The organism is Solwaraspora sp. WMMD792, assembly GCF_029626105.1.
In the GTDB taxonomy this organism is placed as follows: domain Bacteria; phylum Actinomycetota; class Actinomycetes; order Mycobacteriales; family Micromonosporaceae; genus Micromonospora_E.
Genome location: NZ_JARUBH010000009.1, coordinates 230,687 through 286,573 on the forward strand (window position 1 = coordinate 230,687; position 55,887 = coordinate 286,573).

General features: G+C 70.2%; 56 protein-coding genes and 1 pseudogene (1 of these 57 running past the window's edge). 30 read left to right on the plus strand and 27 right to left on the minus strand.

The features are described 5' to 3' along the window. Together O7629_RS02455 and O7629_RS02460 are read left to right on the plus strand one after the other, a co-directional pair. On the plus strand, window positions 1-530 hold the 3' portion of the coding sequence (locus tag O7629_RS02455; protein ID WP_278167216.1) for a DUF433 domain-containing protein. The gene continues 133 nt to the left of window position 1, outside the view; only the last 530 of its 663 coding nucleotides appear in the window; its start codon lies off the left edge, out of view; its stop codon occupies window positions 528-530. A gap of 19 nt (window positions 531-549) precedes the next feature. Beyond that, window positions 550-942 (plus strand): hypothetical protein, encoded by a 393-nt coding sequence (locus tag O7629_RS02460; RefSeq protein WP_278167217.1) that lies wholly within the window; start codon window positions 550-552, stop codon window positions 940-942. Between the two features lie 229 nt (window positions 943-1,171). Here the strand turns inward: O7629_RS02460 and O7629_RS02465 are convergent, their stop codons facing one another. Beyond that, a complete protein-coding gene (locus O7629_RS02465) occupies window positions 1,172-1,384 on the minus strand; it encodes a prevent-host-death protein (protein ID WP_278167218.1) in 213 nt (70 codons plus the stop codon). Between the two features lie 199 nt (window positions 1,385-1,583). Here O7629_RS02465 and O7629_RS02470 point away from each other — a divergent pair, with 199 nt between their 5' ends. Further along, window positions 1,584-2,126: a class IV adenylate cyclase gene (locus O7629_RS02470; RefSeq protein WP_278167219.1), complete on the plus strand. Its 543-nt coding sequence runs from the start codon at window positions 1,584-1,586 to the stop codon at window positions 2,124-2,126. Window positions 2,127-2,336: 210 nt separating this feature from the next. After that, window positions 2,337-5,804, plus strand: a complete 3,468-nt coding sequence (locus tag O7629_RS02475; RefSeq protein WP_278167220.1) for an AMP-binding protein — start codon at window positions 2,337-2,339, stop codon at window positions 5,802-5,804. On the opposite strand, the gene O7629_RS02480 is transcribed toward O7629_RS02475, so the two are convergent. Together O7629_RS02480 and O7629_RS02485 are read right to left on the minus strand one after the other, a co-directional pair. Next, complete coding sequence (locus tag O7629_RS02480) at window positions 5,792-6,064, minus strand: hypothetical protein (protein WP_278167221.1); 273 nt, start codon at window positions 6,062-6,064, stop codon at window positions 5,792-5,794. The two genes, O7629_RS02475 and O7629_RS02480, sit on opposite strands and share 13 nt — an antisense overlap. 73 nt (window positions 6,065-6,137) lie before the next feature. Next, window positions 6,138-7,319: a hypothetical protein gene (locus tag O7629_RS02485; protein WP_278167222.1), complete on the minus strand. Its 1,182-nt coding sequence runs from the start codon at window positions 7,317-7,319 to the stop codon at window positions 6,138-6,140. Window positions 7,320-7,746: 427 nt separating this feature from the next. On the opposite strand from O7629_RS02485, the gene O7629_RS02490 reads away from it, so the two are divergent. After that, window positions 7,747-9,381 carry an L-lactate permease gene (locus O7629_RS02490; protein ID WP_278167224.1) on the plus strand — a complete coding sequence of 545 codons (1,635 nt, stop codon included), beginning with the start codon at window positions 7,747-7,749 and terminating at the stop codon, window positions 9,379-9,381. A 34-nt stretch (window positions 9,382-9,415) separates the two neighbouring features. Here O7629_RS02490 and O7629_RS02495 read toward each other — a convergent pair whose 3' ends face one another. From O7629_RS02495 to O7629_RS02510, 4 genes are read right to left on the minus strand one after another with little or no spacing between them, the layout of a single operon-like run. Beyond that, the gene (locus O7629_RS02495) at window positions 9,416-10,681 is read right to left on the minus strand and encodes an MFS transporter (protein WP_278174370.1); all 1,266 of its coding nucleotides are present in this window, start codon (window positions 10,679-10,681) and stop codon (window positions 9,416-9,418) included. A gap of 5 nt (window positions 10,682-10,686) precedes the next feature. Next, window positions 10,687-11,874, minus strand: coding sequence for an aminotransferase class I/II-fold pyridoxal phosphate-dependent enzyme (locus O7629_RS02500; RefSeq protein ID WP_278167225.1), 1,188 nt, complete (start codon window positions 11,872-11,874; stop codon window positions 10,687-10,689). Between the two features lie 12 nt (window positions 11,875-11,886). Then, on the minus strand, window positions 11,887-12,315 hold the full coding sequence (locus O7629_RS02505) for a GFA family protein (protein ID WP_278167226.1): 429 nt from the start codon (window positions 12,313-12,315) through the stop codon (window positions 11,887-11,889). Between the two features lie 13 nt (window positions 12,316-12,328). Beyond that, window positions 12,329-13,150, minus strand: a complete 822-nt coding sequence (locus O7629_RS02510; RefSeq protein WP_278167227.1) for a 2OG-Fe dioxygenase family protein — start codon at window positions 13,148-13,150, stop codon at window positions 12,329-12,331. A gap of 376 nt (window positions 13,151-13,526) precedes the next feature. On the opposite strand from O7629_RS02510, the gene O7629_RS02515 reads away from it, so the two are divergent. Next, entirely contained in the window at window positions 13,527-14,867 is a 1,341-nt protein-coding gene (locus tag O7629_RS02515) for a peptide ligase PGM1-related protein (protein ID WP_278167228.1), read from the plus strand. Window positions 14,868-14,946: 79 nt separating this feature from the next. Here the strand turns inward: O7629_RS02515 and O7629_RS02520 are convergent, their stop codons facing one another. Then, window positions 14,947-15,561, minus strand: a complete 615-nt coding sequence (locus O7629_RS02520; RefSeq protein ID WP_278167229.1) for a TetR/AcrR family transcriptional regulator — start codon at window positions 15,559-15,561, stop codon at window positions 14,947-14,949. Window positions 15,562-15,641: 80 nt separating this feature from the next. Here O7629_RS02520 and O7629_RS02525 point away from each other — a divergent pair, with 80 nt between their 5' ends. After that, window positions 15,642-16,556, plus strand: coding sequence for an SDR family NAD(P)-dependent oxidoreductase (locus O7629_RS02525; protein WP_278167230.1), 915 nt, complete (start codon window positions 15,642-15,644; stop codon window positions 16,554-16,556). A gap of 10 nt (window positions 16,557-16,566) precedes the next feature. Here the strand turns inward: O7629_RS02525 and O7629_RS02530 are convergent, their stop codons facing one another. Then, window positions 16,567-18,021, minus strand: a complete 1,455-nt coding sequence (locus tag O7629_RS02530) for a LamG-like jellyroll fold domain-containing protein (RefSeq protein ID WP_278167231.1) — start codon at window positions 18,019-18,021, stop codon at window positions 16,567-16,569. 130 nt (window positions 18,022-18,151) lie between these two features. Then, on the minus strand, window positions 18,152-18,550 hold the full coding sequence (locus O7629_RS02535; RefSeq protein WP_278167232.1) for a MerR family transcriptional regulator: 399 nt from the start codon (window positions 18,548-18,550) through the stop codon (window positions 18,152-18,154). 60 nt (window positions 18,551-18,610) lie between these two features. Here O7629_RS02535 and O7629_RS02540 point away from each other — a divergent pair, with 60 nt between their 5' ends. Next, window positions 18,611-19,297 carry an SDR family oxidoreductase gene (locus O7629_RS02540; RefSeq protein WP_278167233.1) on the plus strand — a complete coding sequence of 229 codons (687 nt, stop codon included), beginning with the start codon at window positions 18,611-18,613 and terminating at the stop codon, window positions 19,295-19,297. On the opposite strand, the gene O7629_RS02545 is transcribed toward O7629_RS02540, so the two are convergent. The 3 genes from O7629_RS02545 to O7629_RS02555 form a co-directional block, all read right to left on the minus strand. Further along, window positions 19,285-20,154, minus strand: a complete 870-nt coding sequence (locus tag O7629_RS02545) for a hypothetical protein (protein ID WP_278167234.1) — start codon at window positions 20,152-20,154, stop codon at window positions 19,285-19,287. The genes O7629_RS02540 and O7629_RS02545 overlap by 13 nt on opposite strands. Before the next feature lie 55 nt (window positions 20,155-20,209). Beyond that, a complete protein-coding gene (locus O7629_RS02550) occupies window positions 20,210-20,767 on the minus strand; it encodes a hypothetical protein (RefSeq protein WP_278167235.1) in 558 nt (185 codons plus the stop codon). A gap of 257 nt (window positions 20,768-21,024) precedes the next feature. Beyond that, window positions 21,025-21,534, minus strand: coding sequence for a hypothetical protein (locus O7629_RS02555; RefSeq protein WP_278167236.1), 510 nt, complete (start codon window positions 21,532-21,534; stop codon window positions 21,025-21,027). Between the two features lie 244 nt (window positions 21,535-21,778). Here O7629_RS02555 and O7629_RS02560 point away from each other — a divergent pair, with 244 nt between their 5' ends. The 3 genes from O7629_RS02560 (at window position 21,779) to O7629_RS02570 (ending at window position 25,725) form a co-directional block, all read left to right on the plus strand. Next, window positions 21,779-23,143, plus strand: coding sequence for an Nramp family divalent metal transporter (locus O7629_RS02560; RefSeq protein WP_278167237.1), 1,365 nt, complete (start codon window positions 21,779-21,781; stop codon window positions 23,141-23,143). Window positions 23,144-23,278: 135 nt separating this feature from the next. After that, window positions 23,279-24,196 (plus strand): DUF6745 domain-containing protein, encoded by a 918-nt coding sequence (locus O7629_RS02565; protein WP_278167238.1) that lies wholly within the window; start codon window positions 23,279-23,281, stop codon window positions 24,194-24,196. Between the two features lie 200 nt (window positions 24,197-24,396). Next, the gene (locus O7629_RS02570) at window positions 24,397-25,725 is read left to right on the plus strand and encodes a DUF4157 domain-containing protein (protein ID WP_278167239.1); all 1,329 of its coding nucleotides are present in this window, start codon (window positions 24,397-24,399) and stop codon (window positions 25,723-25,725) included. Between the two features lie 66 nt (window positions 25,726-25,791). Here the strand turns inward: O7629_RS02570 and O7629_RS02575 are convergent, their stop codons facing one another. The 4 genes from O7629_RS02575 to O7629_RS02590 all read right to left on the minus strand — a co-directional run bounded on the left by O7629_RS02575 (window position 25,792) and on the right by O7629_RS02590 (window position 28,428). Beyond that, a complete protein-coding gene (locus O7629_RS02575; protein WP_278167240.1) occupies window positions 25,792-26,502 on the minus strand; it encodes a hypothetical protein in 711 nt (236 codons plus the stop codon). Beyond that, window positions 26,499-27,128, minus strand: a complete 630-nt coding sequence (locus tag O7629_RS02580; RefSeq protein WP_278167241.1) for a hypothetical protein — start codon at window positions 27,126-27,128, stop codon at window positions 26,499-26,501. The genes O7629_RS02575 and O7629_RS02580 overlap by 4 nt, the downstream gene beginning before the upstream one ends. A 175-nt stretch (window positions 27,129-27,303) precedes the next feature. Then, window positions 27,304-27,720, minus strand: coding sequence for a PRC-barrel domain-containing protein (locus O7629_RS02585; protein ID WP_278167242.1), 417 nt, complete (start codon window positions 27,718-27,720; stop codon window positions 27,304-27,306). Between the two features lie 87 nt (window positions 27,721-27,807). Continuing rightward, a complete protein-coding gene (locus O7629_RS02590) occupies window positions 27,808-28,428 on the minus strand; it encodes a hypothetical protein (protein WP_278167244.1) in 621 nt (206 codons plus the stop codon). A 422-nt stretch (window positions 28,429-28,850) separates the two neighbouring features. On the opposite strand from O7629_RS02590, the gene O7629_RS02595 reads away from it, so the two are divergent. The 7 genes from O7629_RS02595 (at window position 28,851) to O7629_RS02625 (ending at window position 34,596) form a co-directional block, all read left to right on the plus strand. Then, a complete protein-coding gene (locus tag O7629_RS02595) occupies window positions 28,851-29,231 on the plus strand; it encodes a hypothetical protein (RefSeq protein ID WP_278167245.1) in 381 nt (126 codons plus the stop codon). A 156-nt stretch (window positions 29,232-29,387) separates the two neighbouring features. Continuing rightward, on the plus strand, window positions 29,388-29,705 hold the full coding sequence (locus O7629_RS02600; RefSeq protein WP_278167246.1) for a hypothetical protein: 318 nt from the start codon (window positions 29,388-29,390) through the stop codon (window positions 29,703-29,705). Beyond that, window positions 29,686-30,315: a GPP34 family phosphoprotein gene (locus O7629_RS02605; protein WP_278167247.1), complete on the plus strand. Its 630-nt coding sequence runs from the start codon at window positions 29,686-29,688 to the stop codon at window positions 30,313-30,315. The genes O7629_RS02600 and O7629_RS02605 overlap by 20 nt, the downstream gene beginning before the upstream one ends. Window positions 30,316-30,425: 110 nt before the next feature. Beyond that, complete coding sequence (locus O7629_RS02610; RefSeq protein ID WP_278167248.1) at window positions 30,426-31,151, plus strand: GNAT family N-acetyltransferase; 726 nt, start codon at window positions 30,426-30,428, stop codon at window positions 31,149-31,151. Between the two features lie 137 nt (window positions 31,152-31,288). Further along, the gene (locus tag O7629_RS02615) at window positions 31,289-32,014 is read left to right on the plus strand and encodes a YcnI family protein (protein ID WP_278167249.1); all 726 of its coding nucleotides are present in this window, start codon (window positions 31,289-31,291) and stop codon (window positions 32,012-32,014) included. 2 nt (window positions 32,015-32,016) lie between these two features. Next, window positions 32,017-33,780 carry a copper resistance protein CopC gene (locus tag O7629_RS02620; protein ID WP_278167250.1) on the plus strand — a complete coding sequence of 588 codons (1,764 nt, stop codon included), beginning with the start codon at window positions 32,017-32,019 and terminating at the stop codon, window positions 33,778-33,780. Between the two features lie 156 nt (window positions 33,781-33,936). Next, window positions 33,937-34,596: a DUF1775 domain-containing protein gene (locus tag O7629_RS02625; protein ID WP_278167251.1), complete on the plus strand. Its 660-nt coding sequence runs from the start codon at window positions 33,937-33,939 to the stop codon at window positions 34,594-34,596. Window positions 34,597-34,954: 358 nt separating this feature from the next. On the opposite strand, the gene O7629_RS02630 is transcribed toward O7629_RS02625, so the two are convergent. Continuing rightward, window positions 34,955-36,151: a helix-turn-helix transcriptional regulator gene (locus tag O7629_RS02630; RefSeq protein WP_278167252.1), complete on the minus strand. Its 1,197-nt coding sequence runs from the start codon at window positions 36,149-36,151 to the stop codon at window positions 34,955-34,957. Window positions 36,152-36,255: 104 nt separating this feature from the next. Continuing rightward, the gene (locus tag O7629_RS02635) at window positions 36,256-37,566 is read right to left on the minus strand and encodes an ABC transporter substrate-binding protein (protein WP_278167253.1); all 1,311 of its coding nucleotides are present in this window, start codon (window positions 37,564-37,566) and stop codon (window positions 36,256-36,258) included. Window positions 37,567-37,718: 152 nt separating this feature from the next. Between O7629_RS02635 and O7629_RS02640 the strand changes: the two genes are divergently transcribed. Further along, the gene (locus O7629_RS02640; RefSeq protein ID WP_278167254.1) at window positions 37,719-38,549 is read left to right on the plus strand and encodes a phosphoribosylaminoimidazolesuccinocarboxamide synthase; all 831 of its coding nucleotides are present in this window, start codon (window positions 37,719-37,721) and stop codon (window positions 38,547-38,549) included. Window positions 38,550-38,579: 30 nt separating this feature from the next. On the opposite strand, the gene O7629_RS02645 is transcribed toward O7629_RS02640, so the two are convergent. Then, on the minus strand, window positions 38,580-40,184 hold the full coding sequence (locus O7629_RS02645; RefSeq protein WP_278167255.1) for an MFS transporter: 1,605 nt from the start codon (window positions 40,182-40,184) through the stop codon (window positions 38,580-38,582). Window positions 40,185-40,257: 73 nt separating this feature from the next. Next, the gene (locus O7629_RS02650) at window positions 40,258-40,857 is read right to left on the minus strand and encodes an XRE family transcriptional regulator (protein WP_278167256.1); all 600 of its coding nucleotides are present in this window, start codon (window positions 40,855-40,857) and stop codon (window positions 40,258-40,260) included. A 100-nt stretch (window positions 40,858-40,957) separates the two neighbouring features. On the opposite strand from O7629_RS02650, the gene O7629_RS02655 reads away from it, so the two are divergent. Then, complete coding sequence (locus O7629_RS02655; protein WP_278167257.1) at window positions 40,958-41,599, plus strand: class I SAM-dependent methyltransferase; 642 nt, start codon at window positions 40,958-40,960, stop codon at window positions 41,597-41,599. 88 nt (window positions 41,600-41,687) lie between these two features. Here the strand turns inward: O7629_RS02655 and O7629_RS02660 are convergent, their stop codons facing one another. Beyond that, the gene (locus O7629_RS02660; RefSeq protein WP_278167258.1) at window positions 41,688-42,053 is read right to left on the minus strand and encodes a hypothetical protein; all 366 of its coding nucleotides are present in this window, start codon (window positions 42,051-42,053) and stop codon (window positions 41,688-41,690) included. Window positions 42,054-42,159: 106 nt separating this feature from the next. Between O7629_RS02660 and O7629_RS02665 the strand changes: the two genes are divergently transcribed. From O7629_RS02665 to O7629_RS02675, 3 genes are all read left to right on the plus strand, one after another. Next, entirely contained in the window at window positions 42,160-43,005 is an 846-nt protein-coding gene (locus O7629_RS02665) for a helix-turn-helix transcriptional regulator (RefSeq protein WP_278167260.1), read from the plus strand. Between the two features lie 7 nt (window positions 43,006-43,012). Further along, complete coding sequence (locus O7629_RS02670; protein ID WP_278167261.1) at window positions 43,013-43,237, plus strand: DUF397 domain-containing protein; 225 nt, start codon at window positions 43,013-43,015, stop codon at window positions 43,235-43,237. A 210-nt stretch (window positions 43,238-43,447) separates the two neighbouring features. Continuing rightward, a complete protein-coding gene (locus tag O7629_RS02675) occupies window positions 43,448-43,690 on the plus strand; it encodes a DUF397 domain-containing protein (RefSeq protein ID WP_278174371.1) in 243 nt (80 codons plus the stop codon). A 63-nt stretch (window positions 43,691-43,753) separates the two neighbouring features. On the opposite strand, the gene O7629_RS02680 is transcribed toward O7629_RS02675, so the two are convergent. Further along, the gene (locus O7629_RS02680; RefSeq protein ID WP_278167262.1) at window positions 43,754-44,683 is read right to left on the minus strand and encodes a DUF559 domain-containing protein; all 930 of its coding nucleotides are present in this window, start codon (window positions 44,681-44,683) and stop codon (window positions 43,754-43,756) included. A gap of 143 nt (window positions 44,684-44,826) precedes the next feature. Beyond that, window positions 44,827-45,159, minus strand: a complete 333-nt coding sequence (locus O7629_RS02685) for a YnfA family protein (protein WP_278167263.1) — start codon at window positions 45,157-45,159, stop codon at window positions 44,827-44,829. Window positions 45,160-45,335: 176 nt separating this feature from the next. Between O7629_RS02685 and O7629_RS02690 the strand changes: the two genes are divergently transcribed. From O7629_RS02690 to thrS, 3 genes and pseudogenes are all read left to right on the plus strand, one after another. After that, window positions 45,336-46,148, plus strand: a complete 813-nt coding sequence (locus O7629_RS02690; RefSeq protein ID WP_278167265.1) for a class I SAM-dependent methyltransferase — start codon at window positions 45,336-45,338, stop codon at window positions 46,146-46,148. A gap of 268 nt (window positions 46,149-46,416) precedes the next feature. Further along, complete coding sequence (aspS, locus tag O7629_RS02695; protein WP_278167267.1) at window positions 46,417-47,721, plus strand: aspartate--tRNA(Asn) ligase; 1,305 nt, start codon at window positions 46,417-46,419, stop codon at window positions 47,719-47,721. A gap of 212 nt (window positions 47,722-47,933) precedes the next feature. After that, window positions 47,934-49,196 (plus strand): annotated as a pseudogene (gene thrS / locus O7629_RS02700) (threonine--tRNA ligase); the annotation flags it as partial. Between the two features lie 83 nt (window positions 49,197-49,279). On the opposite strand, the gene glpK reads toward thrS, so the two are convergent. Further along, the gene (glpK, locus tag O7629_RS02705) at window positions 49,280-50,806 is read right to left on the minus strand and encodes a glycerol kinase GlpK (RefSeq protein WP_278167269.1); all 1,527 of its coding nucleotides are present in this window, start codon (window positions 50,804-50,806) and stop codon (window positions 49,280-49,282) included. 84 nt (window positions 50,807-50,890) lie between these two features. Between glpK and O7629_RS02710 the strand changes: the two genes are divergently transcribed. Continuing rightward, on the plus strand, window positions 50,891-51,868 hold the full coding sequence (locus O7629_RS02710) for an alpha/beta fold hydrolase (RefSeq protein ID WP_278167270.1): 978 nt from the start codon (window positions 50,891-50,893) through the stop codon (window positions 51,866-51,868). A 27-nt stretch (window positions 51,869-51,895) separates the two neighbouring features. Here the strand turns inward: O7629_RS02710 and O7629_RS02715 are convergent, their stop codons facing one another. Beyond that, window positions 51,896-52,129 carry a DUF6289 family protein gene (locus O7629_RS02715; protein ID WP_278167272.1) on the minus strand — a complete coding sequence of 78 codons (234 nt, stop codon included), beginning with the start codon at window positions 52,127-52,129 and terminating at the stop codon, window positions 51,896-51,898. A 221-nt stretch (window positions 52,130-52,350) separates the two neighbouring features. On the opposite strand from O7629_RS02715, the gene O7629_RS02720 reads away from it, so the two are divergent. Continuing rightward, window positions 52,351-53,289: a ribose-phosphate pyrophosphokinase gene (locus O7629_RS02720; RefSeq protein ID WP_278167274.1), complete on the plus strand. Its 939-nt coding sequence runs from the start codon at window positions 52,351-52,353 to the stop codon at window positions 53,287-53,289. Here the strand turns inward: O7629_RS02720 and O7629_RS02725 are convergent. Then, window positions 53,270-53,758 (minus strand): ATP-binding protein, encoded by a 489-nt coding sequence (locus O7629_RS02725; protein WP_278167276.1) that lies wholly within the window; start codon window positions 53,756-53,758, stop codon window positions 53,270-53,272. The genes O7629_RS02720 and O7629_RS02725 overlap by 20 nt on opposite strands. Window positions 53,759-53,927: 169 nt before the next feature. Here O7629_RS02725 and O7629_RS02730 point away from each other — a divergent pair, with 169 nt between their 5' ends. After that, on the plus strand, window positions 53,928-55,199 hold the full coding sequence (locus O7629_RS02730; protein WP_278167277.1) for a DUF5931 domain-containing protein: 1,272 nt from the start codon (window positions 53,928-53,930) through the stop codon (window positions 55,197-55,199). Between the two features lie 41 nt (window positions 55,200-55,240). Continuing rightward, window positions 55,241-55,870, plus strand: a complete 630-nt coding sequence (locus O7629_RS02735; RefSeq protein WP_278174372.1) for a response regulator transcription factor — start codon at window positions 55,241-55,243, stop codon at window positions 55,868-55,870. The last annotated feature ends 17 nt before the right edge of the window (window positions 55,871-55,887 follow it).

The following is a 55,887-nucleotide window of genomic DNA, read 5'->3' on the forward strand; positions in this document are numbered from 1 at the left end:
ACCCTCAGTCGAGCCCGCTGCCGGTCACCTTCATCGCCCTGGCCGAGGCACACGTGCTGGAGGCGCTGCGCACAGCCGGCGTGCGCCCGCAACGGATCCGTCCCGCGCTCGAAGCCCTGCAGCAGGAGTTCGGCCGCGAGTACGTTCTCGTCGCCCCCGAGCTGGCCACCGACGGAGTCGACGTCCTGTGGGACTTCAACAAGAGCCTGGCCGATCAGGGGCTCATCGTCGGCGGCACCAACCAGCACGTGATCCGGGAAATCGTTGCCGATCACATGCAGTACATCGCCTTCGGTGGCGATGGCTTCCCGGAGCGGCTGCAACTGTCCGCCTGGCTCCCGTCAAAGGTCGAGGTCGACGTGCGCCGGTCCTTCGGCCAGCCCATCTTCGCCGGCACCGGAACGAGAGTGGCGGACGTCGCAGGCATGATCAAGGCAGGTGAGAGCGCTGAAACGGTCGCGGACGAGTTCGGCCTCTCCATCAGCGACGTCCGTACCTCCGCCCGCATCCTCCTGGGCGTCGCCGCCTGAGTTCTACATCGACGAGAACATGCACGGGCGCTCGTTGCGCCGGTTCATCGTCGGCTTGGGCTACGTCGTGCACAGCCCTGCGTCCGTGTTCGGCCGGGAGCGGCTCGAAGCAGGACTCCGCGACGAGGAGTGGTTGCCGGTGGTCGGGTCGAAGGGCTGGGTGGTGTTCGGGCGTGACCAGAACATCCTCAAGCGGGAGGTGGAGATCCGCGCACTCCTCGACGCGAAGGTCCACATGTTCCTCTTCCCCGGCGAGATCAGCCGCGCCGAAATTCTGGAGATCGTCGGAGCCAACCTCGCCGAGATCTGCACAGTGGCGTCGGCGCGGCGACCGAACGTGTACTGGCTCAGGAAAGACAGCGTCGTCAGCTACGAGCAACGCCTGAACGAGCGGCTCCGCCGTCGGAAGTGACCCGCCCCAGCTGCGCGGTAGCAGAAACATTCGTATGGCCAATGCCTGTCGGACCGGATCTCGCCGGCTACGTCTGTCGCGGGCCAGCAGGTCACGAGGTGACGCTGAGACACCTTACGTCTGCGTTTCAGGTGTCTCAGCGTCACCTCGATGTGGCGGATGATGAGCGGGGGTGTTGCGGGCACCGGCCTCGACGTACTCGGTGCTGCCGGGTTCGGAGTTGGCCCGGTCACAGTCCTAGCTCGGCGCGAAGCGCTGCCAACGAGACGGGCTCCTCGCCCGCCTCGATGCGGGCCAGCGCCTCGCGGGCTGCTGCTACATCGGCGGCGTCCTCGGCGCGCTCGGCTGCCTCGGCCAGGTCGGCAGGGAAGATGTCGGCGAGTTGGTCCCGGGCGGCCGAGATGCTCAGCTCCTGGCCGGGCCTGATCGGTCCTGCGGTCACCTGCGAACCGTACTTCTTGCCCGATCCGTACACCATTGCAAAGCGGAACCCCGCACGACTCCAGTGGGACATGAGCAGTTGGGCTCCTGGTGCGAGGGCTCTCTCGGCGGAGGATGTGACGCTGGCGTGCCGCGTTGTCGATCCGGTGACGCTTGTGCGACGCTGCGCAGTCAGTGTGGCGACGGCGACTGGAGGCGCGGTGCGTGAGGTCGAGGTCAAGTACCACGTCCAGGACCGGGAAGCGTTGCTCGCCGCGCTCACCGCACGCGGCATCGAGCCGGGTCCGCCGGTCGTGCAGGACGATCAGGCGTACGCCCCGCAAAGCTGGTCGTACGGCGACAGCAAGACCGGCGTCCCCTTCGTACGGTTGCGGACCGTCGACGGCCGGCACACCTTCACACTGAAACGCCCCGCCGACAACGCGCTCTCCTGCGACGAGTACGAGACGACGGTGGCCGACCGCGAGCAGATGCACGCCGCGATCCTGGCGATGGGTTTCCACGCCACCGTGCGAATCGCGAAAGTACGCCGTACCGCCGAATTGCCCGACGGCGTGCTGTGCGTCGACGACGTCGCCGGCCTCGGCACCTTCCTCGAACTGGAACGTATCGTCGGTGACGGCGTGCCGGGTGAGGCGGTGCAGGCCGAGTTGGCGGCGTTCGTTGCTTCGCTCGGGATCGCGGCGTCCCGTACCGACGAAACGTACGACTCTCTCGTCCGCGCCGCCCTCGCCTCAGCCTGATCGCTGTTCCCACCGTTGCAGCGCCCGGCCGAGCCCATGACTGTCATGGTTCCTCAGCTTCCCCTCAGCTCTTCCTCAAGTGTTGGTCGTTCGGGGCCCCCATGATCGGTCTAACCACCCACCCACCAGCCCTGACCGAGCGGCGTTGCGGCTAGACCCGGGGAGTCTCTTCCGTTGGTAGTCCATTCAGAACAAACGTACGCAGCCAGGTTGACCGCGAGCCTCCTCGACAGGATGGTCGAGCGCCTCGACGGCGCTCCCCGGGCTCCCCTGTACTCGTTTCTCGACCGGCACGGGGTGGAGGTGGACGCGGCCGATTGCGAGGAAATCGTGCGCCGTGCGGCCGGGGCTGCCGATCTCCTCCGGACTGCCGGGGTCGGGCCCGGCGATCCCGTTCTCCTGGTCTTTCCGCCGGACGGTCTCGAGTTCGTCGCGAGCTTCTTCGGCTGCATGTTGGCCGGCGCGGTCGCGGTCCCGGTCGCGAGCCCCGACCCACGGCATCTCGATCGGGAACTGCCGAAGCTCCGCCATATCGTCGAGGACAGCGGCGCACGCGTCGCGCTCACGCATGCGAAGTATCGCGCGCTCACGAGGCTCGCGTCGGTGCGCGACACCGTGACCAGCCGTCTGCGCGGCCGCGAGAGTTCGAGCTGGCCCGCACTCACCTGGCTGCTGTCGAATCGCATCCGGCGTGCCGAGCCGGGAGAGGCCGCGGCCGCTCTCGCCGGCGCGGCGAGCCGATTCGGGCCGGACGACATCGTGTATCTCCAGTACACCTCCGGCTCGACGTCGGCGCCCAAGGGCGTGGTCGTGCGTCACCGGAACCTCGTGCACAACCTCGAACTCATCGCGCGCAACACACACGTCGACAGCGACTCGGTGCTCGTCGGCTGGGTGCCCCTGTTCCACGACATGGGGCTCGCCGGCGGGATCCTCAATGCGATGTACACCGGAGCGCGCTGCGTCGCCTTCTCCCCGATGACCTTCCTCGCCTCGCCGCGCCTGTGGCTGGAGGCGATCGACCGCTATCGCGGCACGCACATCGCCGGGCCCAATTTCGGGTACGACTACGTGCTCCGCGGCCTGGGCGACGGCGGGACGCTCGACCTCTCGTCGCTGCGTGCCACCCTGCAGGGCGGTGAGCCGATGCTCCCGGCGACGATGGATCGCGTCGGAGCCGGGCTCGCGCCGATGGGCCTCGACCCGGCATCGCTCTGCAACGTCTACGGTATGGCGGAGTCCGTGCTGTTCATCTGTGGTCAGGCCGGCCGGACGCCGACGCTGCTTCGGGGGGACCGGACGGTGCTGGACCGGGACGGCGTGATCGTCCCGCCGTCACCACACGCACCCGTGGTGACGCTGGTGGGCAGCGGCGTCCCCGACGCGGAACTGGGCGTTTCGGTGATCGCCGTCGACCCCGTCACGCGGCTTCCGCGGCCACCCGGCGCCGTCGGCGAACTCTGGATCTCGAGCCCCAGCGTGTCGGAGGGCTACTGGGGACGGACCGACGAGGAGAACGCGGCCGTCTTCGCCGCGCGCCTGGCAGCCGACGACGACGGGCGGCGGTTCCTGCGTACCGGTGACCTCGGGGTTGTCGGCGACGACGGTGAGGTGTTCGTCTGCGGCCGGCTCAAGGACCTCATCATCGTCGGCGGTCGCAACATCCATCCGCAGGATCTCGAGGCGGCGGTGGTGGCGGCCGACCCGATCCTGCGGCCGGGTAACGCGGTCGCCTTCGGCGCGCAGGTGGACGGCGTCGAACGGGTCGTGGTGGCCGCTGAGGTGCGCAGGGAGTTCCTCGGCGGCGGAGAGTCCGTCCCGCTCGACCGCGCGGTGGCCGCGATTCGCGCCGCGGTGGCCGCGCACTGCGGCGTGCAGTGTCACGAGGTCCTGCTGATGAGTCCGGACAGTCTGCCGAAGACGACCAGTGGAAAGCTCCGGCGCGGCGAATGCAGGCAGCGCTGGACGAGCGGCTCGCTGCGCTCGTCGGCCCTCTCCGGACAGCACCGGGCGGCGTCGGAGGTCCCCGCCGAGGTCGAGGGCACGGAGTACGTGCTCCGGCTGCTGCAGACCGAGGTCGCCGCCCTGTTGCAGTCGCCCGGTCCAGACGACGTGCCGGTGGATCAGCCGCTGCGTGATCTCGGCCTCGACTCGCTCGGGTTGATGGACCTGGCCAAGCGCATCGAGGACCGGACCGGAGCGCGCGTACCGCCGACGAGCGTCGACGACGGCGCGACCCTGCGGGCGATGGCGACCTCGGTCGTACGGTGGTTCGCGCTGGCGCCCTCCGAGCCCGGCGAAGCGGCGGGCCGGAGCACGGGCGACGTCCCGTTCAGCGCCGGGCAGACGGCCGCCCTACAGCGGGGACAGTGGAACTGGTGGAGCCGCGCGGTCATGCTGGACGTGCACCGGCGGATCACACCGGAACAGCTTCGCCGTGCCACGGCCGCGCTGGTCGCCCGGCACGAGGCGCTGCGCCTCCGGTTCCGCCGGGTCGACGGCGGCTTCGCCCAGCGGTACGGCGACATCGAGGGCAGCTTCGCCGTCGAGTCGGTCACGGTGCACGAGCCCGACGATCTCCTGCCTCTGCTCAACGAGCAGCATCGCCGCCTCAGCCTGGAGAGCGGCCCGGTGATGCGTCTCCTGCTGGTGGAGACCGGCTCGGAGCAACGCCTGTTCATCACCGTCAACCACCTCGTCATGGACGGTGTCACGCTGGGCATCCTGGTCGACGAACTGGACCGCCTCTGCCTGCTGGAGGAACGCGGCGAGCCCCTCGGCCTGCCGCAGACGTCGGCGAGCTTCGAGGCGTTCACCCGCCGGATGGGCGACTTCGCGCGTGGGGAAGCGACGACCGACCTGGATTTCTGGCGCGAGCAGCTCGCCGTGCCGCCACCGGCCGCCTACGACTCGCGGGTGCAACCGGGCATCCTGCTGAAGGACCTGGCGTTCGCCGACCAGTACCTCCGACCCGATGAGACGCGCGCGCTTCGCAACGTACGGATAGGCGGCCCGGACGGACCTCGGGCGCCGATCGCGACAACGCTGCTCGCCGCGCTGCTGCGGACCGCTCAACGCCAGTGGAAGTGCGGTCGTCTCGTCATCGAGCTGGCCAGCTCGGGGCGACAGACGGCGGTGCACGGCCTCGACCTCTCGCGGACGGCCGGCAACGTGCAGTGCGCTTTCCCGCTCGCCTTCGAGGACAGCATCGCCCAGAGCCCGGCAGAGACGGTGACCGCGGTGGCCGAGCGGCTCACCCGTGTCCCTTCCGCGGGCATGTCGTTCGACGCGCTCAAGTATCTGAACGACGATCCGGCCGTGCAGGACCACATCCGGAGTTCACCTGCCCCGACGCTGTGGTTCAACTTCCAGGGAGAGGCACCGACGCGCAGCGGCAGCGGCCTGTTCTCGCTGCGCGAGTCCCCGCTCGGCGACACGGGGGATCCCGAGGCCGGCGTACGACAATCGCCGCTCTACCTCGAATGCAACATCGTCGGGGGGACGACGCGCATCCGCTGGAAGTATTCGCCACGGCATCTGAACTGGTCGGGAGCGGAGATCGAGGAGTGGACCACCACGTTCCGGGACGAACTCACCGGCATGACGTCCCGCCCGCCGAGTACGGTAACTGATCAGGTTGATGGTTCGGGGTCTGTTCCGGGCGGTCAGCTCAGGTAGCGGTCGAACCAGCCGAGGATGCGTTGCGGGTTCTGGGCGAAGTAGCGGTAGCCGTCCCAGCGGCGGGTGCTGCCCTCGATCCAGAACAGGTCCTTGTCCACCGGGATGTTGTCGTAGACCGCCTGGACATCGTCCGGCCGGGTGAGTACGTCGTCGCGTACCTGGTAGAGCAGCGTCGGGACGGTGACGCTACGAGCGGCCTGGACTGGTGACATCTCGTCGAGCCGGAACCCGGTGTGGACCCGGACCCGCTGTTCCAACTCGTCGATGTACCGAGCCGGCCGGCCACGTCGAGAATCGACGACGTGGCCGCCTGGTCCTGACCGGTGCCCGCTACAGTTTGCCGCCGGTGCCGGTCTGCCAGAAGACCTGCCGGGTGGACCCGGACCGCAGCACCAGGTTCCCGTCGTCGCGCAGCACCAACTCCGGGCTGGGGCCAGCCCCGACGGAATTCGACGCCCACACCGCCGCCGCGTCAGCGGCTGAGCTGTCGTAGACGACGAGGTTGCCGTCGGGCTGCATCCTGGTCTCCCACACGCTCATGCCGCCGATCACGATCTGGTGTGTGCCGGACGACCAGAGCACGCTGTTGCCGGGCCCGTACAGGACCAGGTTGCCGTCCTGCTGCTGCATCAGGTGGTAGACCTCGTTCGGCGAGGACAGGTACCGCAGGGCGGTGAGCCGGTAGCCGGCCGGCATGGTGCCGGCGTACGACAGGGTGCTGTTCTGTTCGGACAGGCCCGCCAGCATCATCACCGTCGAGCCGTCCCCGCGGGTCAGATGGAAGTGGCCCTGGTTGGTGACCATCACCCTGGTCGCGTCGGAATCCTTGGTGTTCGATGCCCAGGCGACGCTGCCGTCGGGGCGGTAGATGACGAGGTTGCCGTCGCCCTGCATGACGACCCGGCTGCCGGGCTGGCCATCGGTGTTGCTGGCCCACCAGTCGTACGGGCCTTGGCAGATGTCGGGTCGGGGCGCCCCGCAGGGCGACGGACCGTAGGCGACGAGGTTGCCGTCGGTCTGCATCAGCAGGCCGAACCGGCCGTCGGGGGAGAGGATGTACTCGCCTGCGTACATGGTCGTGTTCGCGTTGAGCTGGCTGCCGATCCTGGTCGCGCCGACGAACGCGCCGGTCCGGATCGCGCCGGTGGCGGGTTGCGCCGAGGCGGCGGGCGACGCCGTCGCAGCCTCAGCGGACGACTCCGCCGCCGGCTCGCCGGTCAGCGCCACCGCCCCCGGCGTCTCGATCTCCTCGGACCGGTTCGCGAAGGCCACGGCCGTAGCGATCGTCAGCACCACGGCGACCGTGCCGAGCGCGCCGAGCAGCAGCGCCGGCCGCCGAGGTCGGGTCGGCGGCGTGTTGTCGCCCGGGCCGGGATGCGACACCCCGCCGGCGCCCGTGGTCGCGGCACTGTCGATGCCGACATCACCGCTGCGCTCACCCGTCGGGGTGCCGGTGACGACGACTGCCGGATCGACATCCGCCCACGGGTCGACCGGATTACCCTGCGACATTGACATCTCCTGACGGACCAGCGACAAGGTACGGGTCGTCCGGAATCCGGACGCGGCGCACCGGGGCCAGGGCACGGTGCCCGGCGCAAACACGGCACCAGCGGGAAATCTTGCCAATCCGTGCAGGCCGTTGACCAGTCGCGACCGGCGAATCTAGGCAGTCGCCACGTCTGGCTCACCGCCGCCGAACCGTCCGGGGACGGCGGCGAGCCGCACCTCCCGGTGCGTCGAGGGTGTCGAGGGCACAACGCGCTCCTTCGCAAGGATGCTGAGGGCAGCAGGGATGCTGACGGCAGACCGTAGACCTTGACCCGCGCGTCAGGGTCAAGCGAAGGCACCCGGGGCAACTACGCAATTTTCTCGAAGACTCGACATGATCGACTGGGGAAGATGAGCGAACTTCGCGTACGGCACAGAGCCGGGCGACGTGTTGCTTCCCGGAGGTACGCGTGTACCAGCCGATCCTGGACCCCTCGCCGACTCGCTGGCGCTGAGCGCCCTCGTCGCCGCACTGCCGATCGTCACCCTGTTCCTGCTGCTCGGCGTGTTCCGGGTACCGGCCTGGGTGGCCGCGCTCGGTGCGCTCGCCGTCGCCCTGCTGGTGTCGATCGTGGCGTACTCGATGCCGACCGGGCAGGCGCTGCTGACCGCGAGCCAGGGAGCGACGTTCGCGCTGTTCCCGCTCGTGTGGACGTTCGGCACCGCGATCTGGATCTACCGGATGACCGTGACGAGTGGGCACTTCGACGTGCTCCGGCGCTCGTTCGCCCGGGTCAGCGACGACCAGCGGGTGCAGGCGATGGTGATCGCGTTCTGCTTCGGATCTGTGCTGGAAGGTCTGGCCGGACAGGGCACCCCGGTCGCGATCACCACGGTGATGCTGCTGGCGCTGGGCTTCGGCCCGATGAAGGCGGCCACCGTGGCGTTGGTGGCCAACACCGTGCCGGCCGCGTTCGGGCCGCTCGGCCTGCCGATCACCACGCTGGCCGGGGTCACCGACCTGCCAGCGGACGAACTCGGGGCGATGGCCGGGCGTCAGGTCCCGGTGATCGCGCTGCTCATACCGCTGCTGCTCGTCGGAATGGTCGGCGGTCGCCGAGCGCTGCGCAGAACCTGGTACGTGGCGCTCGCCTGCGGAATGTCGTTCGCGCTGGCTCAGTTCCTCACCTCGAACTTCTTCTCGGTGGCTTTGGCCGACATCGTCGCCGGGCTGGTCAGCGCCGTGGTCGTGGCCGTGGTCGCGAGGGTGTGGCCGCCGCGGCGTGACGACGACCAGGCGGCCGACCCCGGGTCCGCAAAGGACGTCGCGGAGCGGCCGGATGCGCCGGTCGAGGTCTGGCGGGCGTACGCCCCGTACCTGGTGATTGTGGCGATCTTCGGTTTGTCGCAGGTGCCGGCGGTCGCGGGCGCGCTCAACTCGGTCACCGTGCTGTTCGACTGGCCCGGTCTGCACCTGCTGAACGTGTCCGGCGAGCCGTCGTCGTTGCCGGTCTTCAAGTTCAACTGGCTCTCCTCGACCGGCACCCTGCTGGTGCTGGCCGGTCTGATCACGATGGCGATCCTGCGGGTCACCCCGCGCGCCGCGCTCGTCGCGTACGGGCAGACGTTGGCGTCGCTGCGCTGGGCGATCCTCACCGTCTGCGGGCTGCTGGCACTGGCGTTCGTGATGAACGGCAGCGGGCAGACCGCGACGCTCGGCACCTGGATGGCCGGCGCCGGCGGCCTGTTCGCGCTGCTCTCGCCGGTCCTCGGCTGGCTGGGCGTGGCGCTCACCGGCTCGGACACGTCGTCCAACTCGCTGTTCGGCGCGCTCCAGGTCACCGCCGCGCAGCGCGCCGGCCTGGACCCGGTGCTGCTGGCCGCCGCCAACGCGTCCGGCGGCGTGATCGGCAAGATGATCTCGTTGCAGAACCTGACGATCGCGGCGAGCGCGGTCGGGCTCAGCGGCCGGGAGGGTGATCTGTTCCGCCGCATGTTCGGCTGGAGTGTGGTGTTGATCTGCGCGATGGCGTTGCTGGTCGGCTTGCAGACGACCCCGGTGCTCAGCTGGATGGTGCCGTAGCGGCGCGGTCCCGGACGCCGGGCCCGCTGCGCGATCATTGCTGACCGATGCCGGCGTCGCGGGGCAGCCGGAGCACCGGCCGGCCGAGCATCGGCAGTAGGCTGGCCAGCATCCCGACGGCGCACGCCCACAGCGCGGTCCGTTCCCCGACCACCTGCACCAGGAAGCCACCGAACAGCCCGCCGACCGGCATCATGCCCCACATCAGGAACCGCATCGCCGAGTTCATCCGCCCGTGCAGTTCCGGCGGGCAGATGGCCTGACGGTAGGTGATCTGGGCGACGTTCTGGATGGCGCTGCCGCCGATGTAGGCGGCGTAGCCGATCGGGTAGAGCACTACCAGCCAGCCCTGACCCACCAGCGGCATGAGCAGCAGCAGCGGGAACGTCACGGCGAACGGCAGCCACAGCGTACGGGCGATGCCGAACGTCGCGACGAAGCGGTTGGCGAACACGCTGCCGACCACCCCGCCGACCGCGACGGCCCCGGTCACCAGGCCGTACGCCGCCGGCGACAGGCCGAGGGTGTTCACCAGCAGCAACGGCTGGACGGTGAGCAGCGCGTACTCGAACAACAGGGCGATCATGCCGTGCAGCACGACCAGCCGGAGAATCGGTTGGCCGGCGACGTAGCGCACCCCGATGGTGAGCTCCCGGCCCAGCCGTGGCCGCCCACCGGGCCGGTGGACCTGCGGTTCCGGTGGCCGGATCCGGCCGAGCAGCCAGGCGGAGGCCAGGTGGGCGACCGCGTTGAACGCCAGCGCGCCCGAGGCGGTGATGATCTGGACCAGCGCCCCGCCCAGGGGCGGCCCGGCCAGCTGACTGCCGTTGCCGGCCACCTCCAGTTTGCTGAAGCCGGCCAGCAGGCGGTCCTTGCCCACCAGGTACGTGACGTAGCCCTGCTGCGCCACGTCGAAGAAGACGTTGCCGACCCCGATGACCAGGGCGACCGCGTACAGCTGCCCCAGGCTCAGCGCCCCGAACGCCGCTGTCACCGGCACCGACAGCAGCACCAGCGCGCGGACCAGGTCGGCGGCCACCAGCACCGACCGCTGCCGTAGCCGGTCCACCCAGACCCCGGCCGGCAGCGCGACGACGAGGAAGGCGAGTGTGCTCGCCGCCACCAGGAGCCCCACCTGCTGGGCGGAGGCGTCCAGCACGAGTACCGCGAGCAGCGGCAGGGCGACGAGTGCGACGTGGCCGCCGGTTCGGCTGACCACATCGGAGGCGAGCAGCAGACGGAAACCGCGATGGGAGCGCAGCGGGTCGTCGGCTGGCCGTACCCGCTCGGGCACGTCCACTGTCGTCAAGGAACCAACCTCCGAGATGTCGTCGAACGGATGCAGCCCGCTGCGGCGGCGTCGGCCAGCCGCCGCACGATCTCGGCGAGGATAGCGGGGGTGGTGGCGAAGTTGAGTCTGAGGAAACCCGTGCCCGGCGGGCCGAACTCGGCACCGTCCATCACGCTCACCCGCGCGCGTTCGGCGAGTTCTGCGGCCGGCGGGTAGTCGCGCAGGTCGAGCCAGCCCAGGTAGGTGCCTTCGGGCGGGGTGTAACGGGCCATCGGCAGGTGTACGCCGAGCAGTTCGGCCAGCAGATGCCGGTTGCGGTCGAGTCGGCCGAGCACCGTGTCGAGCCACGGCCCACCGGCCCGGTACGCGGCGGTGGCGGCCAGCACGCCCAGGGTAGCGGTGCCGTCGGTGTGCAGCCGCCCGAGCTCACCCCACCGCTTGCGGTCGGCATCGTTGCTAGTCAGCAGCTGGGCGCACTTCAGACCCGCCACGTTCCACGCCTTCGACGTCGACGTGGCTGTCACCGTGTGTCCGGCCGCCGCGTCACAGCTGGTCGCGTACGGGACGTGCCGGTGCCCGGCGTACACGAGCGGTGCGTGGACCTCGTCGCTGAACACCCGGCCACCGTGCCGTTCGACGACCTCCGCGACGGCCAGCAGTTCGCCGGGCGCCAGGACCGCACCGAGGGGATTGTTGGGGTTGCAGAGGACGAGGAGATTTCCGCCCGCCGCGAAGGCACGATCGAGAGCGTCCAGGTCGTAGCCGTAGCGGCCGCCGGATTCCACCATCTCGACCTGGATGACGCGTCGACCGAGCAGCCGGGGTACGGCCAGGAACGGCGGGTACGCGGGCACCGGCACGATGACGGCCGAGCCGGGCCGGGAGAAGCAGTCGATGGCGACGTGCAGGGCACGGATGACGTCCGGCAACGGCCGTACGTCCGCCGGCGACAGATCCCATCCGTACCTGTCGTGTTGCCAGGCGGCGCATGCCTCGGCCAGCTGTGCCGTCAGCTGCGGCGTGAGGTAACCGACCTGACCGCGGTCCACCGCGTCGTGCAACGCGGCCGCGATCTCGGGTGCCGTACCGAAGTCCATCTCGGCTACACACGCCGCCAGTCTTCCTGGGCCGGCGGTGGCCCACTTGAGCCCACCACGCTCGCGCAACGAGTCGACGGTGACGCCGTCGGAACCTGTCCACACCTGCGTTGTCACCTACTCCGTCAAAACGTGTTTGCCGGCGGCGATGCTCGCCTCCCAGTTTTGCCCGTCGAATTCCACGAACTCGATGTTCTCGGCGGGGGAGAGGTCGAGGCACCGCGCGTTGACGCTGAAATAGCCGGTGGGGTGCGATCGGGGGCGGTAGAACGGCAGCACGCCGCAGACCGCGCAGAAGGTGTGGTCCGCGATGCGGTTGCCGAACCGGTACGGCTTGAGGAACTCCTGTCCCTGGTGCAGCTTGAACCGCGCCTCCGGGGTCATCAGTTCCTGGTGGCCGTGCCGGTGGCAGATTCCGCAGTTGCACAGGGTGATGGTCAGGTTTCGACTGGCCGCTGCGGAAAATACCACCCCGCCGCAGTGGCAGCTGCCGTCGTACCAAACGCGTTCGATGGTCTCGGTCGTTTCCGTCACTTCTTCGGTCAAGGCGTCACTCCGATCAGTTGGCGGTTGCGAGCGCGGGGAGGTCGGCGGGCAGGCCGAACGACATGGGCAGCGTGCGGTGCGGGGCGACCGAGTCGTACCGGAACGAGACGTGCCCCTGCTCGGTGGGTTTCCTGGTGAAGAAGATGAGCATGTCCCGGATGGCCGGCTCGGTGTCGTCGATCGGGTAGACCGGCGAGACGCTGTGCTTGTACTCGTGATCGACGACCATCAACGTGTCCAGGAAGTCGCCGTGCCGCGCCCTGCCCTTGATCAACGCGGGGTCCGTCTCGTGCCAGCGGCGGCCGTTGACCTCCCGCATGTCGTGCAGGAAGGTCTCCGCGCTGTCGGTGGTCATGTTCCGTGCGGAGAGGAACGTGGTCATGGTGTGGTCCACCCCGTCGGAGTGCACGCCCTCCAGCGCGGGCTCGCCCAGCAGCCCGGTGGTCGTGACGGTCCGCAGGTTGAACAGGGTGCAGATCCACTCGGCGCGGTCGTAGTCCAGCCGGGGCCGCCGTGCCACGTCGACCCCGTGGACGACCAGGAACTTGAAGACCAGCATCGCCTGCAACGCGGTGTTCAGCTGCAGGTCGTCCTGCACCTCGTCGAACGTTCGCAGCGTCTCCGAGTCGTGCCGGACGAAGTCCTCCTCGCGGGAGAGAACGAAGGGCTGCGCCTCCAGTCGGTAACCGCGCCGGGTCTGTGGGTTCAGGCAGATGCGCCCGTTCCTGCTCTTACGGAAAGGCAGGGTCGGGTCCGACTCCAACTGCTCGCTGACCAGCTTCAGCTGCTCGAAATCCTCGTCCGTCGCGCCGAGAGATTGCAGCAGAGAGGCCATTCTCGCCCCGTCGACGAATGCCCATCGGGCACGGATGTATTCGGATCTCACATCCATGACGTCGGACATGGCGGAATCGTATTTCACAGCCTTCTCCACTCCCGGTAAATGACCTTGACGGCAAGCTCTCTGAGATCCACATCATGGTGCGGGCGGTAGGTCCCCGCTTCTTCTGAATTGCCCTCACAGAGGGTGATGGGTTACCGGCGGTAGTCGAGGTATGAGAGCAACATGGGAGAAGACAAATGCCGTAGGGCGCGGAACCGTGTACACGGCCGAGCGTGCTCGTCAGCCGTACCTCTTACCGTTTCGAGATTCGACACCAACGTGGTAGGTGCCCTGCTCGGGACACCACGTCAAGCCGAGAGGACGACCGTTGCCAAAGTTGATGTTCGCCAATTCGACCAGCCGCTCGATGGCGGCTCGGCCGGATGACGTCCCGGACGACGCGAAGGACTCCTACCGCTTTCTCGCCAACCGGATGCTGTGGTCGATGGACGAGGGTGACGTAGCGGTTCTTCCGGGCAAGGTCAGTGACGCGTGGCTGGCGTACGTCGCCGATCTGCTCGGCCTCGCGTCGCCCCCCACCGTGCTCTCCCTCGGTGACTACCCCGGCGGCGGTTGGTACCCCGGCGAACGACCCCAGCTTGCCGAGGCCCTGCGTGGGTTCATGGCCGCACGCGGCGGCGGCGCGAACCCATGGCGTCTGGAGTGCTACATCCACGACCGGGACATCGCCTCCTGGGAGCGGCTGCTCGGCATCGGCGCGGAAGAGTCCGTGCGCTTCGCGCAAGGGACCGCTGAGCTGGTCAACTCCAAGTCGGTCTTCCGGTCGATGGCGACGGCCTGCGGGATCCCGGTCGCGGAGGGGCGGGTGGTGGACCGTGGACCGGAGCTGGTCGACGGCGTCTCCGAACTGCTCACCCGGACCGGGGCCGTCATCGTCAAGCAGGACGTGAACGCCGGCGGAGACGGCAACATCCTGCTGACCACGGTCGAGGGAGGCAAGGAGGCCGGTGCCCACTACGTGGTCCACCTGGCCGCGACCGACCCCGCGACGGTCGCGTCGGCGCTCGAACCGTTCGGCCTGACGGCCCTGCCCGACCTGCCAGCCGGGGCCAGCCCGGCGCACAACATCATCGAGGTCTACCACGAGTCGGTCCGCGAACTGTCCGCTGACATGACCGTGCCACGTGTCGGCGCGCCGACACTGATGAGCTACAGCGACCTACGCATGGCCGAGACCTGGAAGGGCAGCATCTACCCGCCGCAGAACCTCACCCCCAGACTGCACGCGCACCTCGGCGCGTACATGCAGCAGGTCGCGATCGTCGCCCAGCAGCTCGGCTACTACGGGCCGATGAACATCGACGCGATCGTCACCAGATCGGGTGATCTGCTGTTCAACGAGTTCAACGGGCGGGTCGGCGGCACCACCGGCATCGACATGATCGGACGACGGCTGCTCGGTCAGGACTACCTCGACCATCACGTCTTCGCCTCGCGGATCGACGTGCCCGCGCCCGGCTGTGACATCCTGGTGAAGGCCCTGGACGAGCAGGGACTGCTGTTCACCCGGGGATCGGACCACGGCGTGGTCATCTACAACGACACCACCGAGGAGACGGGCACGATCGAGTACGTGGTGGTCGGCCGTAGCTGGGCGGAGACGTCCCGCACCGAGGAGCAGCTGACCGGCATGCTGAGCAAGCTCTGAGCGACCCTGAGCAGGTCCGAGCAGGTCCGGCAGGGTGGTCCGGCTGTAGTTCGTCCAGCGCTGCGGTGATTCGCCGACACTATGTGGACGACGCTGGGCGCGGCCGGGGCGTGAGTCCGTCGTGCAGGACGGCGAGGATCCGTTGCTGGCCTTGCTGGTCGGGGCCGACCTGCTCCAACGCCCGCGAGGTGCCGATCATCAGCCCGACCAACTCGGCTGTGGTGATGTCCGGGCGTACGGCTCCGGACTGCTGCGCCCTGGTCAGCAGGTCCCCCATCGCGTCGCGCAGATCCGCTCCGGCTGAGGCGATCGCCGCCCGTACCGCGGCCATCGCTTCGTCGTCGGAGTCGACGGCGTCGGTGAAGGCGTGCTTGACCGTCGACTGTTTGACGGCCTCGGTGAAGAACGCGAAGAAGCCGGCGTCGACGTCGCCGGCGGCGGCCATCTCCCGCGCGTACGCGGTGATCTCCCGTAGCCGGGACATGAACACCGCCTCGATGAGGGCGGCCTTCGTGGGGAAGTGACGGAAGACGGTGCCGATCGCCACGCCGGCGAGCTCGGCGAGCTCCTCGGTCGAGGCGGACGGACCGGCCGCTGCGAAGACCTGTTCGGCGGCGGCGAGGATCCGGGCCCGGTTGCGCTGGGCGTCGGCCCGCATCCGTCTGGGCTGCGGCGAAGACGAGGAGGAGGTCACGGAGGCATTATCCAGCGGGAAGAAGGTGAGTCACAGACTCCGGTTGACAACATGAGTCGCTCACTCATATTGTCCTGGCTGTGAAGACGATCGTGATGACCGGCGGCACCTCGGGATTCGGCGCGGACACCCGGAGGCGCCTGGCCGCCCAGCCCGGCACCCGGGTCCTGTCCGGCACCCGCCGCACCGCGTCGGGCGACCCCGACACCGTGTCGGGCGACGCCGACGCCCTGCCGCTGGACCTTGCGCGGCTGGACAGCGTCCGTGCCTTCGCCCAGGCCGTCACCGACCGGCTCGACGGCACCCCGATCGACGCGCTCGTGCTCAACGCCGGTCTCAGCTTCCGCACCGGCGACCGGCGCACTGTCGACGGCTTCGAAACCACCTTCGCGGTCAACCACCTCGCGCACTACCTGCTGATCCGGCTGCTGATGCCCAACCTCGCGCCGAAGGCGACCGTCATCGTCACCACCAGCGGCACCCACGACCCCGACCACGACACGCTGCTGCCGACGCCGCCCCGACACGCCGACGCGCGCCTGCTCGCCCGTCCCGACACCGACCCTGAGCGCGACACCGACCCACGATCGGCCGGCGGTCGCGCGTACACATCGTCGAAGCTGTGCAACGTGCTGACCGTACGGGCCCTGGCCACCCGGCCCGAGGCCCGCAGCGGGCACTGGCGGGTCCTGGCGTTCGACCCCGGACCGACGCCCGGAACCGGCCTGCTGCGCGACGCCTCGCCCACGATGCGGCTGGCCTGGCGGATACTCAGCCGGGTGACCCGCCTGATGCCCCGGTTCAACCGCCGGGAGGTGGTGGCAGCGGCCCTGACCGACCTCACCCTCGGTGCCGTCACCATCCCACCCGGGCACTACCACGCCCGCGTCGTACGCAACCAGCTCACCTGGACCGCCCCGTCCCGCCTGGCGCGCAGTGACGACGCCCGGGACGCCCTGTGGGCCGACAGCGCCGACCTGCTGTCCCTGCCCTGACCCGCCGTCACTAGCCAGGGTGTGTGGGCAGCCCGAGCAGCGCGGTGGCCCGCCACAGCTCCTTGAGCTCCGGGTTCTTCAGCGCACGGCCCACCACCATGGCGTACGCCATCGCGCCGATCAGCGGATTGTTGCTGCCGGCATCGGCCGCGCCGAGGAAGCTGCCCGGCCGGGAATCGTGCGGCGGTACGTTCTCGTTCTTCGACTCCACGTTGCCGTTGAGGCCGAGCTTCATGATCCGCGACGATGCGTCATAGCTGAGGGTCAGCAGGAAAAAGCTGGTCGTGTCAATGAGGGAGGCGGGGAAGGTGACCGAGTCGGCGGTGCCGCCATGGCCGGCCCGGATGTCCTTGTTCGCCTTGCTGTACTGCAGGCGGTGCTGCTGTGCCACCGGGCCGTCCGCCTGCTGCAGAAAGGCCATCGGCTCGTCCAACGTGTCCAGTTTGACGTACGCCGCGATGGTGTAGCTGGCCGGCAGGCGCATCGGCACCTGGTGGACCCGCGTCTGCGACTGTGCCGGACGCACCCAGGCCAGCGCGTCGAGCTGGGCATCGAGGCGATACAGGGGCGGCTGGTCGCCGAAGCGGGTCAGGTGGTTGTCGTTGCCGCTGAAGTCCAGCGGCGTGCCGGACCGGAAGTCCCAGAACGCGGTGAGATCCGCGGTGAAGGACAGCTCGCCGAACGGCGACCGGGGGTCGGCGTTGACCGCCGCGCGCGCGAGCGCGAAGTAGCGCAGCAACCCGATCGTCTGGTCGCCGAGCCTGGACGCGTGGATCGGGTCGCACTGCGGCACCGGAAGCCCTTTGGCGAAACCGTGCCGGGGGTTGATCGTGTCGAAGCTGCCGACGTACGGGTGTCGCTTGTCGGCACCGTTCAGGTTCGCCTGGAAGAGCGCGAAGTTGGCGGACGGCAGCGTCGTGAACTCCTCGGCGTTCATGCCGCCGCCGATGACGATCGGGGTGGTCGGGGTGTAACCCGTCAGGTTTTCCCGTAAATGGTGGATGAGGTTGCCGATGTCTTCCCGGTGCGTGTCCGGGTCCGACTGGTCGTAGTCGGGGTTGGCGTTGTGGAACAGCGCGCCGGCCGACACGACCGAGGTCCCCTCGGCGACCAGCGCCGCGTGCGCCGCGTTGTACCGGTCGACCGCACCGGTCAGCAGGCGTCCACCGAGGGACCAGTTGTCTCTGCGGTCCTTGAAGCCGGTGCCGCCCTCCGCGTGTGGCACGAACACCAGCATGTCGATCGACGGGTTCGCGGCGAGGTAGGCGTCGGCGAAGGTGAGATCGGGGGAGAACTCGTCGGCTTCCCCGTCAACGTGATCGAGCATCGCCCGGGACGGCTGGTCCAGGGCACCCGCCTTCGTCCACTGGTACACCTTCGGGTGGAACCGGTCCCGGTCGACGGACTTGTCCCGGCCGATCGTGTGACTGTTGCCGATACTCAGAATCAGATGTGCGGTCTTCATTTGACGTGAGCCTCCCGGCCGATCCTCCCCGGACCGTCTACAGGTGGCAAATCGTCGACTACCGGCGGTCCTCACCGACCGTTCCGAGATGGTGCGCCGCCCGGCTGGCTACCACCTTAATCCGGCCGGCTCAATCCGCCCCGGCCGGCGCGGGCTGGTCGGGCCCGAGCTCATAGGTGCAGCCGCTGGCCGGGTGCGCGGCCAGCGCGATCACCTCGTCCAGGCGGGAGCGGGCCGCCGTCAACTCGGCGATCCGCGCGTCGATCCGGTCGCGCTCGGCGGCCAGCCGGGCGCGTGACTCGGGCGTGTTGACCTTGGCGTCCACACAGGGCATCAGGTCGGCGATGGTCCGGCTGGACAGGTCCGCCGCGTACAGCCGCTGGATCAGCCGGACCCGCTCGACGGCCGACTCCGGGTAGCGACGCTGACCGGCCGGGCTGCGCTGCGCGACCAGCAGACCCTGCTCCTCGTAGTAGCGCAGCGCCCGGGTGCTCACCCCGGCGCGGCCGGCCAGCTCACCGATCCGCACAGTGACCCCTATCACAAGCATTTGCCTTTGACGTCAACGTCAAGTTCTAGCGTAGCCAGCATGCAGATTTCCGGAGCAACCGCCCTGGTCACCGGGGCCAATCGTGGTATCGGCCGGCACTTCGCCGCCCAGCTGCTTGAGCGCGGTGCCGCCACGGTGTACGCCACCGCCCGCCGCCCCGAGTCCGTCGACCTGCCCGGCGTACGGGTCCTGCCGCTGGACGTCACCGACCCGGACTCGGTCGCCGCCGCCGCGCGGGCCACCGGTGACGTCACCCTGCTGATCAACAACGCCGGGGTCGCCACCGGCGCCGACCTGGTCGGCGGTGACCTCGATTTGATCCGCCGGGAGATGGACACCCACTTCTGGGGAACGTTGCACATGATCCGGGCCTTCGCGCCACAGCTGGCCGGCGGCGCGATCCTCAACGTTCTGTCGGCGCTGTCCTGGAGCGCCTACCCGGGTGCCGGCGGGTACGCGGCGGCGAAGGCCGCCGAGTGGAACCTCACCAACGCCGTGCGGCTGGAACTGGCCGCCCAGCAAACCCAGGTCACCGGCCTGCTGATGGGGGCCGTCGACACCGACATGATGGCCTCCTACGGCGTACCGAAGAACGAGCCCGCGGTAATCGTCAAGGCCGCCCTGGACGGTCTTGAAGCGGGTGAGTGGGAGGTGCTCGCCGACGAGACGGCCCGTGCGGTCAAGGCATCCCTCGCCGGAGACCCCCGGGGCGGTCAGAAAGCCTGACCGGAGCGTACGGCGGTGAACAGCAGCGGCGTGCCGACGCCGAGCCGGGCTACGGCGTCAGCGACAGTCTCGGCCAGCCACCCGATCGCGTCGCAGGACCACTCGACCAGCTCACCGCGAAGCGCCACTCCGTGCAGTGGCGGGCCGTTCCAGAAGCTGTCGTCGAACAGCGGAGCCGGGGTGGCGTCGGCGGCCGCGAGGTCGTGTGACCGGTACCCGAACACATCCGGACCCAGGTCGGCGAGCAGCTCGGTGAGCTGGACCGCCACGTCGGGCAGCGACGGCTCCCGGCCGCTGTTGACGGTGACCTCGACCGGCGTCCGGTCCGTCGGACCGTGCCCGGTGAACCACGGGCTCGTCCGGGTTGCCGGCACCGGCGCGTACGGCGGGCGGGACGCCGGGTCGAGCCCGTGCACCGGTAGCAGCAGTTGTACCGCGGACAGGTCGAGCGGACCCCGCCGGGCCGTCACCTCTTCGGCGCAGTGCAGGAATGGCTGCACCGGCAGTGGCCGGTCGCCCGCCACCGCGCTGGCGTCGACCTGGAACCAGGACAACAGGTCGGCGTCGGGTGCGGCGGCGGGATGCTCCCATCCGGCGTCGTTCGTCGCCCACAGGCCACCGGACCGGAGCATGCCGTTGTCGCGATCACCGCCAGCCGAGGAATCGTCGAGCCAGCCCATGGCGAGTGACCGGTGGTAGAAGAGCGAATAGGCGTCCAGCTCCCCGCCGGCCCGGTGTGGAAAATCGTCTGCTGGTCCGGTGGGGACGCTGCCGTAGAGAGCGGCGAACATGGTGCCGGCGACCCGACGGGTCGCCGGCACCAGGCCCGGCCGTGCATTGATGCCGCGTTCCGGCATGCTGTTTCCTTTCCAGCTGCCGGGCAGCTGCGAGGGTACTGCTTTTCGGAAAGGGTCAGTATACCCGGCAGGCAACGTCGTTTTGGCGATACGGCCACTCGCCGGTGTCGATTTCACCGATCACGTCGACGTCGACATGATTGCGCCACGACGTCATCTGGGTGTCGTCACAGTCGTGGCGCGCCACGGTGCGGTCACCACTTCCGGTGTAGGGCCGTAGTTCCCTGGTCGACGAGCAGGCCTTCTGTCGCCAGCTGTTGTCCGTGTACCACTCGTACAGGCAATTGAACACGTTCGCCCGGTCGTTGCTGCAGTTTCCTTGCCGCCACCAGCCGTGACCCGACACCGCCACCCCGGTGCCGGATCGGTGGGGGTTGTCCCTGCCGCTCTCTGGTGTGCAGCCGATCAGCGCCGTGTCTGCGGTCGTGCCGGCGGCCGTCGTCATCGGGATCACCCGGCCGGCGCTGTCCAGATAGATTGCGGTGCCTGCCGAGCCCGGTGGTGCGATTCCCGGCACCGCGACCGCGGCTTCCGCTGGTCCGGCCACGGCCTGTGCCGGCGCGGCAACAACGCCTCCGAGGGCGAGGGCGGATGCGGCCAGGGCGCTGAGCATCCGTGTTGCTCGTTTCATCGATCCTCCCCGTGCTGGAACAATTGAGGACGTGCGTGACTGGGATAGTGCTGGCTGCAGCCACGCAATAATTGTCGGCCGGCGAGTGGGGGTTGATCAATTCGCCCCGTACGACGACCAACAGCCACGACGCTAATCGATTGATTTGCAAGGTGCAACCCGGCGCCGACGTGAATTGAACTGATCATGAAACAGGGTGCGAGGATCGGCGCCGGGCTGCGGAGTTACCTGGCTCGGTGTCAGAGGGGCGCGGTCGGGGTGACGGTCGACGGGGTGAAGGTGTGCGGGCGGCCGCAGTAGTCCGGGATCGGAGTGATGTCGAGCAGTGACACCCGGCAGACCTGGATGACGACGCGGTCGATTCCTCGGACGGCGGCGTTCGCGCCGAGGATGAACTCGATCTCGACGACGCCGTTGTTCACCCGGCGGGCGGTCTCGTCGATGACCCGCTCGCCGGCGTACGCGGTGTAGCTGGCGATGGTGTAGCGGCTGTCGTCGCGGCAGACGGCTCCCGGGTCGTTCGGGAACGGTCGGTCGGCGAGCACCCCGGTCACCCGTACCGCGCTGGTCGGCGGGGCGGAGCGCCACTCCAGGTGACCCTGGGTGTAGCCGTACGTGCAGTTGTCCCCGGACGGGACGGAGAACCGCTGCAGGATCGACGGGCTGGCGGTGGCGCCGCTGGCCGCGAGGGCAGCGGCGGCGATCGCGGCGGCGAGGACGGTCGCCACACGCAGGACTGCGCGCTTCATCTGCTTCCTTTCTGCTGTCTCGGGTCGCTCTGCTGTCTCGGATGCTTCGTGGACGGTCGTCGGCACCTGGTGCGGGTGCGGCGAGCAATACATCTAAGATTACCGATGTAACGCTGTGAAGTCATCTCTTGACTGATGGGCGATGTGCGTGAGGAAGTCGCCGGCTGGGTACCGGCTCGTGCAGTGGCCTCGACCCGACGAGTCCACCTCACCCGACGAGTCCACCCCTCGAAGGAGACACGGCATGAGCCAGGTCACCGAGGCCGCACCGCAGCGGTCGACCGGCGTACCCGAACCACCGGCCGGCTGGCGCCGTTTCCGTTACATCGGTCCCGGCGTGCTGTGGGCGCTCGCCGCCCTCGCCACCGGAGAGCTGCTGTTCACCCCCCGGGTCGGTGCCCAGTACGGCTACAGTCTGATGTGGGCGCTCGTCGCCGTACTCGTCCTCAAGCTCTTCGTCACCCGGGAGATCGGCCGCTACAGCGTCGTCACCGGCCGCCGGCTGCTCACCGGCCTGGCCGGCCTGCCCGGCCCGGCCGGCTGGGCGATCTGGGTGATCCTGGTGCCGCAGCTGGTCGTCGGGATCGCCGCGATCGCCGGTATCGCCAGCGCCGCCGGCAGCGCACTCGCGCTCGCCGTACCCGGTGCGATCCAGCTGTGGACCGGCGTGGTCATCGCCGCCGCCGCGGGGCTGGTGCTGGTCGGGCACTACACCGGCGTCGAATGGGTGTCCCGGGTCCTCGGCGTTGCGCTCGCCCTCGGTGCGGTCGTCGCCGCGATCCAGGTCGGGCCCGACCTGACCGAGGCCGCCGCCGGCTTCGTCCCGGTGCCACCGGACGATCTGCGGGTCGCCGAGATCCTGCCCTGGCTCGGCTTCCTGTCCAACGGCGCGGCCGGACTGATGTGGTACTCGTACTGGATCACCGCCAAGGGCATCGGCCACGCCGGAGTGCCGGCGGCGGACCGCCGCGACCCGCGGGACCTCGACAGCGATCAGATCGACCGGGTACGCGGCTGGCTGCGGACGATGAGCCTGGACTCGACGTTCGCGGTGGTCGGCGTCGCGCTGATCACCGTCGCGTTCCTGGTCCTCGGCGCCGAGCTGCTGCGGCCGGAAGGCATCGTGCCCGCCGAGGCCGACGTCGCCCGCGACCTGACCCGCCTGTTCAGCGAGGTGTTCGGCAGCGTCGGATTCTGGCTGATGGTCGTCGGCCTAGTCTCGGCGTTCTGGACCGCTACGCTCACCAACATCGACGGGTGGCAGCGGCTGTACACCGACGGCGTACGGCGCCTGCTCCCGGCGCGGCTCGCCGAGCGCACTCTCACCCGCCCGGTGGTGATCAGCCGGACCGCCATCGTGCTGTGGCTGGCGACCCTGCCGTACGCCGTGTTCCTGATTTTCGGCGATCCGGTCGCCCTGCTGACCCTCGCCGGGTCGATCGAGGCCGTGCACATCCCGCTGGTCGCCGGACTCGTGCTGTGGCTCAACCGGCGGACCATGCCGCGCGCCCTGCGCGCCGGGCGGGCCGCGACCGCGTTGGTGGTCGCCGCCGTGGTCTTCTTCACCTGGTTCGCGCTCTACTACCTGTGGCAGCAGTTCGCCGGCTGACTGGCGGCGGCTGAACGGCGGCTGACTGGCGGCGGCCCGGGCCGCAGGCGGCAGCCGGTTGCGGTCGGCGGCGCGATCCGCCACCATGGTGGACGTGATCACTTCCTACCGGAAGGGCGGATCCGCCCTCGCGCGGTGACCGCGCCCGCGCGGCGTGACGCCGCCCGCTCCACCTCCCCAGCACCATCTTCCGATCGGGCCGTCGCCTATTGGCGGCTGGCCGAACCTGTCCGGCGCGAGTGGCTCGACCACGGGCTCGACACCGCGCCCGCCGACCGGGCCGCCACAGAGGACATCCTGGTCCGGATTTATGCCCGGCACTGCCGTAGTCGACCCCGGTTCCGTTGGGTCGACTCACCCCGTCAGGCGCTGCCGCTGCTGACCGGCCTGCCCACCCACGACTTGCTTCAACAGTGGATCAGAGGCCGACAGCCGGCCGGGAAACCCCCGCTGGCCAGCGACATCGCCGCCGGACTGTCCCGGCTGCGCAGCGCCCTCGACGCGAGCGCCGACCATCCCGACCTGATCCCACCACCGGCCGGCCGGAAGAAGGACGCCGGGAAAAAGGACGCCGGCCAGAAACAGGACGGTGCCGGACCGAAATGGCCGGTGCTGCCGCCGATCGAGGCGCTCGCGGCCGGCGTACCGTTGCGGGTCGTCCTGCAGCAAGGGGTCCGCGACGCGCTGCGGACCAGCCTGGTCGACGGCTTCTCCCTACCGGTCCGCGCGGCACTCGCGGCCGTCGGGCGACAGCCGGTGCCGACCGCCTGGTACGGCCAGCAGGACGCGCACTGGGTGGCGTACTACGACGTGCTGCGCCGGCTCGGGCTGGCCCGGTACCGGCGGGCCGACGAGACACAGCTCGACGAGTGGGCGACGTTGGCCCGGTCCACCGGCTGGTGGTGGCCGGGGGAGCGGACCTGCGTCCTGGTCGAGCGCCCGGCGGTGATCCGGACCGGGCTGGTGCCGGGCGGTTGCCACGGGGAGCGGCGACCCGCGCGGGACGGCGACGGCCCGATCGGGTACCGGGACGGCTGGCGACCACTCGGGTAGCCGCCCGACGGCTGAGTCGGCCGGGCAGATGGTGGAAAGACGCCTACTCGCTAATGTGGTGCGGACGTAGGCGACCATGATCTGCCCGGCGGCTCCCGGCCGCCGAGGCTCGGAGGGCGGTGGCTGTCCCGATGCATGCACACCAGCATGAACCCGTTGGCCGTACGCCGGGTGCTTCCCGCGTCAGCGGTGCACCCGGCGTGCGCGCGTCATCGAACCCGGCACACCGCCTGCAGCGCCGGTACGGCAACCGGCAGACCAGGGCGATCATCCAGGCGAAGCTTGCGGTGGGCTCCACCACCGACCCGCTCGAGCAGGAAGCGGACCGGATCTCGCGGCTGGCGACCGGCGGGTCGGTGCAGCGGGCACCCGAGGCGGTCGGGCAGGTGCCCGCGACGGCGGTGGGTGAGTCGGCGGGCGCGGCGGTGGAACAGGGCGTGGCCCGGGCCCGGGGCGGCGGACGACCGGTCCCCACCGGGGTACGCCAGCGGATGGAGCAGGTGTCCGGCGCGGACCTGCGAGGGGTACGGGTCCACGTGGGCACCGAGTCCGACCGGATGAACCACGCCCTGGGCGCCCGGGCGTTCACCGTCGGAGCCGACGTGTTCGTCCGGCGCAACGACTACCGACCGGGCACCACCGGCGGCGACGCACTGCTCGGGCACGAGTTGACCCACACCATCCAGCAAGGTGCCGTCGGCGACCATGCCCATGCCGGTGACCACGCACACGCCCACGCACACCGTGCCGTGCAACGGAAGGACACCGACGACGAGGCCAAGCCCGACGCCCCGCCGGAGGCGCAACGGATCCTCGACGCCGCAGCCGGGTCGGGTGTCCTCGTGCGGACCGTGGACTTCCGCAATCTGGACGCGGTGTTCGGGGTGCTGGACCACAGCGCCGACCCCCGGGGTGCCCCGCCGGCGCAGGGGTTGTCGAAGCTGGAGCAGCTGAAGGCGAAGTTCAACAAGAAGCCGGACACGACGAAACCGCCGCCCGACCCGCGTATCCCGGCGCAGAGCTGGTCGCTGATCCAGAACGACTTCAAGTCGACCCTGTTCAACGGTCGGGTGATGGCGCTGCTCGCCATCCCCGACGCGTTCAAGTTGGACGCCCGGCCCGGCGGGGAGGACATGAGCCGGATGTTCCACTTCAGCCCGAAGGACGATTCGACGAACTACCAGTACGACCCGGCGAACATCCCTACCCACGAGCGCGCCCTAGACCGGCTGGGCAAGCTGCACGACACCGTGGTGGACGCCCAGAACGACGCGCTCGAGACACAGGACCTGGACGCCTACACCCCGGACAACAACGAGGTAAAGGCGTTCGGCGTGGCACCGGACGGCATCGCCGGATTCCTGTTCAACCCGGGGCCCGAGATCCACAGACAGTGGTTCACGGTCGGTTTCCAGCAAAACTTCACCGACGCGGCCGACGAACTCCGCCGACGGACGGGGTTCACCGGCAAGTATCCGGTCTTCATCCGCGACGCCGAATACAAGCTGGAGTACTTCACGATGGTCTGAACCCTGGTCTGGAACCGCTGAGCGGCGCCACCCGGTCCCCGCTCAGCGGCCGACCGGGCCGGTGGGTCAGCAGTGGAACTCGCCGGCGTCGTAGACGGCCCGCAGCACCTCCGTCGGCGCCACCAGGATCTTGCCCACCGTGTCCTGAGACACGGTGAAGCCGATCGCCAGCGTGCCGCTGCTGACCAGGTAGTTCTCGGAGTACGGGTTGTTCTCGGCGGTGTGCCTGGTCAGCTGCTCGCCGTACGCCTCACGCAGTTCGGCGCTGGTGCTACCCACCGTCACACCCTCGGCCGTCGACAGCGACGACTCCTCGACGAGAATCATCGCGGCGATGTCGTCCTCGGCGGTGTAGACGACCACCCCGGCGAGTTCGTCGCTGCCGACCAGCCGGTCCGGGCAGAAGTCGCCCGGCTCGGTGCCGAGGGCGCCGGTGGCGGTCAACTCGGCGACGCTGCCGCTGACCCGCAACGGGCCGATCCCGCGCGTCGTGATCAGCAGCTCGTCGTCGCCGTCGGACCCGGCCGGATCAGCCGACGGGTTCGCCGACGCAGCCGGCGACGCGGTCGGCCCGGCTGGCGTCGGCTCTGACGGTGAGCGGCCCACCGCCCACATCGTTGCGGCGACCGTGACCAGCACCACGATCAGCAGGACGACCAGCGCCAGTACGGCGACCCGCAGGCGGCTGCCGCCGGTACGCGCCGGCTGCTCGCGCGAGTCGCCGAGCGGCTCGGGTACGGGTCCGGGTCCGGCTCCGGCAGGTGACGGGCTGCTCATTGGGCCGCGTACCTCCCGTCGCGCCACACCAGCGACCGCTCCTGCGATCCGGTGACGACGACGAGTCGGTCACCGTCCTGCGTCACCTGCCCGGCAGCCAGGCCGGTCTCCGAGTGCAGCACCTCGATGCCGCCCGGACCGGTGACACCGAGCACGTCGAAGTCCAGGAACCCGCCGCTGCCGCACCGCCGGCCGAAGATCAGATCCTGCTCGTCGGGCCCCCGCACCGAGACCGGGGTCAGCACGATCTCGCACGCCGTCGTGTCCAGCGACGTCGCGAAGACCTGCGCCCAGTCGCCCGCCGCGCAGCCGTACACGCGTAGCTCGGTTTGCCGGATCTGCCCCGGAGCGACGTCGGCGGGCGACACCGCCGCCGCGACGTGCGTACCGCCGGCGGGCAGTGGGTCGAACGTCACCGACGGGTCGGCCACGGTGCCGGCGTCGACCGGAACTGCCTGGTCCGTCGGCGGGCACTCCACCGACGGCGGTACGCTCGCCGGCTGCCCGTCCGCCGGCGGTGCCTCGGCACTGCCCTGACTCGTACACGCCGCGCCGCCGGCCAGCAACGCGGCGACGACCGCGCCGGTCAGCAGCCAGCGACGGGCCGATCCGGGACCTTGTGCCATGACTCCTGTTGTCCAACCGCCGCGACGCCAATGCCCGGCCACGCTACCCGGCCGCCAGGCCGGCCGGGATCGGCTGGTCAGCGGTTCGCGACCGACCATGTCGGGGCTTGCGGTACCGGGCGGTGGCTACCGGGCGCCGAAGCGCCTACGTTGCCCCGACCCGATTCGGTGCCGACTAACGGTAGAACGGGTAGCCCGGGTACACGTACCCGACGCCCCAGAACGGGGGGTAACCGTAGTAGCCGTACAGCTCCTCGTAGTACTTGTCCTGTGACACGAGCTCCGGATCGTAGGGCGGGGCACCGGCCACCCGCTCACTCGACTCGTTGATGTGCACGACGTCGTCGGTGATCCGGACGATCGCGTCGACCGGGACGAACGACGGAGTGGCCCCGAAACCGAGGATGCCGCCGTGCTCGACCCGCAGCAGCCGGACCTTGTGTTCTGCCTCGTCGATCAGCAGGTCGTCGACCTTGCCGATGTCGTTGCCGTCCGCGTCGCACACCTTCCGGCCGCGAATGTCCTCGGCCGGATCGGCCACCATCTCGTGGGCGTCGCTCATCCTGACCAGCTTCGCCATACCCTCGGCCATGATGCCTCCCAATCTGGTTTCGCCGGCTGCCTCACCCTTTCCGGGTTACCACTTCGACCGGCCGGCAAACCCGCTGGACGGCGGTGGTCACAGCAGCAGGGCGCTCGGATCGGCGTCCATGGTGTGCAGGAGATGGGCGGCTTCGTGTGCGCCGGGGCAGGAAGCGGCGGAGAACGCCCGGGCCAGCGCGATCATCTCGGCGGCGGGTAGCAGGGTGCCCTCCCGGTTGCGCAGCGGCAGCCGGACGGTGCCGTCCGGGCCGCTGACGGTGAGCACCGGGGTGCCGGGGGCACCGCCGCTGTTCGGTTTCCTGCCGCTGTTCGGGTCCGTCCCGCTGTTCGGGTCCGCATCAGTGGTCGCGGGGGAGCCGGGCGAGATCGTCACGGTCTCAGCCGTGCGCAGGTCGACGGTGCGGGTGGCGAGTCCGCGTACGGTGAGCTGGGTGCCGGACAGCCACGCTCCGGTCCGGGCGACCCGGGCGATCGGCAGGCCGATACCGGCCGACGCAGCGAGGGCGAGCCCGGTGCCGAGCAGCATCGGCAGGGTCGGCTCGTCTCCGCCGCCCGAGACCACCAGCCCGAGCAGGCTGCCGAGGCAGCACCCGGCGGTGACTAGCCCGACGCCCAGTACCGACAGCACCGCGAGCCGGGTCGGCCGGCTGGTTGGGTATCCGATGGACAGTTCGAGTCTGCCGTGCCCGTGATCCATGGCGGAGATCGTGCCATTGTCGATCAAGGTCGGCGACGGCGGTGCTGACGACCGCTCGCGGCGGCGGTGGCGGTGGCCGACGGGACGGTGATGGGGAGGGATCCCGCCGGCCACCGGGATCACCCGCGCGAGGCGTGGGCGTACCAGCGTATCCGACGTCCGCCAGTGTCGGGATCGGCCGGTGCGTGCACCGTCCTCGTTGGCCGGCGGGGTGGAGGTGGCCGATCGGGGCGCCGTCACCGGAATCCGGACGACTTCCGGAGCGTCGACGAAGGCGAACCCGCAGCTATTTCGGGTTTTCAAACTTTCGGTGCGGTTTCACCGGCGCGTTGAGCATTGCACCACTGTGGGTGCCCTGGCAGACTCGATCTGCGTCCGCCGATGGCGGTCAATCGATGGTGTCCCAGGGTGAGGAGTCCGCGATGGCGAGAAGCCGTGGCACGCGCTGGGAGATCACCGACGGCGTCGAGCTGAATGATGCTCGGGTCGCCGCTCCCAATACGTCGCCGGGTGGCTATCCGTCACCCCTGGCCGGCCTGCTCTTCTGTGCAACTTGCGAACGGCAAATGATTCCGATGGCCAGGCTCAACGGCTGGGTGTACGGCGCCCCGTGCGGCTGCCGGCTGAGCCCAGTGGACGCGCTCACCGTCGAACGTCTCGTGTTCAACGCCGTGGCGGCTCATCATCCGGACCTGTTGGCCGGCACCGCCGTCGGGGACCTTTCCTCGGCGTTCCGGGAGGTGCTGTCCGAGGTCCGGATCGGTGGTGCCGCCGACGAGTTGGAATTTATCTGGTCCACGTGACCAATGTCCGCCAAGTGCTCTCCCCGACCTGGATCTTCACGTTAGGAAAAACGGCGTCCGGATCGCCTGCGGTGCTCCGGATGGCGACGCATGCCCCCAGTGGCGCGTCCGATGATTCCGGCTGGATTGATATATATGACCTACAATGCTGAGAACGTGGAAGTTCCGGATTTGCCGCCGGGTACGGTGCTCCGCTTCGCCGTCTCCGAATGGCGGTACGGGCGAGGTCCCGTGCCGGGCGAGCCTTTCGATCTGCTGATCACCTACGTTCGGATCAGCTCTGCCCGCAGCTACGGCGGGCAGTGGGTGTGGGCCGACGGCCACCACGTCGACTGTCGACCCGACCATCCACCTTGCCAACAGGCGCTGGTCAGCGTCGCCGCGGTGCGGCGGGCCGCCGCTGGCGGACGCGCCAGCGTCCAGCCGCCGCCCGCCGAGCAGGTGGTGGTCGACGGTGCCGCAGCTCGCCGATGAGTTTTTTCTGCTAGCCCATCACGACGTCACCGGTCGCGCCCGGCTGCACCCCCGGGCGGTCGGGCTCGGTCTGGCGAGCGCGGTCCTGGCCGAGTTGGTCACCGCGCAGGCCGTCGTCGTCGATGCCGGTCACGTCTGGGTGGTCGATCCGGCGGCGCCGGCCGACGCGCTCGGTCGTTCCGCGCTGCGGCTGCTGCTCGACGAGCCGGAGCACACCAGCGTACGGGTCTGGCTGACCGTACTGTCGGAGCGTGCCCCGGACCACGTCGCCCAGCGGCTGACCGCCGCCGGTGTCGTCCGACCCGAGCAGGTCCGCCGGCTGATGCGCACCCGGACGATCTACGTACCGGTCGACATCAACCTCGCGGCCTGGCCGTGGGCGCGGTTGTCGCTGCGGCTGCGCCGGATGGAACCGCTCGACGAGCCCGACCTGTTCCTTGCCGGGCTGGCCGTGGCGACCGGGCTGGACACCTACCTGCTCGACGGAGCCGAACCCGAGGTGGCCCGTCACCTCGACGTCCTGCTGCGGGCGCTGCGGCCGGCGCTGCGCGACCTGTTGGGCCAGACCGGCGCGGCGGTCGGCAACGCGGTGCTGAGCGGTCGTACCTGAGCCGGCCGCCCAGCCAGGGCCGGCTCGACCTGTCACCGGACGATCCCCTACCGGGCAAATCACAGCTGTCTCATTCCACCCACCACTTCTCACCCTCTTGGAGCGTGCCGATGAACGCGACCACACCCGCTATGACCGTCCGGGCCGCCACCCACGATGACATCCCTCAGGCGGCGACGCTGCTCACCGAGGCGTTTCTGATCGCACCGGTCTCCCAGTGGCTGGTGGGGGACATCGATGCCCGGGTCACCACCTTCCGGTCGCTGTTCACCATCGAACTCGAGCATGCCATCGACACCGGTGCCGACGTGTACGTGGCGGGACCGTTCACCGGGGTGGCGATCTGGTACCAGCGCGAGCAGCCGGAGTCGGCCAACCACATCACCGTCCACCAGCGTCGCCTGATGCTCGCCGCCGGTATCTGGCAGCACCGCGTCGCTGCTCTGCACGGCGTCCTAAGCGGACACCGTCCGGATCGGCCGCACCGGTATCTCGCGTACCTCGGCGTCACACCCTGGCTGCAGGGCCGGGGCGTGGGCACCGCCCTGCTGACCCACCAGCACCGGCTGCTCGACGCGTCGGCCACCCCGGCGTACCTGGAGGCCACCACGCCGCGCAACCGCGGCCTCTACCTTCGGCACGGGTACGTCGCCGACGAACCGGTCCAGCTGCCGGACGGCCCGCCGATCTGGCCGATGTGGCGCGCGCCGGCTCAGGGCGACCAGCTGTCCGGCCGCGACGGCGACCAGCCATCCGGCCGCGACGGCGACCAGCCATCCGGCCGCGACGGCGACCAGCCATCCGGCCGCGACGGTGACCAGAGTCAGGACCGTTGACCCGGGCCTACGTGACCATCGACTCTCACGAAATCATCGGATCCGCCGGGAACCAACGGGCGTCGGCAGCCGACCAACGCGTCAGAACCCGTCGAGCGGCACCCTCGGCGGCCCGATGATCGAGAGGTAACCCGTCAATGCACTCCACCCTTCGTCGCGTCGCCCGAGCCGGTGCCGTCGCCGCTATCGCCGGCGGCGCCGTGCTGCTCGCCAGCTCCCCGGCGGCGGCGCATGTCACCGTCACCCCCACCGTCACCACCGCCGATTCCTACACCGTGCTGACGGTGTCGGTGCCGCACGGCTGCGACGGCTCGGCCACCACCAAGGTGGCCATTCAGATCCCCGACCTGATCAACTCGGTGACCCCCACCATCAACCAGGGCTGGACGGTCGAGAAGGTGATGGCCACCCTCGACCCGCCGGTCACCGACAGCCACGGCAACGAGCTCACCGAGCGGGTCGCGGAGATCGTCTACACCGCCAAGACCCCACTGCCCGAAGGCCACCGCGACGTGTTCGAGCTGTCCCTGCGACTGCCCGACGCGGCCGGTGAGACCCTGATCTTCCCCGCCATTCAGACCTGCGAGCAGGGCGAGACCGCCTGGGCTCAGGTGCCGGCGGACGGCCAGGACAGCCACGAGTTGGACTACCCGGCACCGTCGTTCGTCATCACCGCCGCCGACGCCGACGGCACTGCCGCCGGTGACGAGCCCGCCGACGACGCCGAGCCGACCGAACTCACCACCGCCGGTTCCACCACCAGCGACGGCGGCTCCGTCGTCGGCTGGATCGGCCTGATCCTCGGCCTGCTCGGCTTCACCGCCGGCGGCCTGGCGCTGCAGCGCACCCGGAAGACCACATAGGCGTGTGGTCGCCGCACCGGGTACGGCGGGCCGCGCTGCTCGCCGTACCCGGACTGTTGTTCGGAAGCCTGCTCGGTCTGCTGCTCGCGCTCGCCGACGCCGGTCCGGCCGCTGCGCACGCCACGCTGCTGGCCAACGATCCGGCGGACGGCGCGCTGCTCGCTGAGGCGCCGCCGTCGGTCACCCTGACCTTCGACGAGCCGGTCCAGGTCCGCACCGAGGGCGTGCAGGTCCTCGACGCCGCCGGGTCCACCGTCGACGTCACCGCCAGGTCGGTGGACAGCACCGTGGTCGTCGACCTGCCGACTGGCCTGGCCGACGGCACGTACGTGGTCAGCTGGCGGGTGATCTCCGCGGACAGCCACCCGGTGGCCGGCGGGTTCAGCTTCGCGATCGGCGCGCCCACCGCCGGCAGCGTCGCGATCCCGGTCACCGAGCCGGACCTCGCCCTGCGGGTGCTCCGCCCGGTCACCGAGGCTCTGCTGTACGCCGGCGTGCTCGGGGGCAGCGGGCTCGCCGTGTTCGGCCTGTCGTTTTTGCCGATCCCGGCGCGTCGACGACAGCTGCCCACGGTGGTCCGGCTCGGGGTCGTCGCCCTCGTCGCGGTGGCGGTGATGCCACCGGTCACCACCGCCTGGCAGGACGCGGCCGACATCGGCGCGTTGGCCGACCCGGCGACCTGGCGGACCGGCTACCTGTCCGACCTCGGCCTGGCCGCCGCGCTCACCGCCGCTGGCGTACTCGCGGTCCTGGTCGGAGCCCGGCTGGACAGCGGCGGCGCCGGGACAGCCCGCCGCCCGGCCGGTGTCGCGGTGTTCGCCGGGGCCGGGTTGGCGCTCGGCGCGTTGGCGCTGATCGGACACACCCGCAGCTTCGGCCCGGTCTGGCTGACCCTGGGCAGCGACCTGCTGCACCTGGTCACCGCCGCGGTGTGGCTCGGCGGCATCCTCGGTCTGGTGCACCTGCTGTCCCGCCGCGCCGCCGCGCCGGTTGGCGACAGCGTCGACACCCCTGCCACCGACAGCGGCGGTGCGCCGTCGGCCGTGCAGCGGGCCGGCGTCGTGGCCGCGTTCTCCCAGACCGCCGCGTTCCTGGTCGCCCTGCTGGCGGTGGCCGGAGTCCTGCTCGGCTGGCGGATCGTCGGCTCCTGGTCGGCGTTGTTCGGCACCACGTACGGGCTGGTGCTGCTCGGCAAGGTCGCGGCGGTGGGGGCGCTCGTCGGCATCGCCGGCTGGAACCGGTACCGGTTGGTGCCGCGTACCCGCCGACCTGACGCCGAGGCCGCCGCCCTGCGTTCGCTGCGCCGCACTGTCCGGGCGGAGGCGGTGCTGCTGGTCGGGGTGCTCGCCGTCACCGGTGTGCTGGTCACCCGGGACCCCACGGACCGGGCCTCCGAGACCGCCACCACCGGCTCGGCCGACGGCCGTACCAGCGCCGTCGAGCAGGCCGTCGTCACGGACGCCGCGCTCGGCGATGGCCGGGTGCAGATCCGGATCACCCCCGGATCCACCGGGATCAACGCGCTGGAGTTGGCGCTGTTCGACGCCGCCGGGCAGCCGTTGGAGCCGGTCGCGCCGCCGACGGTGACCGTGACGTTGCCCGAGGTCGGGGTCGGGCCGCTGGACCGCCGGCTCGCCCAGACTGGCCCCGGACGCTACGAGGCGGTCGCCGACTTCCCGTTGCCCGGCAGCTGGGAGGTCACCGTCAACGCGCGTACCTCCCGGTTCGACAGCCCGATCGCGACCATCCCGGTGGAGATCCGATGAGCCTGGTGGAGATCCGATGAGCCTGGTGGAGATCCGATGAGCCTGGTGGAGATCCGATGAGCCTGGTGGAGATCCGATGAGCCTGGTGGAGATCCGATGAGCCTGGTGGAGATCCGATGAGCCTGGTGGAGATCCGATGAGCCTGGTGGAGATCCGATGAACAGGTTCCGACGAGGTGCCGCAGCACTACTCGGTGCGGCACTGCTGGGGCTGCTCGGCGCGGTGCTGCCAGGGCTGGCGCCGGCGGCGCTGGTGACGCTCTGGTCGGCGGCGCCGGCGGCGGCCCACACCCAGCTGGCCGGCGCGGCCCCGAACGGTGCCGGTGCCACCACGTTGACCTTCACCTTCGACCACGGCTGCGACAACGCGGACACCAACGAGCTGGTGGTCGAAATGCCGGCCGGGGCGATCGCCGGTTCGACGACCGGACAGCCGCCCGGGTGGGCTGCCGAGGTCACCCCCAGCAGGGTCAGCTGGACCGGGCCGGCGATCAGCGCCGAGCAGATCGCCGCCGGGGTCGCCGAGTTCTCGGTGCTGGTCCGGTTGACCGGGACGGTCGGGCAGACCTTCTGGTTCCCGGCGGCGCAGCGGTGCGTCGACGGCGACAGCTACGAGTGGTCGGACACCGGGCCGGGTGCCGAGCGGCCCGCCCCGTCGCTGATCGCGACCAACGCGGTGCTCGCGCCGGCACCACCGGCCGCTCCGGCCGATCGGCCGGCCGGCGGTGGCGGTGCCAGTGTCGCGCAGGCGTTGACCGCCGTAGGGCTGCTGGTGGTCGGTGCCGGTCTGGTCGGCTACCGACTGAGCGGACGGTGACGATCGGAGCCTCATCGTGGCCAGTGACCGCGGTTGATCGGCACCCGGTGCAGGGTGCGGCAGGGAAGCTCGGCACCACACCGGCAGGTCCGCCGCCACCGGCGCCACGACCACTGTGGCCGGTGTCGGCGGGCCAGTGTCGCCGCGACGGCAAAGAGGTACTCGTCGTACGAGACCATGTCTCTCCCTTCACGACAGTCATCCACGACAGTGCGAGCGCAACGAGGACCGGCGAGCGGAGCCACGGGTGCGACCCGAAAGCCGGGGTGCGACACCGGGGGCTCTCCACTGACACCCGGCACCGCACCCCGTACTCATGACGGTACGAGACCGTACGTGGATTCTGCGTAACGAGCGGTTACGTCGGGTGATCCTCCGGCGAGAGTGGATCGATTCCCATCCGTACCGCGAGTTGCCGCAGCTCGTCGGAGCCGCCACGGGGCGACGAGTCCCGCACGATGTGCGCGATGATCTCCCGTACGGTGGCCCGGCTGCGGGTCTCGTGCGGGGCGATCGCCTCGGCCCGCAGGAACGCCCGTACCGCCTCTTCGTTGCGCTTGGCGGCGTGGAACCCGCGCCCGGCGTCCATGTGCAACCTGGCCCGGCGCTGCGGGGTCCGCAGCGCGCTCTGGTCCACTTTGCGGGCCAGTTCCGGGGCGCGGCCCGGCTCGCCGTTCTCCAGCACCACCCCGACCCGCCACACCGCGACGTTCGCCGAGGTGAACTCCATCCGCCACGGATCACCTGCGGTACGCCGGGCGACGTCCTCGGCCTCGGCGACGTGGGTTTCGGCGACGTCGTGCTGACTGAGGCTGGCGGCCGACAGCGCGGCGTGCAGGTGCAGCATGCCGTACCAGGCGCGGCCTTCGTCCGTACCCGTGTGAAGTTGCATCCGTTCGGCGGCGTCGCAGGCCAACGTCCAGGACCGTTTCCGCAGCCCGGTGGCCAGGACCGCCTGGGCCAGCGCGTAGTCGGCGGCGGCGACGCAGGCCGGGTCGTCGGCGAGCTGCGCCGCCCGGACGGCGCGCTCGGCGAGCCGCATCGCCAGGTCGACGTGGCCCTGTGGTTTGAGCGCCAGCGACCCGGTGACCAGGGCCTGCACCGCGATCCGCAGTGCGACCGGGTCCTCGTCGGCGTTGGCGGTGGTGCGGATCTCGGCGATCAACCGGGGCAGCAGGATGCCGAGGGTCGGGTTGTCGCAGGCCATCCGGGCCCGCATCGCCCGGTCGGCTTCGGCGGCGAGCAGCGCCGCCGGGCGGGCGGCGGCCGGCTCGTCGTCGTCCATCGCCTTGCGGATCGCCGGTACGGCGGCGTAGAGCGCCAGGTCGTTGCGGGACCGGGGCAGGTAAGGCTGCGCGGTGAGGTCCATCGTAGAGACCCCGAGCGCGGTGGCGAGCGCGATGAGCATGGACCTCTTGGTCACCGCGCGCTTGCCGTTCTCGATCATGGAAACGTACTCGCGGCTTACCCCGATCTCGGCGGCGAGCTGTTGCTGCGTCATGCCGGCGATGTCACGCCACCGCGCGACCCGCAGGCCGATGTAATCCTCCGGCATGGGGGACCTCCCATGCTGACGGTACGGTCGAAACGGCGTGACGTCGACCAATGTAACTGCTTGTTACGCCTGTCCCGCCTTTTGGCGAACCCGGGGGTGGCATGTCATCCGTTCGCCAACACCGCGTTGGCCTGTGCGACGAACTCCTCGGCCGCCTGCCGGGGTGTCGCCGCGCCGCCCTGTACGCTCTCCGCCGCCGTGACCAACAGCGTCCGGACCGTGGTGTGGCCGGGCGGCGGGGGTACCGGCGCCGGACCGAACAGATCGGACATCTGCTGCTCGAACGCGACCGACGCCTGCATTTTCTTGTCGGCGAGCGTCGCCTGCACCGTCTCGCGGACCTCCAGGTTGGAGCTGAGGCCGCGCTCGGTGCCAAGGATCCGGCCAGCCTGCGGGTCGTTGACCAGGAAGTCGATCAGGTCCACCACCTCCTGCTGGTGCCGGGTGCCCCGGAATCCCGCCCAGTACATCGACGCCCGCGCCCACTGGCCCTGCGGGTCGCCGGGATAGGAGACCACACCGAGGTCGGCGGTGGTGTGCTTCTGCAGCTCAGCCAGCTGATTGGACCACATGAACGACGTCGCCGCGTCGCCGGTGGCGACCAGTTGCTGGGTGACGTCGCCGCTGTTCGCCGCCTTGATCAGCTCGACGCTCGGGGTGGCGTTCGCGTCGCGGGCCTGTTGCCACAGCTCGAACCAGGCTTCGAGGTCGTCGACGCCGAAGCCCAGCTGCCGGCCCTGGTACAGCTCCAGGTCGCTGGTGCGCAGCCACAGCCAGAGCGCCTTGTAATCGGCCGACGGATCCATCGTGCCGGCCACCTCGCCGTCGGTGAGCGCGGTGATCTGACTGGCCCAGTCGATCAGCTCCGGGTAGGTCATCCCGATCGTCGGCTCGGCGACACCGAGCTCGGCCAGCAGGGTCTTGTCGTACACCATCGCCGGGGTGTTCGCGGCGGCGGCGACCGCCAAGGTCCGCCCGCCGACCTGTCCGTACTGGACCAGGCTGTTGGGGAAGCCGGAAAGGTCGAGCTCGCCGCTGTCGACGTAGGGGGTGAGATCGAGCACGACGTCACGTTCGGCGTACTCGGTCAGGTAGTTGTCGTCGATCTGGAACAGGTCCGGCGTGTTGCCGGCGGCGGCCTGGGTGGCCAGCTTGTCGTAGTAGCCGCTGTAGCCCTGCCAGGTGACCCTGAAGGTGATCCCCGGATTGCGGGCGGCGTAGACGTCGAGCGCCTGCTGGGTCAGCTCGGCCCGGCGCTCCGCGCCCCACCAGAAGACGGAGAGTTCGACCGGCCCGTCCTCGGTCGGCTCGCCGGTGTCGTCGGTGGCGCAGGCGCCGAGTCCGATGGTGACCGCCAGTAGGACAGTGAGTGTTCGGGCAACAGCTCCGCGTGTCGAGATGGCGGATGGTGACACGGGTTTCTCCTGATCAGGGCTGGGCTGGCCGGTCTGCGGCCCGATCATTTACACAAGCGACCCGGTCGGGTGTCAACGGGCCGTCCGGCTGGAGGACGTTTTCTGGGCTGGTCGGTCCGGCCGGCGTCCGACGTCGTGATGTACTTGCCGGCGTGGAGCTGCTGCACTCGGGCAAGGTCAGGGACGTGTACGCCGACGGCGACGACCTGATCCTGGTCGCCTCCGACCGGATCAGCGTCTACGACGTGGTGCTGCCCACGCCGATCCCGGACAAGGGCAAACTGCTCACCGCGCTGTCGCTGTGGTGGTTCGAGCAGCTCGCCGACCTGGTGCCGCACCACGTCGTCTCCGCCACCGACGTACCGGCCGAGTTCGCCGGCCGGGCCATCCGCTGCCGCCGCCTGGACATGGTGCCCGTCGAGTGCATCGCCCGCGGCTACCTCACCGGCCTCGGCCTGAAGGAGTACGAGAAGTCGGGGTCGGTCTCCGGCGTCGCGCTGCCCGCCGGCCTGGTCGAGGCCTCGAAGCTGCCCGAGCCGATCTTCACCCCGACCACCAAGGCGCCCGTCGGCGAGCACGACGAGTTCATCACGTACGCCGACGTGGTCACCCAGGTCGGCGCGGAGACCGCCGAGCGGCTGCGGCAGATCACCCTGGACGTCTACCGGCGCGGCGCGGCGCTCGCCGAGGAGCGTGGCCTGATCGTCGCCGACACCAAGATCGAGCTCGGTTGGGCACCGGACGGCACCCTGGTCCTCGCCGACGAGGTGCTGACCAGCGACTCGTCCCGGTTCTGGCCGGCCGACGCGTACCAGCCGGGCCGCCCCCAGTTCTCCTTCGACAAGCAGTACGTGCGGGACTGGGCCGCCGGCACCGGCTGGGACAAGCGCCCGCCGGCCCCCGAGGTGCCGGCCGAGATCGTCGAGGTGACCCGGGGCCGCTACGTCGAGGTGTACGAACGGATCACCGGCCGCACCTGGTGAGCCCGCTCACCAGGTGCGGCCGTACATCGATCACGTGACCTGTTCCGGCCGCGATGTCGGCTGCTCGGCTCGTGGCCGACGCTGCGGACCCCGGGCGAGGACGTAGCCGAACAGGATCACCATCACCGCTACGCCCACCCACATGGCCTGCTGCCAGCCGTCGACGAACGACTGCTGAGCGGCTCTGACCAGCTCGTCGGCGTACGGGCCGGCGTCGTCGGCGGCGGCCAGGGCGGTGGCGATGCCCTCCCGGGCCGCGTCCGGCGCGTCGACGGCCAGCTCGTCGAGCCGGGGGTCGACGGCGTTGCGGTAGCCGGCGGACACGATCGCCCCGAGCAGCGCGACGCCGAGCGCGGCACCGAACTCTCTCGTGACGTCGTTGAGCGCTGACGCGGTGCCCTGGCGGGCGCGGGGCAGTGCGCTGGTGATCGCCTCCGTGGAGGGGGTCATCGACAGGCCCATGCCGAGCCCCATGGCGAGCATGCCGGGCAGCACCGACAGGTAGCCGCCCTCGACGGAGACGAAGCTGGCCATCAGGGCCAGTCCCGCGCCGCCGAGGAAGATCCCGGCCGCCATGGTCGCGCGGGCACCGACCAGCGCGGCCACCCGTGGGGCGAGGCCCGAGGCGACCATCATCAGCAGGGCGATCGGCATCATCGCCAGCGTGGAACGCAGCCCGGACCAGCCGAGGACCGCCTGGAAGTACGGGAAGAGCACGACGAAGATGCCGGCCTGTACGCCGAACACCGCGAGCAGCGACACCGAGCCGCTGGACAGCCCCCGGTCGCGGAACAGCCGGACGTCGAGCAGCGGCGCGCGCCGACGCAGCTCCCAGGCGACGAAGACGACGGCTCCGACGACGCCGACGAGCAGACCCACCAGCGTGGCGGGCGCGGTCCAGCCGCGTTCCGGCCCCTCATGCAGGACGAAGATCAGCCCGACTGCGGCCAGCACCGACGACAGCGAACCGACGGTGTCGAACGGATGGTCCGACTCCTCGCGGGAGTTCGGGACGTACCGGATGGTCAGGCCGGCGGCCACGGCGACCAGCGCGACCGGGAGGGCGAACAGCCAGCGCCAGTTCGCCACGTCGACGAGGAATGCCGACAGGTACATGCCGAGCAGGCCGCCGCCGCCGGCGACGGCGGTCCAGGCGCCGATCGCCCGGGACCGTTCCTGAGCCGGGAAGGTCGAGGTGATCACGGCCAGGGTGATCGGCATGATCATCGCCGCGCCGACGCCGCTGAGCAGCCGCGCGGTGATCATGATTTCGGTCGTGGTGGCGAGGCCGGCGGCGGCGCTGGCGGCGCCGAAGACGACCAGGCCGGCAAGCAGTACGGGTTTGCGGCCCCATCGGTCGCCGACCGCGCCGAGCGGCAGCAGCAGCGCGGCCAGGGTGATCGTGTAGATGTTGATGATCCACAGGACGGTGCTCTGCGAGGCGCCGAACGCGACGGCGAACTCCTGCTGGGCGACGTTCAGCCCGGAGACGGAGGCGATCACCGCCATCAGCGCGATGCAGACCGCGACGAGGACGGCGCGTCGTCGGCGGGGATCGTGGATCGTCGGGTCGGAATCCGCCGCAGCGGCTTGCGCCCCGGCTGGCACCTGCGGAGACGGGCTTGGAGAGGTCATGCGGGAAAGCTAGCCCGGCCTTGCGTCTTCAGCATTAGACCTTGCGGTAATGGCAAGACTGGGTGGACGTGGCTCAACTGGATGGCGCGTCGCCCGACGACTGCGCGTGTGCCCGCTCGCCGTCCTGGTCGAAGATGGTGAGGATCTCGACCGGCCCGTTCACCGCGCCGATCGAGTGCGGGATCATCGTGGAGAACTCCGCCGCGTTCCCTTGGCCGACCGGGATCTGCCGCTCACCCAGGTGCAGCAACGCGGTGCCGCTGAGCACGAAGAACCACTCCCGCCCGGGGTGCACGCTCAGATGCCCCGGGCCGGTCCGGCGCTCCGGCGTGATCCGCATCTTCGCCACCATGCTGCCGCCGGGCTGGCTCGAGCCGCGCGACAACACCCAGGTGGCCAGACCCGGCTCCTGATGTTGCATCGGCCGGATGATCACGTCGGCGTCGTCGACCGGCTCGACCAACTGGTCGATCGTGGTGTCCAGCGCCCTGGCCAAGGCAACGAGCTGGTCCAGGTCGATCCGCCGGTGGCCGGTCTCGATGCGGCTCACCGTTGACGGGCTGAGGTGACACCGGGCGGCGAGCGAGTCGAGACTCCAGCCACGTGCCTGCCGCAGGCCACGGATGCGCTGCCGGACCACGTCGGAAAGATCGACCTCTGACACGCCCACCATGCTAGGTCCGTCTGGCGTCGGACCCCGCTGTTGTACGGCACCTTCTTGCGGAAACCGCATGAACTCTTCCAGTTCTCGAAAGGCTCGTTACCGTCGAAGCATGACCAACGAGACCCATGCCGATCATCCCGCGTTCAGCGCCGACTGGTGGGAGCAGCACTATCAGGCGCACCCGACGGGACACGTCTCGCCAGGACCACAGCTGGTCGCCGAGGTCGCGGACCTGTCCCCGGGTACGGTGCTCGACGCGGGCTGCGGCACCGGCGCCGACGCGATCTGGCTGGCAAGCCGGGACTGGCAGGTGACCGCCGTCGACGCCTCGGCAACTGCGGTCGGCCGCGCCAAGGAGCTCGCCGCGCAGCAGGACCCGGACGTCGCGCAGCGGATCACCTGGCTCACCGCCGACCTGACCAACTGGGAGCCGGCGCAGCGCTACGACCTGGTGACCAGCCAGTACGTCCACCCCGACCTGCCGTTCGACCAGTTCGTGGCACGGCTGGCCGCCGCCGTCGCCCCCGGCGGGACACTGCTCGTCGTCGGCCACGACCACGCCGACACCCACTCGGCGGCCCACGCCCCGCAGGCCGCCTCGATCGGCCTCGACACCGTCGTCAGCTCCCTCCCCGAAGCGCAGTGGAAGCTGGCCGTCGCGGAGTCCCGGACCCGCGAGGTGCACCACGACTCGAAGCAGTTGACCATCCACGACTTCGTCGTCCGGGCTCACCGCACGTCGCCAGCCTGAGAAACCGGGCTGTACGTTGCCGGGCTGGTCGATCACGGCCAGCCCGGCAGTCGTTCGTCAGTACGCAGTTCGCCTGCCGACCGGCGCGTCAGCTCCCGCCGTCGGCGTAGGGCAGCTCCACGTACGCCGTCCAGTAGCAGAGGTCGGCCCGGTGCTCGACCAGCGTGACCCGCTTGCCGCAGTGCTCGGAGATCAACGTCGCCGCCTCGTCGAGATCGGATACGTCCGCCTCCCAATGGTGGTCCAGGTAGAGCTTGAGTCCTGGGTTCTCCCGGCCGAGGTCGAGGATCTCTGCCTCCTCCGGCGGCACCAAGATGACGGTGTAACGGGCTGCCGTGTGCTCCGCCTCGCTGAGCTGTTCGGGCAGGTCCGGGCCGGGCCGGAAGTGGTCGATCACCGACGGGATCGGCCCCGGGCTGTCCGCCGGGTCGTACGCCCGCACCTTCACCAACATCACTGGCTCACCTCACTCAGGCTGTATCTCTCGGAGAAGCAACGTTGCATTCAAGATGGCTACGGCGGTAGCCTCGTGTCAAGAGGTTGGGGACAGGAGGATTTCGATGACCAAGCCGACGCCGCCCACCATCGCCATTCGTGGACTCGCCGGCGAACTACGCGCGCTGCGGCGGAGTCAGAAGCTGAGTGTCCGTGGGGTGGCGGCGAGACTCGGCTGGCCGGCGTCGAAGTTGTCCAGGATGGAGACCGGTCGGCAGGGCAGCAAGCTGGAGGACGTCGCATCCCTGCTGGTCATCTACAGTGTCACCGGTGAGGAACGGCAGCGGCTGCTCGCCATGTCGGAGCGCTCCGAGCCCGGCTGGTGGGAGGTGCTGGGCGGCCTTCCGGTCGAGTCCCGGACGTTGATCCAGCTGGAGGCCGAGGCGTCAGCGATCTTCGACTTCGAACCGCTGCTCGTGCCAGGGCTGCTGCAGACCCCCGACTACACCAGGGCGGTATTGCGAGGCTGTGGCGTTCCGGAGGCCGACGCCCAAACCAGAGTCACCGCTCGGCTCGGACGCCAGGCCATCCTTGCGAGGTCTGAACCACCGGCCCTGCACGCGATCCTGGACGAGTCGGCACTGCGTCGGCCGCTCGGCGGCGCGTGGGTGATGGGTCGGCAACTGCGACATCTCATGGATGCCGCCGACCGCCCGAACGTGAATCTCCAGGTCGTGCCGTCGTCGGTCGGCGGCTACACGGGACTGGACGGCGCGTTCGCCATCCTTGACTTCCCACGCAGCCAGACGGTCGTGCACCTTGAGCACAAGATCTCCGGGTCGTTCCTGGAGGAGCCCGAGCAGGTGAGCTTCTTTCGCGATGAAGTGGATAGGCTGCTGGAGGTGGCGCTGAGCCCTGCCGAGTCGATCGACCTGGTGGCCCGGCTCGCGGCAGAACACGAGCGTGAGTGAGGCGAGGATGAACGCAGCCGACCTGTCTGGCCGGGCGTGGCGCACGTCGAGCCGCAGCGGTTCCAACTCCAACTGTGTCGAGGTGGCTGGCGTGGCTGACCATGGTGTCTCTGGTGCACTCGGCGTCGCGGTGCGGGACTCGAAGGATCCGTACGGCCCGGTGTTGTCCTTCACCGGTGCCTCCTGGTCTGGCTTCGTGACCGCACTCCGGGGCGGCTCCGTGTCGAGGTGAGGCTGACGCACCTCATTTCGCCTTTTGAGGTGCGTCAGCCTCACCTCGACGGGCGCGATGTGGTCAGGTGGCGCGTTCGGCGATCGCGTTTAGTAATTTTTATGCGACTTGTTCCTTTTGCCGGAGTGCGTGGTTGAATCGATAGTCCGGCCGCTTTGGCGCAGTTCATCGGTGAGATCGCGGCGGAGCACGAGCGTGAGTGAGGCGAGGATGGACGTAGCAGGCCTGTCGGGCCGGACGTGGCGTAAGTCGAGCCGGAGCGGCTCCGACTCCAACTGCGTCGAGGTGGCTGGGCTCACTGGGGTGGCTGGGTTCACTGACCAGGGTGTCTCTGGTGCGCTTGGCGTCGCGGTGCGGGACTCGAAGGATCCGTACGGCCCGGTTTTGTCCTTCTCCGGCGGCTCCTGGTCTGGCTTCGTGGCCGCCCTTCGGCACGGCTCCGTGTCGAGGTGAGGCTGACGCACGTCAAAACGCGAGATGAGGTGCGTCAGCCTCACCTCGGTGTGCGCGATGTGGTCAGGTGGCGCGTTCGGCGATCGCGTACCGCACCTTTTGTGCGACTTGTTCTTTCCTGCGGAGTACGTCGTCGGCCGTGAAGCGGAGCGCCAGCCAGCCGGCTTCCCGGAGCGCGTTGAAGCGGTACACGTCTTTCCGGAACGCGGCCCGCTCCCGGTGGTGGTCACCCTCGTACTCGATGGCGATCCGCCACTGCGGGTATGCCAGGTCGACCCGCGCGATGAAACGCCCCTTCCCGCTCAGTGAGGCGCTTCGTACCTCGTACTGCAAGGTGGGCTTCGGCAGGCCGGCGTCGTGCAGCAGCAGGCGGAGTCGGCTCTCCATCGGCGATTCACTCAACGGCTCCGTAAGAGCAAGGAGGTCACGCACCTGTTGCAAGCCGCGTAGCCCAGGGCGGGTGTCGATGTATACGGCAAGGTTGTTGCGCGTGACAAGGCGGCGGTGGAGGAACGCGTCGAGGGCGCCGAGCGCGTCGGCGCGTGGCAGCGAGCGACCCAGATCGAACGCAGTACGGACTTCAGTGGTCAAAGGGAGCCCACTCAAGGACGTGATGTCGTCCGGGGTGAGCGTCCGGTACGCGTACCTGATCCTGGGGTGCGGATCAGGCCGGGCGGTCTTCGGCAGCGCGACGTGTACCGGTACCACCGCATGTCTCGGGCCGCGTAGCGGCAGAAGATCAACCCCCCAAAGAAAGGCCGCGCTGAGTTCGTGGATCGCCGCGCCGGGCGGCAGACGTGCGGCGGCGGCCACGCACCACATCCGGTGGTCGTCGGGGTCGTATGAGCCTTCGTGTACGTAGACGTCGGGGAGGATGCGGCGCCAGTGCGGGCCGTTGAGCATCCGTCGGGTGATCAGGCCGGCAGCGATGGCGCGGCTGCCGGAGAACGGCTCGAAGCTCAACTCGCGGGGCACCGTGGCGTGGCGGGACATCGGAGGAGCTTGCCGGGTCGTCACAGTGGTTTTCTGCCCGGTACGCCGGTCAAGTCGCGCATCCGACGCAAGAAAACCATCGCCGGCTCCAGGTACACCCGCCGGGTACAGGAGCGCTGCCGGCCGCGTAGCGCCGTGCTGGCTCAGCCGCGTGGGGCGTACATGATCACGGCGACGCCGATCAGGCAGATCGCCGCGCCGGTGATGTCCCAGCGGTCCGGCCGGAACTTGTCCACCACGACGCCCCAGGCGAGCGAGCCGGCGACGAAGACCCCGCCGTAGGCGGCGAGGATCCGGCCGAAGTTCGGATCCGGCTGCAGCGACGCCGCGAAACCGTACAGCCCGAGCGCCATCACCCCGGCGGCGATCCACAGCAGGCCGCGGTGCTCCCGCCAGCCCTGCCAGATCAGCCAGGCCCCACCGATCTCGGCCAGCGCGGCAAGCACGAACAGGACGAGGGAGCGCGCGACGGTCACGACGCCGACCCTACCCAGACCTCCGCCGGCACCAGGCCGCCGCACTGCCGCCGCATCGAGGTGAGGCTGACACACCTCAAAACGCGAAATGACGTGCGTCAGCCTCACCTCGATGAGGTGACCACGCCGGCGAAAATGACTTGTGCGAGTGTAGGTGAGCTTTGAGTATCGCGCCCATGACGAACAGTGATCTGTGGGATGAGCAGGCAGCACAGGGGTACGACCGCACCTCGGCAGAGATGTTCGCCCCACACGTGCTTACGCCGACAGTGGAGTTTTTGGCGCAGCTGGCCGGCACCGGCCCCGCGCTGGAGTTCGCGATCGGCACCGGCCGGGTAGCGATCCCGCTGTCAGCGAAGGGCATTCCGGTGAGCGGGATCGACTTGTCGCAGCCGATGGTCGATCAGCTGCGCCGCAAGGTCCCGCTGGCAGAGGACCTGCCGGTCGTCGTCGGCGACATGGCGACGGCGACGGTTCCGGGGCGGTTTTCCCTGGTGTACGTCGTGTTCAACAGCATCGGCAACCTGCGTACGCAGGACGAGCAGGTGGAGTGCTTCCGTAACGCCGCCCGGCACCTGTCACCGGGCGGGCGCTTCGTCGTCGAGCTGTGGGTGCCGGGCATCCGGCGGTTCCCACCAGGGCAGTCGGCGGTGCCGTTCGAGGTGACAGACCGGCACGTCGGCTTTGACACCTACGACATGGTCACCCAGCAGGGGACCTCGCACCACTACCGCCGGCGCGACAACGGCAGCGCCAGCTACGGTGCCAGCAACTTCCGCTACATCTGGCCGGCCGAGTGCGACCTGATGGCCCGGCTCGCCGGCCTGGAGCTGGAGCGGCGGGTAGCGGACTGGGACGGCTCGCCGTTCACCTCCGACAGCGAGAAACACGTCTCCGTCTGGCGCAAGCCCTTCGGTCGGAATCTGGATGCGGACGGGGACGCCGTACCGCTAACGTCGACAGACAACAGCGACGACGGAGCCGAGTAGCGGTTGCGCCCACCGGAGTGACAGAGAGCCGCCCACAGCTGAGAGGGTGGACTCCGGCCCAGCCGTGAAGACCCTCCTGAGCTGCGGGAAAGAACGGCTCGTCCGGGCTCAGTAGACTCCCGCCGACTCGCCCACGTCACGGGTAAGCGAAGGCCGCGCCACGCGTACACCACGCGGTGGCGCGGTGAAGGTGTGGTGGCACCGCGAGGATCCCGCTCGCCCACACCTCTCTGGGGACGCGTTGCGCATACCGGAGGAGGTCACCACCATGCAACGCATCCTTTCCGCTGCTCTTCCCGACTTCGTCGAAAAGCCCGTACGGCTGGCTGGCTGGATTCACCGGCGGCGGCTGCTGAAATCCGTCGCGTTCCTGATCCTGCGCGACGCCGCCGGGCTCGCCCAGGTCGTCGTCACCGACCCGGCGGTACGGGCGCAGCTCGAACGACTGCCGGAGGAAACCGTCGTCGCCGTCACCGGCATCGCGACCGCCCAGCCGGCCGCCCCCGGCGGCGTCGAGGTCACCGGCCCGACGATCACGCCGCTGACCGACCCGGCGGCACCCGTACCGTTCGATCTGTATCGGCCGGACCTGCGGGCCAACCTGCCGACGATCCTGGACCACGCGCCGGTCGCGCTGCGGCACCCCAAGCTGGCCGCGACGCACCGGATATCGGCCGCCGCCGTCGCCGGCTTCCGGGAAACGCTGACCGGCATGGGGTTCGTCGAGATCCACACCCCGAAGATCGTCGGTACGGCGACCGAGAGCGGCGCGAACGTCTTCGCCCTCGACTACTTCGGCCGCCGGGCCTACCTTGCCCAGTCACCGCAGCTCTACAAGCAGATCATGGTGGGCGTCTTCGAACGGGTCTTCGAGGTCGGGCCGGTGTTCCGGGCCGAACCGAGCGACACCGCTCGGCACCTGGCCTCCTACACGTCGCTCGACGCCGAACTCGGCTTCGTCGACGACCACCGGGACGTGATCGCCGCCTGCCACGCCACCGTCGCCGGCATGCTGGCGACGGTCGCCGAACGCGCCGGGCCGGCGCTGGAGTTGCTCGGCGTACGGCTACCGGCGCTACCGGCCGAGCCGGTGATCGTGCACTTCGCCGACGCCCTCGACATGATCAGTGCGGCGACCGGCCGGGACGTCACCGGTGAGCCGGACCTGGCCCCGGAGCACGAACGCTGGCTGGGGGAGTGGGCGCTACGCGAACACGGCAGCGACTTCGTGTTCGTCGAGGGCTACCCGACCCGGCACCGGGCGTTCTACACCCACCCGGACCCGGCCAGGCCCGGCTTCTCTCGCGCCATCGACCTGATCTTCCGGGGCGTGGAGCTGGTCAGCGGTGGGCAGCGGCTGCACCGGTACGGCGACTACGTCGACGCGCTCGCCGAGCGGGGCGAGACCGACCTGACCCCGTACGCCGGTTATCTGGACGCGATGCGGTACGGCATGCCGCCGCACGGCGGCTTCGCGTTCGGGTTGGAGCGGTTCGTGGCCCGGCTGCTCGGCGTGCCGAACATCCGGCAGGTCACGCTCTTCCCGCGCGACCTGCACCGCCTCGCCCCCTGACCGGGTGGGTGAAACCGGTAGGCGGCGGGGCGGGTCGGGCGTACGATCGCGGGCATGGATCTGAGGTTGGCCACGACGACGCCGGGACGTCCCGGCGTGCGTTCGCGCTGACCTGATCCTCAGCTGACGAAACGGCCCCGGGCGAGACGCCCGGGGCCGTTTCCGGCTGTCCCACAGGTGTCTCGGCCGGGCCACGAACACCAGGAGACCTGATGACCCTCGTCGATCACCGCAAGCTCGGCCGGGAACTCGACCTGTTCGACTCCGATCCGCTGATCGGTGCCGGCCTGCCGTTCTGGCTGCCGGCCGGCGCGGCGGCCCGCTACGAGGTCGAGTCGTACCTGCGGGAGCTGGAACGCCGCGCCGGATACCAGCACGTTTACTCGCCGGCGCTGGGAAAACGGCAGATGTACGAGCTGTCCGGCCACTGGACCAACTTCGCCGACGACATGTTCCCGCCGATGGCCCTGGGCAGGCAGCACGACGACAACGACGCCGAGGACGTGGCCGAGGACGGGGACGCGCTGGTGCTGCGGCCGAGCCTCTGCCCACACCACGCGTTGATCTTCAAGTCGCGGCAGCGCTCCTACCGGGACCTGCCGCTGCGGATCGCTGAACTCGGCGCCATGTACCGGGCGGAACGCTCCGGCGTGCTCGGCGGGCTCACCAGGGTACGGTCGATCTGGCTGAACGACTCGCACATCTTCTGCGCACTGCCGCAGATCGGTGCCGAGATCGCCGGCGTGCTGCGGCTGATGCGGCAGGCACACGACGCACTCGGCGTACAGGTGTCGTCGTACCAGCTGTCGCTGCGCGGTGCCGGCGGCAAGTACGCCGGCGACGACGAGGCGTGGGAGCAGGCCGAGCGGCTGCTCCGCCAGGCGCTGGACGCGGCGGGTGTCCGGTACGAGGCCGCCGCCGGTGAGGCCGCCTTCTACGGGCCGAAGATCGACGTGCAGATCGTCGACCCGGCCGGGCGTGAGTCGACCCTGTCCACCATCCAGGTCGACTTCCTCCAGCCGGCCCGCTTCGACCTGTCCTACGTCGACGAAAGCGGTGAACGGGTCCGGCCGGTGATGGTGCACCGCAGTCTGGTCGGCTCGATGGAGCGGCTGTTCGCGCACCTGATCGAGGTGCACGCCGGTGCCTTCCCGGCCTGGTACGCCCCGGTGCAGCTGCGGGTCCTGCCGGTGGCCGCCGACCAGCAACCGGTCGCTGACGCGGTGGCTGACGACGCGATCGCCGCCGGGCTGCGGGTCGAGGTGGACGCCGACGGCACCATCGGGTCCCGGATTCGGGCGGCAGTCCAGCGCAGAATTCCGTACGTGGCGGTGATCGGCGCACGGGAGGCGCCGTACGGCCAGGTGGCGCTGCGGCTGCGCGATGGCCGCCAGTTGCCGGCGATGCCCGGTGCCGACGCGATCGCGCTGATCGCCTCGGCGGTCGACCGCCGCTCGGCCGACTTGCTGCCACCCGAGGAAGGACGGTTGCCAGCTGAGGGGAACGGACGGCTGCCGACTGACGTGGACGGACAGTCGAGCCGATGAGGGGCGGGTCGTCAGTCGTCGGCCCAGTCGAGGGTGCGGCTGACGGCCTTGCGCCACTGGGCGTACTCGCGGTCACGGTGCGCCGGCTCCATCGCCGGCCGCCAGTGCGCGTCGGCCCGCCACTGGGCGCGCAGCGTGTCCAGGCCCGGCCAGAAACCGACCGCCAGGCCGGCCGCGTACGCCGCCCCCAGGCAGGTGGTCTCGCTGACCGCCGGGCGCACCACCGGCACGTCGAGCACGTCGGCGAGGAACTGCATCAGCAGCCCGTTGGCGGTCATCCCGCCGTCGACCCGCAGCCGGCGCAGCGCCACGTCGGAGTCGGCGTTCATCGCGTCGACCACCTCCCGGGTCTGCCAGGCCGAGGCTTCCAGCACGGCCCTGGCCAGATGCCCCTTGGTGATGTAGCCGGTCAGCCCGGCGACCACGCCCCGGGCGTCGGCCCGCCAGTGCGGGGCGAACAGCCCGGAGAACGCCGGCACGATGTAGCAGCCACCGTTGTCGTCGACGCTGCGGGCCAGCTCCTCGATCTGCGCCGCGCTGGAGATCAGCCCCAGGTTGTCGCGCAGCCACTGCACCAGCGACCCGGTCACCGCGATCGCCCCTTCGAGCGCGTAGTGCGCCGGGGCGTCGCCGATCTGGTACGCCACCGTGGTCAGCAACCCGTGCTGCGAGGTGACCGCACTCGTGCCGGTGTTGAGCAGCAGGAAACTGCCGGTGCCGTAGGTGCATTTTGCCTCGCCGGGCTGGAAGCAGGTCTGTCCGAACAGCGCCGCCTGCTGGTCACCGAGCGCACTGGCGACCGGTACGCCGGTCAGCGCGCCGCCGGCCACGTCGGCGTCCGCCGTACCGTAGACCGTGGCCGACGGAACGATCTCCGGCAGCATCGCGACCGGGATGCCCGCCGCGGACAAGATCTCGTCGTCCCAGCGCAGCGTGCGCACGTCCATCAGCAGGGTACGGCTGGCGTTTGTGACGTCGGTGACGTGCCGGCCGGTGAGCTTCCAGATCAGCCAGGACTCCATCGTGCCGAACAGCACCTCGCCGCGTTCGGCCCGCTCACGCAGCCCGTCGACGTGTTCCAGCAGCCACATCGCCTTCGGCCCGGCGAAGTACGTGGCCAGCGGCAGCCCGGTGCGCGCCCGTAGCCGTTGCTCGCCGACGGCCGCGCCGAGTCGGCGCAGCTGCGGCCCGGTGCGGGTGTCCTGCCAGACGACCGCGTGGTGCACCGGCCGACCGGTGGCCCGGTCCCACACCACGGTGGTCTCCCGCTGGTTAGTGATGCCGATCGCGGCCAGCCCACCCGGTGGGAGGTCGGCATCGGCCAGTGCCTGCCGGACGACCTGTTCGACGTTGGCCCAGATCTCCTCGGCGTCGTGCTCCACCCAGCCGGGGCGCGGGAAGATCTGCCGGTGCTCCCGTTGCGCCATGGCGACTATCGAGCCGGTGGCATCGAAGACGATGCACCGCGACGAGGTGGTGCCCTGGTCGATGGCGGCGACGTACCGTCCGGCGGTGGCCACGCTGGTCTGCTCCGTCATCGGGCCAGTATGGCCGTAGCCAGGGCCGGCATGGCCGCAGACATCGGCCCCCGTCGGGTCGGCCGGCGCTGGTAGCGTGCCGCCATGGCCTGGTTCGATCTTCCCCTCGATCAGCTGCGGCGCTACCAGCCTGAGCTGTCACCCCCGGCGGATCTGCGCGAGTTCTGGGACGAGACGCTGTCCGACGCCCGGTCGATGGCGGTGCCGCCGGTGGCGACCCCGGTGAAAACCGCGCTGCGCATGATCGACACGTACGACGTCAGCTTCACCGGCTTCGCCGGCCAGGAGATCAAGGGCTGGCTCAACGTGCCGTCGGGCGCCGCCGGGCCGCTGCCGGTCGTCGTCGAGTTCATCGGGTACGGCGGCGGCCGCGGCCGCCCGCACGAGTGGCTGCTGTGGGCCTCCGCCGGCTTCGCCCACCTGGTGATGGACACCCGCGGCCAGGGCGGGTCGTGGCGCGGCGGGGACACCCCGGACGCCGGGCCGGACGGGTCCGGGCCGACCACTCCGGGCTACCTGACCCGGGGGGTGCTGGACCCGGCCGGCTACTACTACCGCCGGCTGATCACCGACGCGGCCCGCGCGGTGGAGATCGCCCCCGAGCTGCCCGGTGTCGACCGGTCCCGGATCGCCGTGGTCGGCACCAGCCAGGGCGGCGGGTTGGCGCTGGCCGCCGCCGCGCTCGCCGGTGACCGGGTCGGCGCGGTGGTGTCCCGGGTGCCGTTCCTGTGCCAGATCCGCCGCGCCGTCACGATCACCGACGCGGACCCGTACAACGAGCTGGTCCGGTTCTGCCGGATCCAACCGGAGCGGGCCGCGGCGGCGTTCGCCACCGTCGACTACGTCGACGCCGCGCACCTGGTGCCGTGGGCCACCGCCCCGGCGCTGTTCAGCGCGGCGCTGATGGACCAGACCTGCCCGCCGTCGACGGTCTTCGCCGCCTACCACGCGTACGCCGGCCCGAAGGAGATCGAGGTGTACGAGTGGGACGGGCACGAGGGCGGCCGGGCGCACTTCGACCAGCTGTCGATCGAGTTCGTCCGCAAGCAGATCGGCTGGTAGCCGGCTGGGCGGCGGACCGGTGCCGGATCAGCAGGGTGACTTGCTGGTACGCGAGTAGGGGGAGGTCGCGCCCACCTGCGTCATGTCGCCGCCGCAGGTCCAGACCCGGTAACCGACCTGGGTGGTGTGGTTCGGGTCGGAGTAGTAGTAGGTGGCGCAGTGGTAGTCCACGCCGCAGGCCGCGGCGTGGGCCACCGATGCGGGGACGGCGACGAAGGCGCCGATGGCGAGCATGGCCGCGAAGAGTGTCCGACGGATCACGAGGGGCCTCCTGGTTGTTGCGCGGGCGCTGACGCGCTTTCCGGGTCGGGCATCTGGGGAGGGGTGTCCCCGGAGCCGTTGCGATGACCCGCAGTCTTGCATCCGACTCTCTGCGTAACAATAGATCTTGGCCTAGATCTGCGGATCTGGATATCTCGTGTCTCGGTCGCGGCCTGCCCCTGCCGCAGGGCTCCGGACGGTGGCTGACCTACCATCAGCTGGTGCGTGACATTGCGGTCTTCAGCGGCAGCGCCCACCCCGAGCTGGCTGCGGAGATCTGCACCCATCTCGACGTACCGCTGCACCCGGTGCGGGTCTCCCGGTTCGCCAACGACTGCCTGGAGGTGCAGCTGCAGGCGAACTGCCGCGAGCGGGACGTGTTCCTGATCCAGCCGCTGGTGCCGCCGGTGCAGGAGCACCTGGTGGAGCTGCTGCTGATGCTGGACGCCGCCCGGGGCGCCTCGGCCGGGCGGATCACCGTGGTGCTGCCGCACTACGCGTACGCCCGGTCGGACAAGAAGGACGCCCCACGGATCTCGATCGGTGCCCGGCTCGTCGCGGACCTGCTGGTCTCCGCCGGTGCCGACCGGGTGCTCGCGATGACCCTGCACTCCCCGCAGGTACACGGCTTCTTCAGCGTCCCCGTCGACCACCTGCACGCGCTGCGCGAGCTCGCCGCGCACTTCCACGACCACGATCTGACCGACACCGTGGTCGTCTCACCGGATCTGGGTAACGCCAAGGAGGCCGCCGCCTTCGCCCGGATGCTCGGCCTGCCGGTCGCGGCCGGGGCCAAGCAGCGGTTCAGCGACGACCGGGTGCAGATCAGCGCGGTGATCGGCGACGTCGTCGACCGCGACGTGATCGTCCTCGACGACGAGATCGCCAAAGGCAGTACGGTGATCGAGCTGATCGACCACCTGCGGGAGCTGAAGGTCCGATCGATCCGCATCGCCTGCACCCACGGGCTGTTCTCCAGCGGGGCGCTGGACCGGCTCAGTGACCAGGACGGCGTACTGGAGATTGTCTGCACGAACACGGTGCCGATTCCGGCCGCCAAGCGGGTGCCGAAGCTGCAGGTGCTCTCCGTCGCGCCGGCGCTGGCCGAGGCGATGCGCCGGATTCACAACGGCGAGTCGGTCAGCGCCCTGTTCGGCTGACCGACTCGTCCACCCCTGCTCCGGCCGCAGCGGGATCGGACAATCCGAGGCTGATCCGTACCGTGGTGCCCTCCGGGCCGGTGGCGACCGCCATGGTGTCGGTCAACCGCTCGGTGAGCCACAGCCCCCAGCCACCCGCTGTGTTCGGCGCTGGGCGGTCCCGGTTGCGCAGCCGGTCGGACCCGATGCCCTGCCCGTTGTCGGCGACCTCGCAGTACATCGACTGTGTGTCACGCCACATCCGCAGCCAGCCCTGGCCGCCGCCGTGCCGGACCGCATTGGTGATCAGTTCGTTGACGGCCAGCACGAAGTCATCGAGCCGCTGGCCGCTCATCCCGGCCGAGCTGGCGCACGATGCGACGTGGTGCCGCAGGTCGGTGACCTGCGACCGGTCGAAGGTCTCGCTGAGCAGATCCATCGGGTCGATAGGCACGACCGTACGCGATGACGGGGGATCTGCGTCGGTCATGGCCCATCCGGCTGCTGATCGTCAGTGCTTTCGCGGCATTCTCACCCTACGTTGACCTGTGGGGAAATGCACATCGGCCCGGGCGTGTCCGGCCCGCCCGGGGACCGCTCGCTCCGTGCCGGGGTGGCCGGCGCTCGCCGGCCGTCCGGTCGTGTGCCATCGTCAGCGGGTGCGGCAGAACCCTGCCCCGGTGGGCACCCTGATCGTTCCGTTGTGGCGGGCCCTCGCGGTGTTCCGGTTCACCGCCCTCGGCTACGTGCTGGTGCTGTACGTGCGCAACGCAGCCGACTACGCCCATCCACTCGTCGCTGTCCCGGTCCTGCTCGGCATGATCGCCTGGACGGTCGCCGCCACCTGGGCGTACGCCCGGCCCCGACTGCGTCGTTGGCCGCTGCTCGCCGTCGACCTGTTCGTCGCGTTGGTCCCGCTGCTGGTCAGCCCATGGATCATCGGGCGGCCCGCGTTGGCCGACGGGGTGCCGACCATCGCGGTCGCCTGGCTCGCCGGTCCGGTGCTGGCCTGGGCGGTCGCCGGCGGCCGGCGGCTCGGGGTGACCGCTGCCCTGGTGCTGACCGCCGCCGACCTCGCGGTACGGGACCGGCTCAACGAGTCGTCGGTCACTCCCGGTGTGCTGATGCTGCTGGCCGGCATCGCCGTCGGGCACGTGGCCCGCTTGATCGGCGCGGCCGAGGACCGGTTGCAGCGGGCGGTCGAGCTGGAGGCGGCGACCCGGGAGCTGGCCGCCGCGACCCGGGAGCGGGAACGGCTGGCCCGCGACATCCACGACTCGGTGCTGCAGGTGCTGGCAATGGTCGCCCGGCGCGGGGCCGACCTCGACGGCGAGGCCGGTGAGCTGGCCCGGCTCGCCGGGGAGCAGGAGGCCGCGTTGCGGGCGCTGGTCACCAGCCGGGTCACCGTACCGCCGGACAAGCCCGCCCCGCTGGCGGCGGCCGGGCTGACGGCGGCCGGCTCCGCGCTGGCGGCCGGGCCGACGGCGCTGGCCGCCCCGCCGGCGGCGTTCGACGCCGGGCCGGTCGACCTGCGGTCCGTGGTCAACGGGTACGCGTCGTCGCGGGTCTCGGTCGCCACCCCGGCCGACCCGGTGCTGCTGCCCGGTCGGCTCGCCGCCGAGCTGGGCGCGGCGCTCGGTGCCGCGGTCGACAACGCGGTGCGCCATGGCGGTCCGCAGGCCCGGGTGTGGGTCCTGGTCGAAGAGGAGCCGGACACGGTTACCGTGTCGATCCGGGACGACGGGTGCGGCATCCGACCCGGTCGGCTGGCGGAGGCCGCCGCGCAGGGTCGGCTCGGGGTGAGCCAGTCGATCGAGGGGCGGGTCGCCGAGATCGGCGGCACGGTACGGATCGTCTCGGAGCCCGGCGCGGGCACCGAGATCGAGCTGCGGGTGCCGAGCCCGGACACGACGGCGGAGGAGCACGGGTGACGGCAGGTGCGCCAGCGGATGCGGTGGATCCGATCCGGGTGATGGTGGTCGACGACCATCCGATGTGGCGGGAAGGGGTGGCCCGGGACCTGGCCGAGGCCGGCCACGAGGTGGTCGCCACCACCGGGGAGGGACGCCAGGCCGTGCGGATCTGCGCGGCGGCCCGACCTCAGGTGGTGGTGCTGGACCTGCAACTGCCCGACATCTCCGGGGTGGAGGTGATCCGCGGCATGCTGGCCGAGCAGCCCGGCGTACGGGTGCTGATGCTGTCGGCCAGCGGAGAACAGCAGAGCGTGCTCGACGCGATCAAGGCCGGCGCGACCGGCTACCTGCTGAAGTCGGCCGGCCCGGGGGAGTTCCTCGACGCGGTCCGGCGGACCGCGACCGGGGAGGCCGTCTTCACGCCGGGACTGGCCGGACTGGTGCTCGGCGAGTACCGCCGGCTGGCCGCTACCGCGCGACCCGCCGGGGACGAGCCCCGGCTCACCGACCGGGAGACCGAGGTGCTGCGACTGGTCGCCAAAGGGCTGTCGTACAAGCAGATCGCCGGCCGGCTGGGGCTGTCCCACCGGACGGTGCAGAACCACGTGCAGAACACCCTGGGCAAGCTGCAGCTGCACAACCGGGTGGAGCTCACCCGGTACGCGATCGAACAGGGCCTCGACGACTGACCGACTGACCGACTGAC

Coding starts and splice junctions, on each gene's coding strand:
- O7629_RS02460 (WP_278167217.1), top strand. CDS start 550: ATGCACGGGCGCTCGTTGCGCCGGTTCATCGTCGGCTTGGGCTACGTC.
- O7629_RS02485 (WP_278167222.1), bottom strand. CDS start 7,319: ATGTCGCAGGGTAATCCGGTCGACCCGTGGGCGGATGTCGATCCGGCA.
- O7629_RS02510 (WP_278167227.1), bottom strand. CDS start 13,150: ATGGCCTCTCTGCTGCAATCTCTCGGCGCGACGGACGAGGATTTCGAG.
- O7629_RS02530 (WP_278167231.1), bottom strand. CDS start 18,021: ATGAAGACCGCACATCTGATTCTGAGTATCGGCAACAGTCACACGATC.
- O7629_RS02540 (WP_278167233.1), top strand. CDS start 18,611: ATGCAGATTTCCGGAGCAACCGCCCTGGTCACCGGGGCCAATCGTGGT.
- O7629_RS02545 (WP_278167234.1), bottom strand. CDS start 20,154: ATGCCGGAACGCGGCATCAATGCACGGCCGGGCCTGGTGCCGGCGACC.
- O7629_RS02550 (WP_278167235.1), bottom strand. CDS start 20,767: ATGCTCAGCGCCCTGGCCGCATCCGCCCTCGCCCTCGGAGGCGTTGTT.
- O7629_RS02555 (WP_278167236.1), bottom strand. CDS start 21,534: ATGAAGCGCGCAGTCCTGCGTGTGGCGACCGTCCTCGCCGCCGCGATC.
- O7629_RS02560 (WP_278167237.1), top strand. CDS start 21,779: ATGAGCCAGGTCACCGAGGCCGCACCGCAGCGGTCGACCGGCGTACCC.
- O7629_RS02575 (WP_278167240.1), bottom strand. CDS start 26,502: ATGAGCAGCCCGTCACCTGCCGGAGCCGGACCCGGACCCGTACCCGAG.
- O7629_RS02580 (WP_278167241.1), bottom strand. CDS start 27,128: ATGGCACAAGGTCCCGGATCGGCCCGTCGCTGGCTGCTGACCGGCGCG.
- O7629_RS02585 (WP_278167242.1), bottom strand. CDS start 27,720: ATGGCCGAGGGTATGGCGAAGCTGGTCAGGATGAGCGACGCCCACGAG.
- O7629_RS02590 (WP_278167244.1), bottom strand. CDS start 28,428: ATGGATCACGGGCACGGCAGACTCGAACTGTCCATCGGATACCCAACC.
- O7629_RS02595 (WP_278167245.1), top strand. CDS start 28,851: ATGGCGAGAAGCCGTGGCACGCGCTGGGAGATCACCGACGGCGTCGAG.
- O7629_RS02610 (WP_278167248.1), top strand. CDS start 30,426: ATGAACGCGACCACACCCGCTATGACCGTCCGGGCCGCCACCCACGAT.
- O7629_RS02615 (WP_278167249.1), top strand. CDS start 31,289: ATGCACTCCACCCTTCGTCGCGTCGCCCGAGCCGGTGCCGTCGCCGCT.
- O7629_RS02625 (WP_278167251.1), top strand. CDS start 33,937: ATGAACAGGTTCCGACGAGGTGCCGCAGCACTACTCGGTGCGGCACTG.
- O7629_RS02630 (WP_278167252.1), bottom strand. CDS start 36,151: ATGCCGGAGGATTACATCGGCCTGCGGGTCGCGCGGTGGCGTGACATC.
- O7629_RS02645 (WP_278167255.1), bottom strand. CDS start 40,184: ATGACCTCTCCAAGCCCGTCTCCGCAGGTGCCAGCCGGGGCGCAAGCC.
- O7629_RS02650 (WP_278167256.1), bottom strand. CDS start 40,857: ATGGTGGGCGTGTCAGAGGTCGATCTTTCCGACGTGGTCCGGCAGCGC.
- O7629_RS02655 (WP_278167257.1), top strand. CDS start 40,958: ATGACCAACGAGACCCATGCCGATCATCCCGCGTTCAGCGCCGACTGG.
- O7629_RS02660 (WP_278167258.1), bottom strand. CDS start 42,053: ATGTTGGTGAAGGTGCGGGCGTACGACCCGGCGGACAGCCCGGGGCCG.
- O7629_RS02665 (WP_278167260.1), top strand. CDS start 42,160: ATGACCAAGCCGACGCCGCCCACCATCGCCATTCGTGGACTCGCCGGC.
- O7629_RS02670 (WP_278167261.1), top strand. CDS start 43,013: ATGAACGCAGCCGACCTGTCTGGCCGGGCGTGGCGCACGTCGAGCCGC.
- O7629_RS02675 (WP_278174371.1), top strand. CDS start 43,448: ATGGACGTAGCAGGCCTGTCGGGCCGGACGTGGCGTAAGTCGAGCCGG.
- O7629_RS02680 (WP_278167262.1), bottom strand. CDS start 44,683: ATGTCCCGCCACGCCACGGTGCCCCGCGAGTTGAGCTTCGAGCCGTTC.
- O7629_RS02690 (WP_278167265.1), top strand. CDS start 45,336: ATGACGAACAGTGATCTGTGGGATGAGCAGGCAGCACAGGGGTACGAC.
- aspS (WP_278167267.1), top strand. CDS start 46,417: ATGCAACGCATCCTTTCCGCTGCTCTTCCCGACTTCGTCGAAAAGCCC.
- glpK (WP_278167269.1), bottom strand. CDS start 50,806: ATGACGGAGCAGACCAGCGTGGCCACCGCCGGACGGTACGTCGCCGCC.
- O7629_RS02710 (WP_278167270.1), top strand. CDS start 50,891: ATGGCCTGGTTCGATCTTCCCCTCGATCAGCTGCGGCGCTACCAGCCT.
- O7629_RS02725 (WP_278167276.1), bottom strand. CDS start 53,758: ATGACCGACGCAGATCCCCCGTCATCGCGTACGGTCGTGCCTATCGAC.
- O7629_RS02735 (WP_278174372.1), top strand. CDS start 55,241: ATGGTGGTCGACGACCATCCGATGTGGCGGGAAGGGGTGGCCCGGGAC.